The organism is Mesorhizobium sp. B2-4-3 (genome assembly GCF_006442815.1).
Taxonomy (GTDB): domain Bacteria; phylum Pseudomonadota; class Alphaproteobacteria; order Rhizobiales; family Rhizobiaceae; genus Mesorhizobium.
Window position 1 is genome coordinate 57672 of record NZ_VFVL01000010.1, and the last position, 57266, is coordinate 114937.

A 57266-nucleotide genomic window follows, 5' to 3' on the forward strand; every position below is an offset into this window, starting at 1 on the left:
CGATCAAGGAGGTCGAGAAGCAGGCCAAGTCGTTTGAAGGCAGGATGGCGGACGATCCGGACAAACGCTTCATCGCCACCTATATCGGCGAAGGCGCGCCGCGCTTCTTCCTGCCGCTCGACCAGCAGCTCCGCAACCCGAACTTCGCCCAGCTCTTGGTCATGGCCAAGGACGAGCCGGCGCGCGAGCGGCTGATCGTCAAGATGCGCAAGATCCTGGCGCAGGATTTCCCCTCGATCCGCGGCAAGGTCGACCGTCTCTTCCTCGGTCCGCCGACCGGCTGGCCGGTGCAGATGCGCGTCATGGGTCCGGACCGCCAGGAGGTACGCCGCATTGCCGATGAGGTGAAGGCGAAGTTCCAGGCCAACCCGCTGCTCGGCGCCATCCATGACGACTGGCTGGAGCCGGTGCCGGCGATGAAGCTGGTGATCGATCAGGATCGCGCTCGCGCCCTTGGCGTCACCTCGCAGCGCGTCCGCCAGATGCTGCAGGCCACCATGTCCGGCGCGCCGCTCGACGACTTCCGCGACGGCGAGGAGACGGTCTCGATCGTCGCCCGCGAGCCGGACGCGACCCGCAAGCTGCTGTCCTCGGTGGACTCCGTCTATATCCCGACCGACTTCGGCGGCTCGGTGCCGCTCTCGCAGGTGGCCAAGGTCGTGCCGGTCATGGAGCAGGGCATCGAATGGCGGCGCGACCGCCTGCCGACGATCAGCGTGCGCGCCACGCTGCCGGACGGCGTGCAGTCGAACGACGTCGTCACCAAGATGTACAACGACATGAAGGACCTGCGCGCCGGCCTGGCGCCCGGCTACAAGGTCGAGATCCAGGGCGGCGCCGAGGATTCGGCCGAGAGCCAGGCCTCGATCGCCGCCAAGGCGCCGATCATGCTCGCCATCATCGTCGTGCTCCTGATGGTCCAGCTGCAGCATTTCGGCAAGTCGATGCTGGTGCTGGCCACTGGCCCGCTGGGCATCATCGGCGCCGCCGCGGCGCTGCTGATCAGCGGCGCGCCGTTCGGCTTCGTCGCCATCCTCGGCGTGATCGCGCTGCTCGGCATCATCATGCGCAACTCGATCATCCTGGTCGACCAGATCGACCAGGACATCGCGGCCGGCATGGAGCGATCGGAAGCGATCGTGGGTGCTGCCGTGCGCCGCTTCCGGCCGATCATGCTGACGGCGCTGACCGCCGTGCTGGCGCTGATCCCGATCTCGCGCGCCGTCTTCTGGGGGCCGCTGGCCTACGCCATGATGGGCGGCATCCTGGTCGCCACCGTGCTCACCATCCTGGTGCTGCCGGCCGGCTACGCCCTGTTCTTCGGCCGCGCGCCGAAAAAGGCCAAGACCGACGAGCAGGCGCCTGAGCCGGAGAAGATCGAAGGCATTGAAAGACCGCAACTAGCCCTGGCAGCGGAATAAGGTGGCAACCTGGAATCATCCGCCATCGTCATCAGACGGTGGCGGATGATCTGCATGTACGGGCAACCACATCTTGACGACGCCGTACGCCGGTCAGTCTTCGCTTACTGGCGCCAAATGAAATGAAACGGGCGCGCCGAAGCGCGCCCGCTTCCTTTCAGGTTGCCACGCTAGATGACGAACACCCAGTTGGCGATCAGCATCACGATCACGCCGGCAATCAATGTCAGGTAGGGCAGCATGCCCGCCTTTTTGACCGAGAGGTCCGCTCCCGCCATGCCGAGGTCGGCCAGCATGTGATCGGGGAACTTGCCCTTGTCCTGGATGTAGTGACGGAAGCAGAACACCGGGATGATCAACGCCGCCGTGATCAGGCCGGCCCACAGCGCCATCGGGTTCCACACCTTGGCGCCGGCGCCCATGAAGATCGCGTTGACATAGGCGAAGATGGCGCCGATGCCGAGCAGCCAGGTCGGCGCCTTCCAGGGACGATTGATGTGGCCGTTGTCGATGCGGTGGATCCAGCCGGCGTTGAGGTTGAGGAAGTTGAAGATGATGTAGCCGCAATTCGACACGGCGAGGATGAAGAAGAAGCTCGTCGCGTCGGCCGAGGCGATGGCCAGCACGATCAGGTTGAAGCAGAGGTCGGTCCACATCGCCCGCGTCGGCGCGCCATGCTCGTTGACATGGCTGAGATAGCGCGGCAGCCAGCCGTCGACCGAGCCCTGGTAGAGCGTGCGCGAGGAGCCGGCCATCGCCGTCATGATGCAGAGCACCAGCGCCAGGATCATCAGCATCACCAGCAGGCTGTGGATCAGCTTGCCGCCGCCGACCATGCCGGCCAGCGCGTCGGCGACGCCCGAGCCGTCGACGATCGGCGTCGCCAGCATGCCGTTGAGCCCCAGCACGCCTTGGAAGGTGAAGGGCACCAGGATGAACAGCAGCATGCAAAGCAGGCCGGAATAGAAGATCGCCTTGAACGTGTCGGTGCCGGGGTTCTTGAACTCCGACGTGTAGCAGACGGCCGTCTCGAAGCCGTAGGTCGACCATGCCGCGATGAACATGCCGCCCAGCACCAGCGTCCAGCCGGCGATGTTCCACGAACCCGGGTCGGGCGCGTAGGCGGCCGCCAACGGCACCAGCGGCGAGAAGTTCGACCAGTCGATCTGGCCCGTGAAGATCGGCACGACGCCGACGATCAGCATCGGGATGATGACCAGCAGGCCGATATATTTCTGCACGTTGGCCGTGCCGAGGATGCCGCGATGCTGGATGGCGAAGATGATCAGCATCAGCACCGCGCCGATGAAGAAGGTGGCGTTGAAGGTGAAGGACACCGGACCCAGCGTGTGGCTCCACAATGACCAGGTGCGGATCGCGGGCGTGGCGGCAACCGCCACAGCGGCGATGGCATCGGCGGGCGCCGTTCCGGCATGCGCGGCGATGTAGGCGACGACTTCCGGCGATGTCTCGGTGAAGGCCGGGATCGGCGCCAGCGCGTTGAGGATGTAGGCGGCGGCGATCGAGCAGCCGAGCGACAGCACCGGCGACCAGGCGAACCAGTTGCACCACACCGACAGCGGCGCGATGAACTTGGAATAACGCAGCCAGGCGGTCGCACCGTAGATCGAGGCGCCGCCAGATTTGTTCGGAAACAGGCCTGCAATCTCGGCATAGGTGAAGGATTGCAGGAAACCCATGATCATGGACACCGTCCAGATCAGGAAGGCCAGCGTCCCGGTCGTGCCGGCGATACCGCCGATCGAGAACAGGACCAGCGCTGGAACGCCGCTTGCCACCCAGAAGGCGCCACGCCAATCGATATGCCTGAGCAGCTTGCTTTCGACAGGCTGCTCGAGGGCCGTGCTTATCGTGCTCATATCTTGTGTCTTCCCCTTTTTTCTGTTCCCCGCCGGCGACGCTTCGGCTCTCGCGAAGCTTGCTCCCCGGCAAATTACCGTCGACCCGTCGTGTTTCCACTCAGTCGTATTTTTTTCTTAAGAGTGAAGATTGATCCGACGCGCTTTCGCGTCAAGCGTTTTGTGAATGTCATGCACATCACGCTTGCGCGCGACAGCGATCTTCCCTTCTCCCCTTGTGGGAGAAGGTGTCGCCGAAGGCGACGGATGAGGGGTGTTCCAGCGGAGTGAGACGTTTGCTTTCCCTGGAACACCCCTCATCCGTCTCGGCGCTATCGCGCCGATCCACCTTCTCCCACAGGGGGAGAAGGTAAGGGCGCTATCACGATCGCGGCTTGGTCTTCTGCGGATCGTAATGGGCGAAGGCGACGACCCGCGCGGGCAGCCGCTTGGCGCGGCCGTCGAGCTTGCCGATCTCGACCTCCGTGCCGATCTCCGCATGAGTGACGTCGAGCCGTGCCAGCGCGATGGTCTTGCCGAGCACCGGCGAGCGCATGCCGGAGGTGACGACGCCGATCTGGGCGCGGCCGACATGGACGCAGTCGCCATGGCCGACCGGGATGTTGGCGTCGATGTCGAGGCCGACGAGCTTGTGCTGCGGGTGCTCCTTGCGCCGGATCAGCGCGTCGCGGCCGATGAAGTCGTCGGCCTTGGTCTTGAGCGGCACGGTGAAGCCGATGCCGGCTTCGAACGGGTCGGTCTGGTCGGAGAATTCGTAACCGGCGAAGATCAGTCCCGCCTCGATGCGCACCATGTCGAGCCCTTGTAGCCCCATCGGCTTCAGCCCGTGCGGTTGGCCGGCCTCCCAGACGGCGTCGAACACTTTTTCGGCGTCGCGCGGATGGCACCAGATCTCATAGCCGAGCTCGCCCGTATAGCCGGTGCGCGAGACCACGACCGGCACGCCATTGCCGCCGCCGATGCGCGCGACGGCGAAGCGGAACCATTCGAGCTCGCCGATCGATGGCTGCACGGGCGAGGTCCAGACGACTTCCTTGAGGATGTCGCGGCTCTTCGGCCCTTGCACGGCGATGTTGTGCATCTGGTCGGTGGAGGAGCGGACCAGCACGTTGAGGTCGAGTTTTTTCGCGGTCTCGCGCAGCCACTCGCCGGAAAGATCGTCGCCGCCGACCCAGCGGAAATTGTCCTTGCCGAGCCTGAGCAGCGTGCCGTCGTCGATCATGCCGCCATGCTCGTAGCACATCGCCGTATAGACGACCTGGCCCACGCCGAGCTTCTTGACGTCGCGGGTCAGCGTGTATTGCAGCAGCGCTTCGGAGTCCGGCCCGGTGACCTCGAACTTGCGCAGCGGCGACAGGTCCATGATCACCGCAGCCTGCCGGCAGGCCCAGTATTCGGCGATCGGACCTTCCTTGGCGAAGGAATTGGCGAGCCAATAGCCGCGATATTCGACGAAGTCGCGCGTGTGCTTGGCAAAGCTCGAATGAAAGGCTGTCTCGCGAGTCATTTTCGGTTCCGAGTCGGGCTTCATGCGTCTGGCGATCGCTCGCGAGAATTTGTGCTGGCCGGAATAGCTGCGCACATGGATGTCGGTGAGGTCCCAGCCATTGGCGGGCGTGGTGTCGTCCGGGCAGGCCGAGGACACGCAGACGATGTCGGTGAGCGCCCTGAGCAGCACATAGTCGCCCGGCCGCGACCACGGTTCGTCCGACACCATCACGCCATGCGCATCGATCGCCGTGTTGAAGAAGAAGTTGATCGCCATCCAGCCGGCGCGGGGATTTACGCCCTTGTCCGACAGCGCCTTGTTGAAATTCTCCGAGCAATTGGTGTGGCCGGGATAGCCGATGTCGTCGTAATATTTGGCGGCGCAGGCGAGCGCGAAAGCATCGTGCCGCCCGCATGTGTCCTGCACCACCTCGACCAGCGGCTCCATGTCCTGGTCGTAATATTTCGAATGCAGGCCGGGCATCGGATAGGCCGAGCCCATAAGCGTGCGGGTCGTCGTCACGTCGAGCGGCAGGTCGCGGCCCTTGTCCAGCTTGCGCGCCGAAAAACACTGGAAGTCGGTGCATTGCCGGCCATCGACATCGATGATCTGCAGATAGTCGCCGGCCTTGACGAAATAGGCCTCGGCGGTTGCCGACTTCACCCGAAGGTCAAGCACCGGATCGGCGAGCGGACCGGGAAGCTGGGACCTCGTCTTCGGCCGGATCGTGGCGCGCCGCACCAGGACGGTCAGTGGCGTCGCGGTGTTGTGGCCGTCGACCAGCATCGGCCCGCCAGGCGCCGCGATCAGCAGCGCGCCGTCGCGCTGGATGGCAAAGCTCTGCTCGGTGCCGGCGGGCGTGGCGCCGCCAAACACGCGCACGGCCTTCGGCTGGTCGAGCTGTACCTTGCGGCGCTCGAGGCTGAGGCGCAGCGCCGAGAGACTGTCGTCACCCTCGGCGAGCAGCGCCTTGATGCCGGCTGCGTTGCTGTTCGACCGTTCGCCGAAAATGCCGGGATCGGTCGTGCCTGATTTGTCCCAGGCCAGAAGCTCGCAGGGCTGCCCACCCTCGACATTGGTCACGCTGATGCTGTCGCCAGCCTCGACGTCGATCAGCGCCGCACCATTGCCTTGCACAGTGTAGCGCTCCAGGCCCGGCGGCAGGCTGATCTGGCCGGGCCTCAGGATCAGGCTCGGACGCGGCGGTCCGGACAGGACGGCAGGGTAGGGCGACTGGCTCATCTCAAACCCTCCTCCGAGCGAGAAACAAGTTTGCCTGTGTGTAAAATTATTTTAGCAGCAAGAATAGCAGCGGGGATGGATTTGGCAAGCACCGGCTCCACCTTCTCCCGCAAGGGGAGAAGGGAAGGCGCACCGCTAGACCAAGTCCTCGGAATGGCTGATTGTCACGCCGTATTCCGCAGCCGAGTCCAGCATCGTATGCCATAGGCTCTCGGCGAAGGTCGCGAACACCAGGACGTTGAACACGGCCTGCGCGTTGCGATCCTTGCCGCGCCACAGCGTGACGCTGGTGTGATCCATCGATGTGGCAGCCGCCGCGCCCACGCCAAACACATCCGGATGCAGATCGATCGACGACAGCTTGGCGAGCATCGCGCGCGCCTTGTCGCCGCTAACGCTGATCAGCGCCCGCGCATGTGACTGGTCGGAGAGCGAGGCCGACCCGGCAAAGACCGGAGCAAGCGCTTCCATCGTGTGCCTGCCGCCTTTCGACAGGACAAGAAACTGGTCCGGTCCCGACCAGATCAGCGTCGCATCGCCAGCACTGACCGCCTTCGGCGTCTCCGGAGCCGCGACGCCGAACCGCGCCTGCGCGGCCTTGGCCATCTCGCCGGCCGCGCCGCGCCGCGTCATCACCTGGACGAGGTCGAAGTTGCGGATCTCAATCAGCGTCACGCCGTCTTCGCCGCGTGCGCCATAGGGCCCGGCGACCAGCGCGCGGTCGAGCGGGCTGCGGATGTCCCAGGAAAACTCAGCCACGCTGGCGCCCTCCATCCGGGTCGTAGAAGACGGAATTGCAGAGCTCGACATCGTAGTCCTCGCCGCGCAGCGGATCATGCGCGCGCACGATCTCGCCGATGCGCTCGCGGCCGCGTTCGACCAGTCCGAGCCCGATCCACTGGTCGAGCACCGGCGAGAAGCAGACCGAGGTGACATAGCCCTGGTCGTTGTCCGGGCCGGGCGTCTCGCCTTTCGGAATGATGTGCGCGCCGGAACGCAACCGCCGCGTCTTGTCGACGGGCTTGATGCCGACAACCACCTGCCGGTTCGGCGCGACCAGCGCCTCGCGGCCGGCCATGACGCGGCCGATAAAATCCTTCTTGGTCGACATCATCTTGCCGAGGCCGAGATCGGCGGCCGTCGTGGTGCCGCTCAATTCCGGTCCCGCGACATGGCCCTTCTCGATGCGCATCACGCCGAGCGCCTCGGTGCCGTAGGGTGTGACGCCGAAGGCCTTGCCCGCGATCATCAGATTGCGCGCCGTAGCCTCGCCGTAGCGCGCCGGCACGGAGATCTCGAACGCCATCTCGCCGGAGAAGGAGATGCGGAACAGCCGCGCCGTCAAGCCGCCGCGCAGGTTGACCTCACGGGCGCCCATGAACGGGAAACCTTCGTTCGACAGGTCTTCGGCCGGATCGACGATCTCCTTCAGCAGGTCGCGGGTCTTCGGCCCGGCGATCGAGAATTGCGCCCATTGGTCGGAGACCGAGGTCAGTTGCACGTCCAGTTCGGGGAACAGCACCTGCCGGCAGAATTCCAGATGCTGCATCACCAGCCCGGCCTTCGCCGTGGTGGTCGTCAGGAAATAATGGTCCTCGGCCAGCCGGGAGGTCGTGCCGTCGTCATAGACGATGCCGTCCTCGCGCAGCATCAGCCCATAGCGCGCCTTGCCGACCGCGAGGTTGGAGAAGGTGTTGATGTAGACGCGATCGAGAAAGGCGCCGGCGTCCGGGCCGTGCACATCGATCTTGCCGAGCGTCGAGACATCGCAGAAGCCGACGCCCGAGCGCACCGCCTTGACCTCGCGGGTCACCGATTCCAGCCAGTCCTTCTCGCCCGCGCGTGGGTACCACTGCGCGCGTTTCCACAGGCCGGTGTCGACGAACACCGCGCCTTGCTCGGCTGCCCAGTGGTGCGACGGCGTCAGCCGCGTCGCATGGAAATTCTCGTCGCGGTGATGGCCGGCGAAGGCGCCGATCGCGACCGGCACATAGGGCGGCCGGTAGATCGTCGTGCCGGTCTCGGGGATCGACTTGCCGGTCACCGCCGCCATGATGGCGAGGCCGGCGACGTTGGAGGTCTTGCCTTGGTCGGTCGCCATGCCGAGCGTCGTATAGCGCTTCAGATGCTCGACCGATTCAAAGCCTTCGCGCTGCGCCAGTTCGATGTCGGAAGCGGTGACGTCATGCTGCTGGTCGACAAAGGCCTTGCCCTTGCCTTTCACGTGCCAGAGCGGGGTCAACGAAAAGGCCTCGTCGTTGGCGAGAGGCGTGGACCCTGTATTGCCGCTGCGCCCGGCATCCCGCGCTGCCGCGGCACCTGCCTCAAAGCCTTCGCGCAGGCAGGCGCCAAGGCTGAAGGCGCCGTTGGCCGCGCCTGCCGCCACTATGCCGGGCGGTGCGCCATCCGGCACGAAGGCGGCGATGTCGTCGCGCCATTTCGGCCTGCCGCGATGGTAGGAGGTGAGGCCGACCGCCGGGTTCCAGCCGCCGGACACGGCGAGCCCGTCGGCCTCGACCTCGGCGCGCGCGCCGCCGGTCAGCAACACGGAGATCTTGCGCACGCCGACCTTGCCGCCGTCGACGCCGCTGACGGAGCCGTGCAGTACCGGGAAGCCGCCCTTGCTGGCCAGCGAGCGATGCGCCGGTGAAACGTCCGGCCGCGCGTCGATCACCGCCGCCACCTGCAGTCCGGCGGCGATTGCCGTTTCGGCGGTGCGCCAGCCATCCTCGTTGTTGGTGAACAGCGCGATCCGCCGGGACGGCGTGGCGGCGTAGCGGCTGATGTAGCTGCGCATGGCCGACGCCATCATCACGCCGGGCGTGTCGTTGCCGGCAAAGACGATCGGCCGCTCGATAGCGCCGGCCGCGACCACGCAGCGCTTGGCCACGATGCGCCACAGCCTCTGCCGCACCTGGTGCTCCGGCGGCACCGGCAGATGGTCGTTGACGCGCTCGATCGCGCCATAGGTGCCGCCGTCATAGACGCCGAACAGCGTCGTGCGCGTCATGATGCGCACATCCGGCATGGCCTCGAGTTCGGCAACCGCGCGCGCGACCCATTCGGCGGCGTGCAATCCGTCGATCGTGCCGGCATCGGCAAGCAGGCGGCCGCCGAGGACGAAATCTTCCTCGCACAGGATGACGCGCGCGCCACAGCGCGCGGCGGCAAGGGCTGCCGCCAGGCCCGCCGGGCCGGAACCGGCGATCACCACGTCGCAATGCGCCCAAGCCTTGTCATAGTGGTCGGGGTCGGAAACCTGCGCTGCGCGGCCGAGACCGGCGGCGCGCCGGATCGCAGGCTCGTAGATCGCTTCCCAGAACTTGGCCGGCCACATGAAGGTCTTGTAGTAGAAGCCGGCGACAAAGATCGGCGCTAACAGCTGGTTGACCGACATCACGTCGAAATTGAGCGACGGCCAGCGGTTCTGGCTGGCGGCCTCGAGACCCTCATAGAGCTCGGCCGTCGTCGCCTTGGTGTTCGCCTCGCGCCTCGCGCCGCTGCGCAACTCGACCAGCGCGTTCGGCTCTTCCGAGCCCGCCGTCAGGATGCCGCGCGGGCGGTGATACTTGAACGAGCGGCCGACGAGCTTGACGCCGTTGGCGACCAGCGCGGAAGCCAGCGTGTCGCCCTTGAAGCCCGAGAACGTCTTGCCGTCGAAACGGAAGTTGAGCGCGGCCGAGCGGTCGATGAGACCGCCATTGTTCAGCCGGTTTGCCTGATCGCCGGCCATCACGCACCAACCTTGGCGGCGCCGGCGCCCGCCGCCGGTTCGACAGAAGAAATCTCATGCGTCAGCGTGTTGCGCGTGACCTTCAGCCAGGCCCGGCAGCCGCCGCCATGGTACCAGTGCTCGCTCATCGGGCCGGCGATGTTGTCGCGCAGGTAGACGTAGTCGTAGATCGCGTCTTCGCCGGCGTCAGCCGCCGGCCGTTGTGGCTTGGCATCGCCGAGATAGGTGAACTCGCCGAGTTCGCGTTCGCCGCAGAAGGGACAGACTATGCGCATGGCTGGGTCTTCAATGCATGATGCCAAAAAGTGTGAAACGGTTTTTGGATAACATCATGCTCATCTCTAATGCAGGTTCGGTTGGGCGCCCTGGCCCTTCTCGTCGATCATGGCGCCGCGCTGGAAGCGGTCGAGGCGGAACAGCGCGGCTTCCTTGTGCGATTGATCGCGGGCGATGAGATGAGCGAAGACGAAGCCGGAGCCGGGCGTCGCCTTGAAGCCGCCATAGCACCAGCCGGCATTGATGTAGAGGCCGTCCACAGGGCTCTTGTCGATGATCGGCGTGCCGTCCATCGACATGTCCATGATGCCGCCCCACTGGCGCAGAAGCCGCACGCGGCCGATCATCGGGATCAACGCCATGCCGCCTTCGCAGACATCCTCGACCACCGGCAGGTTGCCGCGCTGGGCATAGGAATTGTAGCCGTCGATGTCGCCGCCGAAGACCAGCCCGCCCTTGTCCGACTGGCTGACATAGAAGTGTCCGGCGCCGAAGGTCATCACCCCGGGGATGAGCGGCTTGATCGCTTCGGACACGAAGGCCTGCAGCACATGGCTTTCGATCGGCAGACGCAGGCCAGCCATCGCCGCGACGCGCGAGGAAGAACCCGCCACCGCCATGCCGACCTTGCCGGCGCTAATCTTGCCGCGCGACGTCTCGACGCCGGTGACCTTGCCGTTGGCGTCGCGCGTGAAGCCGGTAACCTCGCAATTCTGGATGATGTCGACACCGAGTTCGCTCGCCGCATGCGCGTAGCCCCACACGACCGCATCGTGTCGAGCCGTGCCGCCGCGCCGCTGCAGCAGCCCGCCCTGCACGGGAAAGCGCGCATTGTCGAAATTCAGGAACGGCAGCATCTTGCGCAATGCCGCCTGGTCGAGCAGTTCGGCGTCGATGCCGTTGATGCGCATGGTGTTGCCGCGCCGCGCGAAGGCGTCGCGCTGCGCGTCGGAGTGATAGAGGTTGAGCACGCCGCGCTGGCTGACCATCGCGTTGTAGTTGAGGTCCTGCTCCATCGTCTCCCACAGCTTCATCGACAATTCGTAGAAGCCGGTGTTGCCTGGCAGGCCGTAATTGGAGCGGATGATGGTGGTGTTGCGGCCGGCGTTGCCGGAGCCGATCCAGCCCTTTTCCAGCACCGCGACGTTGCGGATGCCGAACTCGCTGGCGAGGAACCAGGCGGTGGCGAGACCGTGGCCACCGCCGCCGATGATGATCACGTCATAGCGATCCTTGGGCGCTGCGTCGCGCCAGGTCGGCTTCCAATTCTTGTGGCCGGAGAGAGCGGCGCGGGCGAGCGAGAAGATCGAATAATTCATCAGTTCATTCCGAGGTCGCTCGCACTGCCCAGATATCAGATATCCAGCGTGTGGTCGCGCTCCCACTGCGTGAAGTGCGACGCATAGGAATTCCATTCCTGGTGCTTCAGCTTTAGATATGCCGACGAGAATTCCTCACCCAGCGCCGCCTTGAGCGATTTGTCCTTGTCGAACTCGCGCAACGCATCGAGCAGGTTGAGCGGCAGCTTCGGCGCGCCCTTCACGGTATGGCCGAACTGGTACATGTCGATGTCGTAGCGCTTGCCGGGATCGGCCTTCGAGCGGATGCCGTCGAGGCCGGCCGCGATGATCACCGCCTGCAACAGGTAGGGATTGGCGGCGCCGTCCGGCAGGCGCAATTCGAAGCGGCCGGGGCCGGGCACACGCACCATGTGGGTGCGGTTGTTGCCGGTCCAGGTCACCGTGTTCGGCGCCCAGGTCGCGCCCGAAATGGTGCGCGGCGCGTTGATGCGCTTGTAGGAATTGACCGTCGGATTGGTGATCGCGGCAAGCGCCGAAGCATGCTTCATGATGCCGCCGAGGAAGTTCTTGCCCTTGGCGGAGAGGCCGAGCTCCATCGAATTGTCGGCGAAGACGTTGGTCTTGCCGGCCTTGTCCCACACCGAGATATGGGCATGGCAGCCATTGCCGGTCAGGCCCTGGAAAGGTTTCGGCATGAACGTCGCGCGCAGCCCGTGCTTTTCCGCGATCGACTTGACCATGAATTTGAAGAAGGAGTGCTTGTCGGCGGTCGCGAGCGCGTCGTCGAACGACCAGTTCATCTCGAACTGGCCGTTGGCGTCCTCATGGTCGTTCTGGTACGGACCCCAGCCCAGCGCCAGCATGTGGTCGCAGATCTCGGCGATCACATCATAGCGGCGCATCACCGCCTGCTGGTCGTAGCAGGGCTTCGATGCCGTGTCGTACTGGTCGGAGATCGCGCTGCCGTCCGGCGAGATCAGGAAGAACTCGGCCTCGACGCCGGTCTTGACATGCATGCCGTCGCCGGCCGCTTCCGCGATCAGCCGCTTCAGCGTGTTGCGCGGCGCCTGGTCGACCTCCTTGTCGTCCATGATGCAGTTGGCGGCGACCCAGGCGACGTCTTTCTTCCACGGCAGCTGGATCACCGAAGCCGGATCCGGCACCGCCAGCATGTCCGGATGCGCCGGCGTCAGATCGAGCCACGTCGCGAAACCGGCAAAGCCCGCGCCGTCCTTCTGCATGTCGGCGATCGCCTGCGCAGGCACCAGCTTGGCGCGCTGTCCACCGAACAGGTCGGTGTAGGAGATCATGAAATATTTGACGCCGTTCTCCTTGGCGAATGCGGCGAGATCGTTCCCCATTTATGTAGTTCCCTCGCTTATGTATTTCGGATGCTGGCTGGAGCGGAGGACCCGTCCCAGCTGTTTGCCTTGACGCAATTCCGGGCGGAATTGTCCTAGAAGCCGTTCCTCCCCGGTATCCAGTTGGTGCCGGCCAAAGGCACGCCGGCCATGGCGGCGGCTTCGATCGAGAGCGCGACGAGATCCTCGGGCTCGAGATTGTGCAGGCTGTTCTTGCCGCACGCGCGGGCAATGGTCTGCGCCTCGAGCGTCATCACCTTGAGGTAGTTCGCGAGCCGCCTCCCGGCCGCGATCGGGTCGACCCGCTTCATCAACTCGGGGTCCTGCGTGGTGATGCCGGCCGGGTCGCGGCCTTCATGCCAGTCGTCATAGGCGCCGGCGGTGGTGCCGAGCGCATTGTACTCCGCCTCCCAGCGCGGATCGTTGTCGCCGAGCGCGACGAGTGCCGCCGTGCCGATCGAGACGGCGTCGACGCCGAGCGCCAGCGCCTTGGCGACATCGGCGCCGTTGCGGATGCCGCCGGAGACGATCAACTGCACCTTGCGGTGCATGCCGAGGTCCTGCAGCGCCTGCACCGCCGGCCGGATGCAGGCAAGCGTCGGCTGGCCGACATTCTCGATGAACACTTCCTGGGTGGCAGCCGTGCCGCCCTGCATACCGTCGACCACCACGACATCGGCGCCGGCCTTCACCGCGAGCGCGGTGTCGTAGTACGGGCGGGCTCCGCCGACCTTGACGTAGATCGGCTTTTCCCAGTCGGTGATCTCGCGCAGCTCGAGGATCTTGATCTCGAGATCGTCCGGCCCCGTCCAGTCGGGATGGCGCGAGGCCGAGCGCTGGTCGATGCCCTTGGGCAGCGTGCGCATCTCGGCGACGCGATCGGAAATCTTCTGGCCGAGCAGCATGCCGCCGCCGCCGGGCTTGGCGCCCTGGCCGACAACCACTTCGATGGCGTCGGCGCGGCGCAGGTCGCGCGGGTTCATGCCGTAGCGCGACGGCAGGTACTGGTAGACCAGTTGCTTGGAATGGCCGCGTTCTTCCTCGGTCATGCCGCCGTCGCCGGTCGTGGTCGAGGTGCCGGACAGCGTGGCGCCACGCCCGAGCGCCTCCTTGGCCGGGCCGGAGAGCGACCCAAAGCTCATGCCGGCGATGGTGATCGGTATCTTCAGCTCGATCGGCTTCTTGGCATGGCGCGAGCCGAGCACCACCGAGGTGTCGCAGCGCTCGCGGTAGCCTTCCAGCGGATAGCGCGAGATCGACGCGCCGAGGAACAAAAGGTCGTCGAAATGCGGCAGCTTGCGCTTGGCGCCGGCGCCGCGGATGTCATAGATGCCGGTCGCTGCTGCGCGGCGGATTTCGGAAAGCGTGTAGTCGTCGAAGGTCGCGGATTTGCGCGGCGTCGTCGGCGGGTTGCGGTAGGTCATCTTGCCTCAATACGCGTCGGCGTTGTCGATATTGAAATTGTAGAGCTTGCGGGCCGAGCCGTAGCGCTTGAACTCCGACGCCTTGACGCCGGTGACGCCGGCCTTGTCGAGCAGGCCTTGCAGCAATTCGATGTGCTCGGGCCGCATCTCCTTGGCGATGCAGTCGGCGCCGAGGCTTTCGACCTTGCCGCGCACGAAAAGCCGCGCCTCGTAGATGGAATCGCCCAGCGCATCGCCGGCATCGCCCAGCACGACCAGGTTGCCGGACTGCGCCATGAAGGCCGACATGTGGCCGATATTGCCGTGCACGACGATGTCGATGCCTTTCATCGAGATGCCGCAGCGCGACGAGGCGTTGCCTTCGATGACGAGAAGACCGCCGCGGCCGGTGGCGCCGGCATACTGGCTGGCGTCGCCCTTGATGACGATCGAGCCCGACATCATGTTCTCGCCGACGCCGGGGCCGGCCGAGCCGTGCACGGTGATCGCCGCGCCATCATTCATGCCGGCGCAGTAATAGCCGACGCTCCCGCGCACATCGATGCTGACCAACTGGTCGACGCCGACCGCCACAGAGTGGCTGCCCTTGGGGTTGAGCACTTCCCAGGCGGTCTCGTTGGAGCCGGACGTGAGCTTGTGCAGCGCCTGGTTCAGTTCGCGCAGCGACTGTTGCGAGAGGTCGAAGACCCTCGCATGGCTCTGATCGCGCTCTGCTTTCGACATTGTGGTTGCCGGCATCGGCTCAGTGCTCCCAGAAATAAACGGTTGCGGGCTCGGGCTCCCAGACCCTTGCATTGTCGATGCCGGGCAGCTTGGTCAGCGCGCGATATTCGGAGCCGAAGGCGACATACTGGTCCGTTTCGGCCATGACGGCGGGCTTGCAGGCGATCGGGTCGCGTACCACGCCGAAGCCGTTCTTGGTGCCGACGACGAAGGTGAAGAAGCCGTCGAGGTCGGAGAGCGTGCCTTCCAGCGCCTCGCCGAGATTCTTGCCATGCGCCATCCGGTTGGAGAGGTAGGCGGCCGCCACTTCGGTGTCGTTCTCGGTCTCGAAGGTCATGCCGTCGCGGATCAGCTCGCGGCGCACATTGTTGTGGTTGGAGAGCGAGCCGTTATGCACCAGGCACTGGTCGGCGCCGGTCGAGAAGGGATGCGCGCCCATCGTCGTCACCGCCGATTCCGTCGCCATGCGGGTGTGGCCGATGCCATGCGTGCCGGTCATCGAGCGCACGTCGAAGCGATCGACGACGGCTTCAGGCAGGCCGACTTCCTTGTAGATCTCGACTGCTTCGCCGGCGCCCATGATGCGGATGTCGGGCCGCAGCGATTGCAGCGCCTCGCGCGCGGCGTCGACCTTGTCCGGCGCGGTTCGGATGACGGCGTGGGTGGATTTCGTGGCAAGACTGACGGGAGCGCCGATCGCCTTGGCGAGCTCGATATCGAGGCCGCGGAAATCGTGCTCCGGCTTGGCCGACTGGATGGTGATCTTGGCTTCATTCTTGGAAGGGGCGCCATAGATGGCGATGCCGGCACTGTCCGGGCCGCGGTCGCTGAGCGACACCAGCATCTCCGACAGCATCGCGCCGAGCTTCGGCTCCAGCGCCTTGTCCTTCAAGAAAAGTCCGACGATTCCGCACATGCCAGCCTCCGACGTTTTTTGGCTCTCAGATGATGTATCCAATGAATAAGCCGAATTCAATTGGTATGAAAGAAATTTTCCTGTGATTACATATTTGATGGCGCATTGCCTGAGGCACTATCGCCGTCCGGGCGCGCCTTGTGGACCCAGATCGCATGGCGGATGCGCGCGATCCTGTAGGCGTCGAGGATCGAGAGGGCATAGATCAGGAAGCCGCCGGCATGGCGGCCGATGAAGCCGGCGTCCACCGGCGCCAGCTTGGTCGTTACCCAACCAAGGATCACCATGAAGAACAGGAACTGCAGGCCGCGCACCGGCACGCCGAGCATGACATGGCCGCTTGCCGGCAAAACAATCGCCGCGCCGAGCACGAGATACGGATTGGCCGGAACGGAGGAAGCGGTTTCGTCGGTCATGCTGCCTGTCTTTCGCGCCGGTTGATGGCTTCGCGCAGGCCTGAGGCCGCCGCGAGCAGGCGTTCGATCAGGGCAGGATCGATCCTGGTATCGCCGAACGCCGCCTGTCGGAACACGCCGTAGCGGGCGCGCTCGGCCTCGGCCAGCAGCCAGACGATGCGCACGCCGTTCGGCGTGACCAGCAATTCCTTGGCGCGGCTTTCGGCAAAAATGTCGGTATGCGCGGCGATCAGATCCTGCGGGAAGGCGACGCCCTTGCGGTCCGTCTTGAGCACTGCGTCGGCCGGAAAGCCGAGCACCTTCGGCAGCGTGTGGGCAAGATGATCGAAATTGGAGAACGTCGTAGCCGAATTCGGCCGCATCATCATGTCGAACGTACCCGGCACTGCGACCGGCTCGGTGATCGAAACGCTAAGCCAGCGTGTCGGCAGCTTTCTTGTCGCCAGCGTGTCGACGATGGTGCGCAGCTGAACGCGCTGACCGTTCCAGGAACCGGCCCAAGTGACGATGCCGGCCGTGCCGTCGGAAATGTCGGCGGCGTCCGCGATGACGCTGCGAACGCTGGCCGTATCGGCGGCCAAGGCTGCCTTCGCCTTGGTGCGGCCGGCACGCGCCAGCCAAGCGATATGGACGACGACGCCCAGTGCGATCGCCCCGGTAAGCAATACTGACGTCAGCTCGGACATCTCGACACGCCACGGCCCGCCATCGAAAGGCGGGCCTTCACTCCACTCAATAACCCTGCGGCTTCGGCCACGGCATGGAGAACTGGTCGCCGCGCCGCACGAATTTGTAGCGGTAGAAGTGGAACCACAGCGAGATCAGGAAATAGAACACGGTCATCGCGATGAGCTGCGAGCCGAAGCCGAGGAAGATGGCGAAGAAGGTGACCATGCACAGGCAGAACAGCACGATCGCCGGCAGCGGATGGAAGGGATGCGTGTAGCCGCGGCGGATCGAGCCCAGCGGCCACTTCTTGCGGAACATCATGATGTTGATGCTCATGAAGGTGTATTGCAGCACGCCCGACAGGATCGAGAAGGTGATCGCCTGGTTGAGGTCGGCGATGAAGGCGAAGGCCAACGCGATCGGCAGCAGGAACAGGATCGAGCGATAGGGCGTGCGATACTTCGGATGCACCGCCGAGAACCAGCTGGGCAGGTAGCGGTCGCGGCCGAGCGAGAACCAGGCGCGCGCCGCGTCGTTGATGCAGCCATTGGCCGAGGCAAGCGCGGCCAGCAGCGTCGCGATGAAGAGCAGGTTTTCCAGCAACGGGCTGCCCGTCAGTTTGCCGGCGTCCCACAGCGGATAGTAGGTGATGCCGAGATATTCCCACGGCATCAGCGAGGCGCAGACATACCAGGTCATCGCGGCGGCGATCAAAAGCGTGATCATGCCGGCCATCGTGCCGTAGGGCAGGGAGCGCGCCGGCGAGCGCACTTCCTCGGCCGCCTGGGTCGTTCCCTCGATGCCGAGATAATACCAGATGCCGAACTGGAAGGCGGCGATGACGCCGATCCAGCCATAGGGCAGCGCATTGGCGGGGGTGACCAGCTCGTTTAGCTTCAGCACAGCCCCTTGCGTCCACGGGCTGACCGAGAAGAACAGGATGACGATCGAGACATAGGCGATCGCGGTGATGACGAAATTGACATTGAGCGTCATCAGCACGCCGCGATAGTTGAGCCAGGCGAGCACGACAATGGTGGCGGCGATGAAGGAATTGTGCGTCAGTCCTTCGACGCCGGCCTTGGCGACGATCGTGTCGCCGAGCAAGATCGCGTCCGACACTTCGAGCATGGTGTAGGCAAACACCAGGAACAGCGCGACGTTGAAGGCCATGAGCGGCCCGACGATATGCTTGGCCTGCGCGTACTGGCCACCGGCGGCGGCGACCGTCGACGTCACCTCCGAGTCGATCATCGCGACCGAGGTGTAGAGCAGTCCGACGACCCAGCAGACGATCAGCGCGGCGAGCGCGCCACCCTTGTCGGCGGAGAAATTCCAGCCAGTGAACTCGCCGACCAGCACGATGCCGACGCCCAGCGCCCACACATGCGCCGGGCCAAGCACCCGAAGCAGCGAGACCCTGTCGCCGTGGATTGTCGTCGTTTGTCCCGTTTCAACCGCAGCCGTCATATCAGTCCCCACTCAGATCCGGTGTTTTTCGGAAACGGCTTCAAGCTCACCTTCACGCGAAGACGTCAAAGTCTCCTCGGAATAGGTCGTATCGACCTTGAACCAGTCGTAGAGCATCCACGCCGCAAGCGCGGCCGAGATGGCCCAGCAAACGTAAGACAGTCCCATCCACATGATGTTTTCCCCGGACTCTTTGTCGTCGAAAGTCTCTTTGTCGTCGTCGTCGAAAGTCTACTTGTCGTCGAACTTCTCGTTGATGACCTCGCGATATTCCTTATCGGAGGCGCGGAACAGGAAGACGAAATAGGCGATCAGCACGATCGCCATGATGATCAGCGTCGGCCAGTCGATGATGTAATGGAAGCGGTTCTGGATGATGTCGTGCGCCGTCTCCGGCGTGTAGCCCAGCTTCTCCCAGATCGAGGCCATGGTCGCATTCTGGCCGAGCGCGTCCCAGGTCTTGGCGTCGAGCGCGTCGATCGACTTCGCCGCCCCGGCAAAGCCGAGTTTCAGCGGCAGCCAGAGCGCCACGAAGATTGCGACCACCACGACCGCGATGTCGAGGACCTGTCCGGCCTTGCTCTGCTCCGGAGGGGTATAGCGAGCCATGGGTTCTCCCTTCACGATTGACGGTTGCGGGCGGCGTCGGCGTTCTTGATGTCGAGCCCGTAGATGAAGTCCTTGTCTTCCTTGTAGTGGTTGAGCATGGCGAGGATCGCGGCGGTGTTGAAGATCAGCACCGCGGCGGCCGCAACCGCCACCACGAGCTTGATGCCGCTGTGCGGAATGTATGGCCATGTCATCAGGAGGACGAAGAGGATCGTTGCCCATAGGCACACGATCAGAAGCACGGACCCACGCACGTCAGAACGGTACAGCGCTTCGATGCGCTGCTGCATGTCGGACATCGGTTTTCCCCTTCTGGCGACGTCCGGCCACACAACCGACCGGGCGTCCACTCTTTCAACAGAGTGAAATTTTTTTCATAAATTCCGCTCGATTCCCGAAATTGTCAAGCTGGATTTACGCATCGTGAACCGTTTGTCGCCGGGCAAGAAATTTGCCTGACAATGAAATTATTTGCTTCAAGGGGATTGCAGGGCTTCGCCGTTTGCGGTCAATATTCGACCAAGCTCCGCCACCAAGCAGGGGCAGGGAACAGCAACGGCTTAAATCGCACGGAGGACGATCGGATGACGGCATCCTGGAGATTCTCGACCCTGGCGGATCGCCATCGCGCGCTCGGCTCGAAACTCGAGGACTGGAGCGGCATGGGCACCGCCTGGGCTTACGACAAGGATGCCGACGCGGAATATGTCGCGATCCGCACCAAGGCCGGGCTGATGGACGTCTCCGGCCTGAAGAAGGTCCACATCACCGGGCCGCACGCCTCGCATCTCATCGACCTCGCCACAACGCGCGACGTCGAAAAGATCTATCCCGGCAAGTCGGCCTACGCCTGCATGCTGAACGAGGCCGGCAAATTCACCGACGACTGCATCCTCTACCGCATCAGCCCGAACTCATGGATGGTCGTGCACGGCTCAGGCACCGGCCACGAGGAACTGCAGCGCGCTGCGATGGGCCGCGATGTCTCGCTGCGTTTCGACGACAATCTGCATGACCTGTCGCTGCAGGGGCCGACCGCGGTCGACTATCTGGCCAAGCATGTGCCCGGGATCCGCGATCTCAACTACTTCCATCATATGCACACGCAGCTCTTCGGTTTTCCGGCGATGATCTCGCGCACCGGCTACACCGGCGAGCGCGGCTACGAGATTTTCTGCCGCGGCCAGGATGCCGGCAGGATCTGGGACAGGATCCTCGAAGAGGGGAAGAGCGCCGGCATCATCCCGTGCCGCTTCACCACGCTCGACATGCTGCGCGTCGAGAGCTACCTGCTCTTCTACCCTTACGACAATTCCCAAAAATATCCGTTCGAGAACGAAGGCCCCGGCGACACGCTGTGGGAACTCGGCCTCGACTTCACCGTCAGCCCCGGCAAGACCGGCTTCCGCGGGGCCGAAGAACACTACAGGCTGAAGGGCAAGGAGCGCTTCAAGATCTACGGCGTGCTGCTCGACGGCAAAGAGCCAGCCGACGAAGGCGCGCCGGTCTACCGCGACGGCAGACAAGTCGGCGTGGTCACTTGCGCCATGTATTCGCCGCTGGTCGAGAAATCGATGGGCATCGCCCGGCTCGACGTGGATTGCGCCGTCAAGGACACCAAGCTCGAGATCCGCAACAAGAGCGGCTCGATCAAGGCGACGGCGCAACCGCTGCCGTTCGACGATCCGAAAAAGACCAAGCGCACGGCAAAAGGTTGAGGCATCATCACGGGGAGGGGGCTCGAGGTACGAAGGTAGAATGACAGCCAAGACGATCATCAGCCGGCCCATTTACGGAACGCTGTCGCCGCAACCAGGCAAGCATCATCTCTTTATCGCCGATGCGGAAGGCGCGCTGGCGATAACGGACATGGCTGGCAAGGCGCCGCCCGGCTTCTTCGACGGCGCCGAGATCGTCTTTATTCCCGACCCCGAGGGTAAGCACATCTCGGCGCTTGAGGCGCTGGAGCCGGCTCAGCTCCATCTGCCGCCGTCCTTCGCCAGCCTCCTGCCGCGGCTCAGGCAGACGCTGACCAACGCCCATATGGGGCTGCGTCTCTATCTTGCCGGCACCGAGGGCCTGATCGGCCAGGCCATGCAGGCCGCGCTTGAAGCAGGCGTCGACCACACCTCGATTGAGACCGAGCATCGCGGCTCGCTGGCGCGGCGCATGCAGTGCGTGCACTGCAAGGGAATCACCGAGAATGTGACGACGCAGCCGGCCGCCTGTTCGCATTGCGGCCTGCTGCTCCTGGTGCGCGATCACTATTCGCGGCGCCTCGCAGCCTTCCAGGGCGTGTGCATCAACGCCGAGGATCGCTCCGAGATTCCTCCGATGGAGGAGGCCTTCCCATGAGCACCGGCACCACCAAGCTCGACGTCGTCGTCAGCGACGTCGTTCCGGTCAACGATCTCGTGACCCGCTTCCATTTCCGCCGCCGTGACGGCGAGCTGCTGCCGACCTTTTCCGGCGGCGCCCATGTCGTCGTCGAGATGCGCGACGGCGACCGCACCAGGCTCAATCCCTATTCGCTGATGGGCTCGCCGCTCGACACGCGCGAATACACGATTTCCATCCGGCGCGACGATGTCGGCCGCGGCGGCTCGTTGTTCATGCACCGGCAGGTCAAGCCCGGCCTGGAGATGGTGATCAGCTACCCGGTCAACCTTTTTTCGCTCGACCTCAGGGCCAGGAAGCACCTGATGCTGGCTGGCGGCATCGGCATCACACCCTTCATGGCCCAGACCGCGCAGCTGGCAGGGGCCGGCGGCAATTTCGAATTGCACTACACCTGCCGCACCGCTTCGCTCGGTACCTATGCCGATGTGCTCCGAGAGCGCCACGGCAACCGGGTCAGGCTCTATCACGACGACCGCGAGGAGCGCATCGATCTCGAGCGGCTCTTGTCCTCGCAGCCGCTCGGCACGCATCTCTATGTCTGCGGCCCGGCCGGCATGATCAACTGGGTGCGCGCTCGCGCGGCAAGCCTCGGCTGGCCGCCGGAGACGGTGCATTTCGAGCATTTCGCGGCTCCGCAACCCGGCGCGCCGTTCGACGTCGAGTTGGCTGTCAGCGGCAAGACGATCCGCGTCGGCGAGCAGCAGAGCCTGCTCGAGGCGATCGAAGCCGCCGGGGTCGACCCGCCCTATCTGTGCCGCGGCGGCGTCTGCGGCCAATGCGAGACCAATGTGATCTCTTCCGACGGCAAGTTCATCCACAACGATCACTGGCTGAGCGAGGAAGATCACCGTTCCGGCTGCAAGATCATGCCTTGCGTCTCGCGCTTCGAGGGCAAGTCGCTGGTCCTGGAAAGATAGGAGGCGTCAATGGGCATCACCTTTCGCAAGGAAACGTTTCGCGACGATTTCACCTTCAAGAACAGCCCGGAGCACATCAGGCGCTTTCCCTTCCCGTTCAACGAAGACGCCTACATGTACGCGGTCAACATCGAGCCGCATGTCGTCGGGCCCAAGGGCAGCGTTCTCGAAAACCTGATCGACGTGGACGAGCACTATGTCGCCGAGATGCAGGACCGCGCGCTGGTGCTGGCCGAGGATCCGTTGCGCTGCCAGTCGCTGCCGCACATGACGCTCGCCGGCTGGGACCTGCTCGAGCTTCTGATGGAGCAGCAGGCGCTGGGATATCCCGAGCATTTCACGCTGGAGCGAAACGGCGACCGTTGGCGCTGGATCAACCGGCCGCTCGGCATCGACGACACCTTCACCTTCGGCGACGTCTCGACGCTGCCCTATGGGCCGATGGAATATATCACCCGGCAGAGCCAGGGCGATTTCTGCATCCTCGACCAGCGCGACGGCAATCTGTGGATGGATGCCGGCATGGTCACCACCCAGGCCGACTGGTCGCTCGACTTCGACATCGGCATGAATTTCTTCGAATGGCACGCGCCGGTGCCGCTGGCGCATGAGAAGGGCATCTTCACCCGCGCGCTGAAATTCCTCACCAACATCCAGCAAGGCAAGCCGGCAAGGCGCCTCAACTGGACGATGACCGTCAATCCGCGCCTCGACACCAGCCCTGAGAATTATCACAAATGGGGTCCGGACCGCGCCACCGTCACGCCGGAGAATGTCGGCGACAAGGTGCATCTGCGCGTCGAATTGCAAAGCTTCTGGCGTCTGCCGCGCTCCAACGGCATCGTCTTCCCGATCCGCTGCTACCTGATCAAGATGGACGAATTGGTCACGCAGCCGAAATGGGCGCGCCGCCTGCACCGCGTTATCCGCGACCTGCCGGAAGAACTCGCCACCTACAAGGGCCTGACACGATATAGGCCGACGCTGGTGGAATGGCTGTCGAAACTGGATGACGACGGCCCGACCAGTCCGGGATTTGGGCCCGATTGAGCTGCCGATCTCCACCTTGGGCGCCCCCGGCGCCGACGTTGGAGATTGGCTGAAGCCCCGTGACGTCGTCATACTCGGGCTTGACCCGAGTATCCATGCCGTGACCTCGGCTGTAGGGTGCAAGGGCGCGGAATTCCGTAACCGTTGCACCGCTTTAGCGTCACGGCATGGATTCTAGGGTCTGCGCGCGTCGCTTCGCTCCTTGCTTCGCCCTAGAATGACGAAGCGCGGTAAGGGCGAGATCAGCCAATCACCCGGCGCTGTTTTGCGGATAGCAGATAATCGACAGATAGCGCATCGGCAGTTGCGTCAGCTCTTCCGGTCCGTGCGGCGCGTCGGCGTCGAAGAACAGGCTGTCGCCCGGCTTCATCGGATAGAGATTGTTGCCGTGCCGGTAAACGACCTCGCCTTCGAGCATGTAGAGGAACTCCATGCCGGCATGCTGGAAGGTCGGGAACACGTCCGAATTCTCGGTCAGCGTGATGAGATAGGGCTCGACGACGACGCCGCTGGTGTTGGCGCCGATATGACCGAGCAGGTTGTACTGATGCCCGGCGCGCGTGCCGCGCCGCTCGACATCGACGCCTTCGCCGGCCTTGACGAAAACGGCGCTGTGCTCCTCCTCGAAGCGCCGGAAGAAGGCGGTCACCGGAACGCCCAGCGCCCGCGACAGCGCCTGCAGCGTCGTCAGCGACGGCGAGGTGATGCCGTTCTCGATCTTCGACAGCATGCCGAGTGAAATGTCGGTGGCGGTGGCGAGATCGGCGACGGTGATGCCGAGCTTCTTGCGGAATGCGCGCACCTCATGGCCGATCGCCACTTCCAGCACCTTTTCGCGCGTGTCGCGGATGGCGTGCGGGTCCTGCGTCAGCGGCGTGCGGATCGTGCGGCCGTCGGCCGAAACGCGTTTCGGCGGCGCCTTGCCCTTCGCTGCCGCATCGATGCCGGACTTCTTGTTCGCCATGTCGCCCCCGACTCTCGCGGATTTATTTCACTCAAGGTGAACATATTCGGTGGCGATACAAGAGCGCAACCGCGACGACAAGCAATCGGATGTCGCAGGGCTCGCCGGGATGGATGCCGGCGCAATCGCCTCTGCGCACAAAACCATTCTGCGCAAAGCTCGTTGCAGCAGATGTCTGTTGACAGCACCGAAGCGCCAATTACTGTCACTGTCAGTGAAATTTGTTTCGCTGGGGAAATCAAAAAAGAGGAGGCCCGCAATGAAATCTCGTGTCGCCGTCATCGGAGCCGGACCGTCGGGCCTGGCACAGCTTCGGGCCTTCAAGTCGGCAGCCGACAAGGGCGCCGAGATCCCGGAAATCGTCTGCTTCGAAAAGCAGAGCGACTGGGGCGGCCTGTGGAATTACACCTGGCGCACCGGCCTAGACGAGCACGGCGATCCGGTGCACGGTTCGATGTACCGCTATCTGTGGTCGAACGGCCCGAAGGAATGCCTCGAATTTGCCGACTACACGTTCGAGGAGCATTTCGGCCGGCCGATCGCCTCCTATCCGCCGCGCGCCGTGCTGTGGGACTACATCAAGGGACGTGTCGAGAAATCGGGTTTGCGCGACTGGGTGCGCTTCAACAGCCTAGTGCGCATGGTGACCTATTCCGACGAGACCAAGAAGTTCACCGTCACCGCGCATGACCGGGCCAACGACGTCACCTACTCGGAAGAGTTCGACAATGTCGTGGTCGCCTCAGGCCATTTCTCGGTGCCCAACGTGCCCTTCTTCGAAGGGTTTCCCACCTTCAACGGTCGCATCCTGCACAGCCACGATTTTCGCGACGCGATGGAATTCAAGGGCAAGGACATATTGATCATCGGCCGCTCCTATTCGGCCGAGGACATCGGTTCGCAATGCTACAAATACGGCGCCAAATCGATCACCTCCAGCTACCGCTCCAAGCCGATGGGCTTCAAATGGCCGGAGAACTGGAAGGAAGTGCCGCTATTGCAGAAGGTCGTCGGCAAGACTGCGCACTTCAAGGACGGCACCACCAAGGATGTCGACGCCATCATCTTGTGCACCGGCTACCTGCACTCCTTCCCCTTCCTCACCGACGACCTCAAGCTCAAGACCGCCAACCGCATGTGGCCGCTCGATCTCTATGAAGGCGTCGTCTGGGAGAAGAACCCGAAGCTTTTCTATATCGGCATGCAGGACCAGTTCTACACCTTCAACATGTTCGACGCGCAGGCCTGGTACGCGCGCGACGTCATCATGGGCCGCATCAAGTTGCCGTCGGCCCAGGCGATGGCCGAGCACGGCGCCAAGTGGCGCGCGCGCGAGGAGACGCTGGAAGACGCCGAACAGATGATCTGGTTCCAGGGCGACTACACCAAGGAACTGATGGACCAGACCGACTATCCGGGCTTCGACGTCGAGGCGGTCAACCGCACCTTCATGGAGTGGGAGCACCACAAGATGGAAAACATCATGACCTTCCGCGACAACGCCTACCGCTCGCTGATGACCGGCACCATGGCGCCGGTCCACCATACGCCCTGGCTGCAGGCGCTGGACGATTCCATGGAAAGCTATCTTGAGGTGAAGGGCGTGGCGGCCGAGTAGCACGGCGCGCTCACGCCGGCGTTGCCGGGGTGGAAATCAAACGTGTGGGTGTCTTGCGGACACCCCATCAGTTTACCAGCAGACGTAGCCGCCATCGACGATCAGGTCGAGGCCGGTGACGAAGCTTGACGCACGGCTGGCCAGGAATACCGTCGGTCCGATCATCTCCTCCGCCGTCGCCATGCGCCCCATCGGCGTGTCGCGTTTGAACACCTTCACTTCTTCCGCGACTTCGGGCCGTTTGTTCATCGGCGTCAGCGTGTAGCCCGGGCTGACGACGTTGACGCGCAGGCCGCGATCGGCCCACTCCATGGCGAGGCTCTTCGACATGTGGATGACGGCGGCCTTGGAGGAGTTGTAATGCGCCTGCGTCAGCCCCCGGTTGACGATGGTGCCCGACATCGAGGCGATGTTGATGATGGAGCCCGAGCGTCGAGGCAGCATGACGCGTGCCTCTGCCTGACAGGACAGAAATGCGCCCGCGACATTGACCTCGTGCACCTTGCGCCATTTTTCCAGCGGCATGGTCTCAGCCGCTTCCGAGCCGGCAATGCCGGCGTTGTTGACGGCGACAGTCAGCGCGCCGAGTTCAGCTTCGACCCGGCCGATCGCCATGGCCAGGTCGGCCTCGGACGTCACGCCGCCCGTCAGCACCAGCGCCTTGCGGCCGAGCGCCTTGACCTTCTCGGCCGTCTGCTCCAGTCCGCCGTTCGAGGCATGCCCGAAGCAGGCAACATCGGCGCCGGCTTCCGCAAGCCCGATGGCGATCGCCTGGCCGATACCGCTGCCGGCGCCCGTTACCAGCGCCACGCCGCCGTTCAACGAAAACAGATCCATGATGCCCTCCCAATGCAGCGAGGGTATTCGCTATCGCGTCTTTCGATCAACCTCTTTAGAAATCGCAGGCCTTGGGGCGCATTTCGGAAGACCAGTCCTTCAGCGGCACCGGCCTGAACTTGCCCTTGATCGGTTTGCCCTCTTCCAGATCCTTGGAGGCGGTGGCCCTGCCGGTGAGATAATTGATGTCGCAATCGCCAAGCGTCGTCTCGACGCCGCCTGATGTCTGCTTGTTCCAGTCCCAATTGCGGCTATAGCCGCCGACCAGAAACTTGCCGTGGCGATTGACGATCGTCAGCGTCTCTTCCGTCGATTTGCTGGCGCCGCAGCCGAAGCATGACGTGACTGCGAGCGATCCCTTGCCCTTGCTTTCAAGGGCGATGACCGGGTCTTCTGTCAGCCCTTTCCTGACGAAATCCGGCTGGTGCGCGGGATCGGGCTTCTCCTCGCCCAGATAGATGTAGAGATCGGCGGGACCGCCGGCTTCCTGTATCACGACCGCCCGGTCGGTCTTGCCGTCCTGGTCGATATCGAGCTTCAGTTCGAGACCGGGAGCATTTTCGGCAAGCGCCGGCATCGGCGTCGCCGCCAGGACGACAAGCCAGGGCCAAACCGCATGATAGGATGCTTTCCTCATAAGCAGACGTCCGCCGCGCGCCGCAAAATAGCACCGCCGCGGAGCGGACGCAAAAAGGCGAAACTCAGGCTGAGCAAGGTCCTGGCCGGCCGAGCATGAAGTTTCAGAAATAGCCGTCCGATGCCGCCGTCGCTTCCTTCGGGATTTCCACCCCGTCGACCAGGATCTTGTCGACCAGCTCATGGTGGAAGCAAACCAGCCCCTTGATCCGTTCGGCCTCGTGCACCGGCTCTGGATAGTACCAGACCAGGTTCTCGTGTCGCTTCTTCGGCGTCGTCACATGGTAATAGTTGGAGATGCCCTTGTAGGGGCAGCGCGAGATGTAGCGGCTGGGCGAAAACATATCGAGCCGCGTGTCCGAGATCGGCAGATAATGGCGCACCGGATGGCCGGTCTCGAACAGGAACACGCCGCGCCGCGAATCGGCCACCTGCTCGCCGTCGAGGATCACCTGCACGCGCCGCGACGAAGGTAGGCAATCGACGCGGCGGAACGGATCGCGGGCGTGCACGAAGATCTCTTCGTCCTCTTCATACCAATGGGTCATCTTCGGCCAATAGAAAGAAATGTAGTCGGCGATCGGCGGACAGCCCTTGACGGGGTCGAGGTAGCGCCAGGCGCCGTCCTCGACCAGCGTGATGCCGGTGTTCAGCGAATAATGCGTGGCGACACCTTTGAATGGATCTTCCGTGGTCGTGCGGCTCGGCAGCAGGAACTCCTCGCGCACGTCGCTCATAGGGAAGTAATAGACCGGCAGATGGTCGCTCTCCTGGAACACCAGCGCCTTGGTGGTGTCGGCGACGATCATCGGCCCGACCTGCACGCGCAGCCGCTTGGGCGAGGGCATGGTGAAGGCGACATAGCCTGGTTCGAACTCGTACTGCACGATGGTATCGAGCACCGGGAAATGCGGCCCGCGGCCGCGCAGATGGGGCTTGCGAATGGTCGTCGTCCTCTTCTCGTCGTTTGCCGCCAGGTTCTTGCGCGCTGTCATGGTCATGACGCCACTGACACACGGTCGAGCAGCAGGCCGGCGGCGATCGGCGGCAGGCCGCTGACATTCTTGCGCACCGGCACCAGAAGGTCCGGGAAATAGCTGAAGATCACCGGTGTCTCGTCGAGCAGCAGCTTCTGGATATCGGAAGCGGCCTTGCGCTGCGCGTCGAGGTCGAGCGCCTTGAGATAGCTGTTGACCATCCCGTCATAGGTCGCATTCTTGAAATGCGCCGCGTTCCACGGACCGTCGCTGACCAGCGGGCTCTTCAGGAACACATTCGGCACGCTGCGATGCGCGTAGTCGGTGATGCCGAGCGGGCTGTCCAGCCAGTCCGACTGGCCGAACACCGCCTTGCCGTAATATTTGTCCTGGTCCTCGATGTTGAGCGAGATGCGGGCGCCAATCTCCTTGGCGAAGTTCTGGAACAGCTGCGCATAGCCCGGGATGTCGGAATAGCGGAGCGTCGTCAGCGTCATGTCGAAGCCGTTGGCGAGCCCCGCCGCCTCCATCAGTTGCTTGGCCTTGGCGATGTCCTGCGTGCGTTGCGGCACCGACTTGTCGGTGACCGGGAAAGCCGGCGCGAACGGGCTGTCATTGCCCGTGGCCGCCATGCCGCGGCAGAGTCCGTCGACCAGTTGGGAGCGGTCGATGCACAAGGCCAGCGCCTGGCGCACGCGCTTGTCGGTGAAGGGCGCCATGTCGCAGCGCATATGGAGTTGGCGATGCGCGGTCGAGGCGACGCGCAGCACGGTGATATCGGGGTTGCCCAGCACCACCTGGCTGACGTCGAGCGGGACCGCGTCAAGAACGTCGACCTCGCCCGCCTGCAGCGCCAGGATGCGCGGCTGCACGTCGGCATAGAACTTGAACTCGAGCCGGTCGGGCAGCGCTTTCTCGCCCCAATAGTCGGGATTGCGCACGAAGCTCGCGCCGACCTTCGGCGTGTAGCTTTCGAGCCGGAACGGACCGGTGCCTTCGAAGGTCTTCTCGTAGTCGCCCTTGTAGCTCACCGGCAGGATGACGGCGTTGTAATTGTCGATCGATACCGAATAGGGGAAGCTGCCGTTTGGCGCGTCGAGATGGAATTCCACGGTGTGGTCGTCGACCTTGCGCGTGCCGCCCTTCGACAGCAGGCCCTTGAACACCGAGAGAGCATTGGACGTGCCGTTCGGGTCGGCAAGGCGATCGAAGGTCGCCACGACGTCGTCGGCCTTGAAAGCCTCGCCATTGTGGAATTTCACGCCCTTGCGCAGCTTGAAGGTCCACACGCTGCCGTCGGCGTTGGGCGACCAGCTTTCGGCCAGCACCGGCTTCAGCGTCAGGTCGGGCTGCGTCACGCAGAGGAACTCGGCCGTCTGGAAGACGAGCTGGTAGCTGCCGCTGTCATAGAAGGTCACCGGATCGATGGCGCCGCCAGGCATAGCTACACCGGCGCGCACCGTGCCGCCGGGCTTGCCTTCGGCGCGCGTTTGCGGAGCGCCGAGGCCGATCGCCGAGGCGATGCCACCGAGGAAAGGCAGCGACAGGCCGAGCACGCTGCCATGGCGCAGGAATTCGCGCCGGCCGATCCTTCCGGCGAGCAATTCGTCGATAGCGGAATTTTCGATTGCGCCGAGGGTTTTGCGAGCGGCGTCGATCGTCCTGAAATGCTTCGGCATGGCGGCATTCCTTGTTTTGTCGCGGGGGCTTTGGCATTTAGGTCACTGTTGACCGCGACCGGAAAGCGATATTTTTTGATTGGAGCCATCGAAAATTCCGATGGCGATCCATTGAAAGGCGAGGAACCATGGAAACCGAGAATCTGCGCAGTTTCCTGGAAGTCGCGGCGCATGGCAGCTTCACCGTCGCCGCTCATCGGCTGAACCTCGCCCAGTCCACCGTCAGCGCGCGCATTCGCGGCCTCGAGGAACAGTTGGGCCGCAAGCTGTTCGTTCGCGACAGCGACGGCGTCACGCTGACGCCGGCCGGCCGGCAATTCCTGCCGCATGCCTCGACGATCACCCGCACCTGGGAGCAATCGCGCCAGGACATCGCCGTTCCCGATGGCTACGAGACATTGCTGAGGCTGACCGCGCCCGCCTATCTCTGGGACAGCATCACCTCGCCCTGGATCGACTGGATGCGGGCGGCGCGGCCGAACGTTGCGCTGCGTCTGGAAGGCAGTTTCCCCGACCTTGCGATCGACCAGATGGCCGAAGGCCTGCTCGACATCTGCATCCTCTATTTGCCCAAGCCGCATCCCGGCATCGTCTATGAGACATTTGCTGTCGACCAGGTGGTCCTCGTCCAGCATGCCGAGCAGCCAGGATCGTGGACCGACAACTACATCCTGATGGACTGGGGGCTGGAATTCCGTATCGAGCACGACCGTGCCTTTGCCGGCATGGTGAAGCCGGCGATCTCGGCCGGGCTGGTGTTCATCGGCCTGCAGCACGTCCTGTCGCAGAAGGCGGCCGCTTACCTGCCGCTGAGCGCAGTGAGCTCGCATATCGCGCGCGGCGAGTTGAAGCGCGTGGAGGGCACGCCGGTGTTCCAGCGCCCGATCTATCTTGCCTATCCCGCCAATCCGGCATCGTCCGATGCTCTCGACATTGCGCTGAAAGGCCTCCGCATGCTGGTCAAGGACTGGTTGGACGCAAGCGGATTTGCCGAGGGCGACCGCGCGCTCAGCATGGCGGATGCACCCGTGCCCTGATTGCCGTCAGGCCGTCTCCATGGTCTTTGGCTTCTGCAGCTTCGCCAGTTCCGCATAGGGGATATGGCAGCGGATCGTGTGGCCCGGCTGTACCTCGGTCAGCTCCGGCTCCTGCGTCTCGCAGATCGCGCCGATCTTGCGTGGGCAGCGCGTGTGGAAGACGCAGCCCGTCGGCGGGTTGGCCGCGCTTGGGATCTCGCCGTCGAGACGGATGCGCAAGCTCTCGGTGCGGTCGAGTTTTGGAACCGCCGACAGCAGCGCTTCGGTGTAAGGATGGTGCGGGCCGGAAAACACCGCCTCCGACGGCCCGAACTCCATGATGCGGCCGAGATAGAGCACGGCGATCTTGTCGGAGAGATAGCGCACCACGCCAAGGTCATGCGAGATGAAGATATAGCTGACATCCTGCCTCGACTGCAGGTCGGCCAGAAGGTTGAGGATCGCCGCCTGCACCGAGACGTCGAGCGCCGAGGTCGGCTCGTCGCACACGACGATGCGCGGATCGCCGGCGAAGGCGCGCGCGATCGCCACGCGCTGCTTCAGCCCGCCCGACAGCTGCCGCGGCTTGACCGCGAGATGCCGGTCGGTGAGGCGCACCGAGCGGACAAGCTCTTCCAGGCGCGTATCCAGCGTCTTGCCGCTGAGCCCTCCCAGCCGCTTCAGGGCGCGGCTGAGGATATGCCGGATCGAATGCGATCGATTGAGCGCCGAGTCCGGATTCTGGAAGACGATCTGCACTGCCTTGACCTGGTCTTCCGAACGGCTGGCGAGCCGTGGCGCCAACTGCTTGCCCTCGAGCTCGATCGAGCCGCCGTCGTCTGGTGCGATGAGGCCGAGCAGCAGCCTCGCGAAGGTGGTCTTGCCGCTGCCGGATTCGCCGACCAGGCCAAGAGTCTCGCCGGGCCTCAGGCTGACCGAGACGTCCTTCACCGCCCGCAGCGGACGGCCGTGGCTGGCATAGGTCTTGTTCAGCCCCTCGACCTGCAGCACCGGCGGCGCCTGCTTGGGTGCTGCGGCAGCGATCTCGGCGGGCGTGGCGCGCGGCAGCGACTGCGCCTTGTCATGATAGTGGCAGCGCGACAGCCGGCCGTCGCCGAGCTCGTAGAGTGGCGGCGGCTCGGCGCGACAGCGTTCGGTGGCCAAAGCGCAGCGGTCGGCGAAGGCGCAGCCGGCGATGGTGGCGCCGATGCCGGGCAGGAAGCCCGGAATGGTGTCGAGCCGGCCCTGGTCCTTGCGCTGGCCGCCGCGCGGCAGGCAGCGCAGCAGCGCCACCGTGTAAGGATGGCGCGGATCGTTGAAGACGTCCTTGGTCGAGCCTTCCTCGACCAGCATGCCGGCATAGAGCACGCCGACGCGGTCGCACATGTTGGAGACGACGGCGAGGTTGTGGCTGATGAACAGGATCGAGGCCGACAGCTCGCGCCGCAACTGGCCGATCAGGTCGAGTACCTCCGCCTCGACCGTGGCGTCGAGGCCCGTCGTCGGCTCGTCGAGGATCAGCATCGAAGGGTCGTTGGCCAAGGCCATGGCGATCGCCACGCGCTGCTGCATGCCGCCGGAAAGCTGATGCGGATAGCGCTGCATGACGCTTGCCGGATCGGATATGCGCACCCGGTTCAGCATGGCGAGCGCCTTGTCTTGCGCCGCCTGTCCGGTGACGCCGGTAAGCTCGAAAATCTCGGTCAGCTGGCGACCGATGCGCAGCGACGGGTTCAGCGCCTTGCCGGGATCCTGATAGACCATCGACACGCTGTCGGCGCGGGCGCGCCGCAGCGCCTCGGCGTCGAGCTTCATCACATCCTTGCCGTCGAGCGCGATCGAGCCGCCGGTGATGGAACCGTTGCGCGGCAGATAGCGCACCACCGAAAGCGCCACAGTGGATTTGCCGCAGCCGGATTCGCCGACCAGCCCGTAGGCCTCGCCGGCCTTGATGGTCAGGTTGACGTTGCGCAGCACCGCGCGGTTGCGGCGGCCGACGCGATAGGCGACCGAGAGGTCCTTCAGCTCGAGCGCGTTGGCGGCTTGGCCAGGCTCAGTCATTGAACGCTCCATGCACGCCGTCGGCCACCAGGTTGACGCCGATCACCAGCGAGGCGATGGCCAAGGCATCGAACAGCACCGTCCACCAGAAGCCGCCGCCGATCATGCCGTAATTGGAGGAGATAGACAGGCCCCAGTCGGGCGAGGGCGGCTGGATGCCGAAGCCCATGAAGGAGAGCGTGGCCACCGCGAAGATGGCGTAGCCCAGCCGCACCGTCGTCTCGACCAGGATCGGCGGGATGACGTTGGGCAGGATCTCGACGAACATGGTGTGCAGCGCGCCTTCGTGGCGCAGTTTTGCCGCGGCCACATAGTCGAGCTCGCGTTCGGCCAGCACCGCCGAGCGCACGGTGCGCGCGATGATCGGCGCGAAGCTCAGGCCGATGACGACGATGACGGTGATCTTGGACGTGCCGAGGGCAACGATGGCGAGCAGCGCGATGATGACCACCGGGATCGCCATGAAGGCTTCCAGCACGCGGCTGACGATGTCGTCGACGATGCCGCGGAAATAGCCGATGACGAGGCCGAGCGCGGTGCCGGCGATGGTCGCAAGGATGGTGGCCAGCGGCGCCACCGTGAGGATGTCGCGCGAGCCGACGATGACGCGCGAGAACACATCGCGGCCGAGCTGGTCGGTGCCGAACCAGTGATCGGCCGCCGGTGGCGTGAGCGCGTTGATGATGTCGCTTGCCAGCGGATCGTAGGGAACGAAGTGCTGGCCGAACAGCGCGCAGACAACCCAGAACAACAGGATGAAAAGCCCGGTGAGGAACGTGCCGGACCTGGAGAGCGAATGCAGCACTTCGCCCCAGGGGCTGCGCTGTGCGGTGTGGGGCGCCGGCAGGCTGGCGGGGGTGTCTGTCGCGCTCATTGCTCTGCTCCCAGCCGGATACGCGGATTGAGCACGGAATAGAGGAAATCGGCGATCAAGGTCGCCACCGCATAGACGATGCCGATGGTGAGGATGCCGGCTTCGAGCATCGGGAAGTCCTTGCCGCGCGCGGCGGTGAAGATCAGCGAGCCGATGCCCTGATAGCGGAACAGCGTCTCGATCACGACCAGGCCGCCGATGAGATAGCCGGTCTGGGTCGCGATCACGGTGATGGTCGGCAACAGCGCGTTGCGCAGCACATGGCGCCAGATCACCGTTCGCCAGGGCAGGCCCTTCAGTACGGCGGTGCGCGTATAGTCGGAATCGAGCGCCTCGATCATGCCGGAGCGCGCCATGCGCGCGATATAGCCGAACAGCACCAGGAAAAGCGGCAGCGAGGGCAGGATGAGATAATAGAGCTGGGTGAAGAAGCCGGCGCCTTTCGGCCAGGCGGCGGCGATCGGCAGCCAGCGCAACCACACTCCGAAGATCAGGATCAGGATGATGCCGGTGACGAATTCCGGCAGCACCGTGACCGACAGGCCGCCGAGGCTAATGATGCGGTCGAGCGGTCGGTTGAAATTGAGCGCGGCGATCACCCCGCCCAGGATGCCGATCGGCACCACCAGCACGAAGGCGACCAGCGCCAGCTTCATCGAATTGCCCAAGGCATCGACGACGAACGGCGCCACCGGCGCGCGGAAGACATAGGAGGTGCCCATGTCGCCGTGCAGAAAATTCCAGATCCAGCTGCCATATTGGACGAGCAGCGGCCGGTCGACGCCGAGCGAATGGTTCAGCGCATCCACCGCGCGCTGGTCGGCGAACGGCCCAAGAATGGCCCGCCCGACATTGCCGGGCAGCACCTGGCCGCCAAGGAACACCATGACGCTGAGCAGGAACAGCGTGACGAGCGACAGTGCCAGGCGCCGGGCAAGGAAGAAGAGAATGGCGAATACTCCTATTGGAGCCGGCTCTCCGTGGAGAGCCGGCTAATTAGGATAGGCTTGTTCTCTGTCGTTCAGCCTTTCGACGCCTTGTCGAGGAACAGCTGCGACATGGCGGTGGGCTGCACGCCCGCCACGCCTTTCGCCGTCGCCGTCAGGTAGTCGTAGAAATAGCCGAAGATGACCGGCGTTTCCTCGAGCAGCAGCTTCTGGATCTTGCTGGCCGTGGCCTTCTGCGCCTCGAGGTCGAGGGCCGCGATATAGCTCGCCGCCATCTGGTCGTAGTCCTTGTTCTTGAAGTGGGCGGCATTCCAGGTGCCGTCGCTCTTCAAAGGCGCCGCAAGGTACACGTTGGGCACACCGCGGTGGCCGTAATCGGTGATGCCCATCGCCGAATCCAGCCAGTTCGACTTGCCGAACACCGCATCGCCGTAATAGGCGCCCTGGTCGAGGATGTTGAGCTCGAGCTCGATGCCGATTTCCTTGACCCAGTTCTGGATGAGCTGGGCATATTCCGGGATCTCCAGATAGCGCTCGGTGGTGAGCGTCATCTTGAAGCCCTGGCCGACCCCGGCCGCTTCCATCAGCTGCTTTGCCTGGGCGATGTCCTGCTTGCGCTGCGGCACGCTGGTGTCGGTCGAGGGGTAGACGGCGGCGAACGGGCTGTCGTTGCCGAGCGCCGAGCGTCCCTTCATCAGGCCGGCGGCGAGTTTCTCGCGGTCGAGACAGAGCGCGATGGCGCGGCGCACGCGGGCATCTTTCGTCGGGCCTTCGTCGCAATGCATATGCAGCTGCTGATGCGCGGACGACTTCAGGCTGATGATGTCGACGTTGGGGTCGTTGAGCACGGCGACGCCCGCCAGCACCGGCATCTGGTTGATGATGTCGATCTGGCCGCCCTGCAGCGCCAGGATCTGCGGCTGGATGTCGGTGAAGAAGGTGAATTCGGTGCGGTCCGGCAGAGCCTTTTCGCCCCAGTAATCGTCGTTGCGCACGAAGGAGGCGCCGACCTTGGGCGTGTATTTTTCGAGCTTGAACGGCCCGGTGCCGTCGAAGCTCTGTTCGTAGCCGCCCTTGTAGCTCGCCGGGATGATGACGGCGTTGTAGTTGTCGGACGACAGCATGTAGGGGAAGTTGCCGTTCGGCGCATCGAGGTGGAATTCGACGGTGTAGTCGTCGACCTTCTTCGAGGCGCCCTTCTGCAGGATGCCGGTGAATACCGACAGCGCGTTGGACGAGTTGGCCGGATCGGCGAGCCGGTCGATGCTGGCCACCACGTCGTCGGCCTTCATCTCGCCGCCCGAGTGGAATTTCACGCCCTTGCGCAGCTTGAAGGTCCACACCGTGCCGTCGGTGTTCGGCGACCAGCTTTCCGCCAGCGCCGGCTTCAGAACGAGGTCAGGACCGTCGACGCAGAGGAATTCCGCGACCTGTTGCATGACGAGCAGGCCACCGGCGTCGGCGATGGTGACCGGGTCGATCGCCGCCGCCGGCACGCTGCTGCCGACGCGGATGGTGGCGCCGGGCGCGCCGGCGCGAGCGAGCGAGGGTGCCGCGCCGAAGCCGGCGGCCATGCCGATGCGGCCGAGCAGCGGCAGCGACAGGCCGAGCAGGCTGCCGTGGCGCACGAATTCGCGGCGGCTGATGCGGCCGTCGATCAGGCCGTCGATGAGGTGGTTTTCGAGTGGCGTCCGGCCGCGCCGGAGGAGATCGAGAATGCGATAGTTCTTGCTCATGGGTCTAAGCCCTTTCCCCAGTTGTTGTGGTTGACGGGTGCATTCCGGCAGACGAGTTCCGTGGAGTTCTCCGGTCCAGGCACTCAGTATCGGTCGATGTACAGTAGCATGCGGTTCCGACCGGTCCATCCGCTCCCTGCGACGGAAAAGTCAGATTTTCTTGATGGATTGTCTGTTGTCCGGGCGACCCATGGTCGCCTTATTCCCGATAAGTCCTGCTTGCTTTTCGACATCCTCCTAATTCAGCGGCAATCTGCGGTAGGTCCCGGGCTTTTCCGGATCGTGATATTTGTTGCAGGGGCCGTTTTCGACGAAGTCGCGATGGCAGGCGGCAAGCCTTTCCCGCGACAGCGTTACCCCGAGGCCGTGGCCTTCAGGCACCCGTACGACGTTGTTTTTCGGCGCGAACGGGCCTTCCTCGATGATGTCCATCGGCTGCATGCGAAACAGCGACTGGTTGGGCTCCCTGATCCAGCCGAGCGCCGCGCACAGATGCAGGTAGCAGGCGCTGCCGATGCCGGTGTCGCCGCTGTAGCACCAGTAATCGATGCCGGCATGCTCGCAGGCGCCGACGAAGCGCAGCATGCGGTTGATGCCGCCATGCGCCGTCGGGTTGCCCACGAAGGCGTCCGGCACCTTCAGCTCCATGGCGCGGGCAATGTCGATGTTGTGGGTCGAGAACGGGATCGAGGTGTGGCGGCGAAGCTCGCGCATCTCCTCGATGGTCGCCACCGGATCCTCCCAGTTGCGCACGCCGAGCTCTTCCAGCGGCCGTGCCAATTGCCTGGCGGTCGCCAGCGAATAGGCCTGGTTGGAATCGATGCGGATCATCGCATCGTCGCCAAGCTTCTCGCGGATGAGCTCGACCATCTTCAGCGAAACTTTCGGATCGTGCGTCGAGAACTTGCCCTCGAAGAAGGTCGTGCCGTGGCGCTCGTTGAGCTCGACGCAGTAGTCGGCGACGTCTTCCGGCGTCTTTTCGCCCTTCACCCTCGCTCCGGCGCCGCGCAGCGAGAAATAATCGGTGAAGGGGATTTCCTTGCGCACCGCCCCGCCGAGCAACTGATAGAGCGGCTGCTTCCAGGCCTTGCCGCGCAGGTCCCACAGCGCCATCTCGATGGCGCCGAAGGCCATGATGCGGGTGCGGTCGTTGATCGATTGCACGCCGCTCCAGAAGGGCAGGCAGACTTCCTCCGCCCCGGCGATGTCGAAAGCATCACGCCCGGCAAGCCTCGGCGCCAGCACGTCGTTGATGACGGCGGCCGCGCCTGGCGTCGGTGCCTCGCCGATGCCGACAAGTCCGTCCTCGGTCTCGACCTCGACGATGGTCGGCGAGAAGCCGTCGAGCTCGCCGAAGACCCAGACATAAGGGGCCTCCAGCCTGTAGTTGATCGGTGTTGCCTTGACGCGCCTGATCTTCATTTCAGCCGATCTCGAAGAAGGGTTCGCCGAGCAGGCCAGGGTCGACATCGATACCGAGGCCGGGGCCGTCGGGAACGCCCATATGGCTGCCGGTCACCGGCGGCGCATTCCTGGCCGTGCGCACCGTCACCCATTCGTGGAAAGCGATCGCATGCAGCCGGCGTTCTTGCGGCGTCGACAGCGACAGATGCGCCATGGCCGCGGTGTCGATCTCGGCGCCGCCGGTATCCTCGACCGTGATCATGAAGCCGAGATCGACGGCGACGTCGCGGATCAGCCTTGTCTGCGTCACGCCGCCCAAGCGCGAAATCTTCAGCGTCAAACCGTCGGCAGCACCCCTGCGGTGGATCTCCAGCATCTCGCCCAGCGAGGTGACGGATTCGTCCAGCACCATCGGCTTGTCGAGCATGCGGCGCACCGACATGTTCTCCTCGATGGTCGTGCAGGGTTGCTCGAACGTGTAGTCGATGCCGCGCGTGGCGTCGGCGAACTGCCGCGCCTGGTAAGGCGTCCAGCCGGCATTGGCGTCGCAGAAGATCACCGTGCCCTTCGGCACCGCCGAGGCGACCGCCGTCACCCGCTCGATGTCGTCATGCACATTGCCGCCGACCTTGACCTGCAGGCGCCGGCACCCTTCGGCGATGATCCGCTTGGCCAGCGTCGCCATCTGGTCGAGCGTGCCGTGGGTGACGACCCGGTAGGTCTCCGCCATGTCGCTCTCGCGCCCGCCGAGCATCGTCACCAGCGGCACGTCGGCCGCGCGGGCGGCGAGATCCCAGCACGCCATGTCAAGCGCCGACTTGATGTAGGGATGGCCCTTGAACACCGTGTCCATCAGCCGGCCAATGCCCGCCAGCCCGCGCGGATCCTGGCCGATGAGATGCGGCGCGATCTCCGGCACGCCCGCGCGTGTTCCCGCCGGAAACGCGGCCGAATAGAAATTGCCGAGCGGCGCCATCTCGCCCCATCCGGTCACGCCGCTGTCCGACGCGATGGCGACGATCACCGCGTCGAAGCAGTCGGCAACGCGTCCCTTGGACATGCGGTAAGGCCCATCCACGAAGGGCTGGACGACATGATAGGCCTTGACGCTCTTGATCTTCACGTTCGTGTCCGTTGTCCGTATGTCTGTCAGTTTTTCGATGCGCGCTTTTCGAGGCCGCGCGCATAGGCAAGAAGTTCTTCGAAATCGAGGCCGATATGCTGGCGCGCATGGCGCTGGGCGGCGCGCATGTCGGCGCCCTTGAGCAGGGCGACATAAGTTTCGTGCACATCCTCGGCCGGCACCGGCTCGTTGCGGGCGCGCTGGTGCAGGGCGAAATACATCTGCAGCCGGCTGGTCAGCCGCTGCCAGGTCTCAAGCAGCACCGAATTGTCCGCCCATTCGTAGATCAGCCCGTGTAGCTGCAGCGCGGTCTCGATCTGGCGCGTGGTGTCCTTCGCCCGCGTCGCCTGCTTCACCGCTTCATGGCGGCGGTCGAGCTCGTCGAAGAAGCGCTGGTCGCGCTGCGGCCAGGTCTTCTCGATGGCGAACTCGTCCAGCACCTGATTGAGCGAATAGGCATCGATGATGTCCTTGGCGGTGACCTCGATGACGAAGGTGCCGGCATAGGGGATGCTGGTCAGGACGCCTTCCTGCACCAGCTCGCGCATCGCCTCGCGCAATGGCGCGCGGCTCACCCGCATCTGCTCCGAAATCCTGAGCTCGTTGAGCTTTTGCCCCGGTTCCAGCTGTCCGGTCAGGATGGCGCGCCGCAGCAGGGCGACGATCTCCGCCCTGCGCGTCGTATCCGCGATCGGACTGAAATCCAGCTTTGCCATGTGTCGACTCCCGGGAGGAATTTCTGCAAGACAAGCAGATTGTCGACAATCTAACAAGAGCCGATTTCCGTGAATTCCGGATTTTGAACCGGCAGCCTCAAGCCGCTCGCCCGTAGAAGCCGATCCGCTCCTCATCGGTGAACATGACGCCAGGACGTTCGTAGTAGGAAAACACCGCGATCATGCGCTCGCGATTGCCTTCGACGGTGGTCACGCGGTGCGCGGTGTTCTTGCCGCGGAAGACGTTGAGCGTGCCGGCCTTGATGCGCAGGATCTTTGCCTCGGGATCGCGCCCCTCGAGCAGCTTGGCGACGCCGTCATAGTTCGGATCGTCGCCCGAGCGCAGGTCGGTGCGGTATTCGAAGTCGCCGCCGATCTCCGGAGCCTGCAAGAGCAGCGTCGTGGTGAATTCCGAGCGGTCGAAATGCCAGTTGAGCGCCTCGCCGGCGCGGTAGCCCATGACGTTGGCGCGGGCCAGCGGGTCCTGCATGACATGCAGTTGCGGCTTGTCCATCGTCGCCGCCAGGAACCGCACCAGCGGCGCGTATTCGTAGATTGAAAGGACGGTGCTGCCCGGGATCTGGTCGGCGCAGACCGTATGGCTGATCGTCTCCACCTTGCGCAGCGCCGGATGGCCCGGCGAAAGCTCCGGGATCGACGGCTTGAAGTAGATGTTGTGCATGCGCTTGTGGACATACGAACGCGTGTCCATCACCGGCCGAACCTCTGCGACCGCCTTTTCGGCAATACCGGGACGCAGAAAACCTTCCAGGTTGAACATGCCGCTTGCCGCCAGCGCGGCCTTGGACTCGTCCACCAGCCGCTGCCATTCGGGACTGCCCTCGCGGTCGAGCGGGTAGCGGTCCAGGTCGAGAATGTTTTCGATCATAGCGTCCTCCGAAATCTGAGGCTTACTACACGGCAAGGAAATCTTTGCCGCAACGCGGAAAATTGTTAGGCTCTCTCAAGAAAAACTTTCGAGGGAAACGTGGACAAGCTTCCGCCATTGAATGCGATGAGGACTTTCGAGGTCGCGGCGCGCGCCGGCAGTTTCACGCTTGCCGCAAGCGAGCTCGGCGTGTCGTCGGCCGCGGTCAGCCAGCAGATCCGCAACCTGGAAGACTGGTTCGGCAAGCAGCTCTTCATGCGCAACGGCAATCGTATCGCGCTGACCGATGCCGGCCACGCCATCTATCCGCAGACGGCGCACGCGCTGGGCGAGATCGCGGCGGTCGGCCGGCGCATGCTGGAAGGCGGCTTGCGCACGCGCCTCGTGGTGAGCGTGCCGGTCTCCCTGGCGGAGCTGTGGCTGGCGCCGAGGCTTGGCGTACTGCTCGACGGTTTTCCGCGGATGGCGATCGACGTCCGGGTCGAGGACGATCCCGTCGACTTCGTGCGCCAGAACATCGACCTGCGCATCTCCTATGGCGATTATCACTACCCGGCGCTGAAGATGGTGCGGCTCGTTCATGACGAGGTGCTGCCGGTGGCATCGCCCGAGTTCTGGCATCGTCACGGCAATGGGGCCGCCAGCTTGGCGGACGTGCATGAGAGCCACTTCATCCATACCAATTGGGGGCCGAACTATGCCTCGCACCCGAGCTGGGCGGATTGGTTCGCCGCCGCCGGCGGCAGCCGCGCGCCGGACCCTTCGCATGGCCGCCGCGTCGGCCTGTCCAGCCTGGCGATCGGCGCCGCGCGGCTGGGACTGGGGATAGCCCTGGGACAAAGGGTGATGGCGAATGCCGATCTTGAGGCGGGGCGATTGATCGCCCTGTCGTCCGTCCCGGTTCGTCTCGGCCAGCCCTATTGCGCCTTCATGCTGCCGGCGAAGGCGGAACGCGCCGACATCGCTGGTCTGGTCGAACTGCTGGCAAGCAATCCCGCGAAGCCGCGCACGGAGCCAGCGTCGGGAGCCGCCTGAACCCTAATAACAAAAACGGCGCCCTCGACGTGGGTGTCGAGGGCGCCGTCGGACCGGAAACTGATGGGGGTTATCAGCTGGCCGGTTTCGGTTGCGGCAAGGGAGAAACCGGCATTCCGGGTCCGATTTTCTGCAGATTGCCCGTGATCACCTGATCGGTCTCGGAGATGCCGGAGGTCACGGAAATCAGGTCGCCGTCGGTCGGCCCAAGCGAGACCAGCTTCTGGTCGACGGTGTTGCCCTTGCCGATGACATAGAGGTACTTGCCGAGCTGGCTGGAACCCAGCGCCACTTGCGGCACCATCAGCGTGTTGGGCTGTTCCTTCACATGCAGCCGCACCCGCACATATTGCCCAGGCAGCAGCGTGAACTTGGCGTTGCCGATCGTGGCGCGCGCCGTGATCGTGCCGGTCGAATGGTCGATCGTGTTGTCGATGAAGGTGAGCTCGCCCTTCTGGCTGGGCTGGGTCTCGCCGGGCAGCAAAACGTCGACGGCGATCGGACCGTTGGCCTTCGCCTGCTCGATCTGCACGAGGTCGCTCTCGCTCGGATTGAAGGTCACATAGATCGGATCGAGCTGCACCAGCGTGTTGAGCACGGTGCCGGCGACGCTGACCAGCGTGCCGACCGAGGCCTGATTGCGGCCGATACGACCCGAGAACGGCGCCTTGATCTCGGCATAGCCGAGATTGAGCTCGGCTGTGCGCACCGACGCCTGGTCGACGGCAAGGGCGGCTTGCGCCGTGCGCAGATTGCTGGTGCGCTGGTCGAAGCTGTCCTTGTCGAGGTAACCGGCCTTGGCGAGATCGGTGCCGCGGCCGAGATTGGATTTTGCATAGTCGAGCGTCGCGCTATCGCGCTGCACCTGCGCCTTCGCCTGCTCCAGCGCGGCCTGATAGTCATCGGGCGCGATGCGGTAGAGCATGTCGCCCTGCTTGACGTCGCTGCCGTCGGCCGCGGTCTGATCCTGCAGATAGCCCGGCACGCGCGCCTGCAGCGTGATGCTGCGGATCGACTCCACCCGCGCGGCGTAGTCGAGATAGATCGGCAGCGTCTTCTTCACGACATTCACCACCGGCACCGGCATCACGAAGGCCGCCGGCGCTGGCGCGGCACCCGCCGCACCGCCGCTCAAATTGCCCATGTCGAGAAAGTGCACGCTGGCCACCGAGATCGCGCCCAGCGCGACGGCTGTTCCCAAGGCGATTTTCCATCTACGCATAATTGATCTCCAATCTTATTCGGCCGCCTGGGCGACCTATTCAGCCGCCTGGGCGAGCGGCTGAAGCGCCGGCTCGGCGGTCGGTTCAATTTCGTCTTGCTGTGGCGCATCGTCGTGCGCCTTGGCAGGTTCCCTTTCGCCGCGTTCGCGCAACTGCTCGATCACGGCGTAGAAGACAGGCACGAAGACCAGCGACAGGATCGTCGCCGCCACCATGCCGCCGAAGACGGTGGTGCCGATCGATTGCCGGCTGGCTGCGCCGGCGCCCGTCGCGAACATCAGCGGCAGCACGCCGAGGATGAAGGCGAAGGCGGTCATCAGGATCGGCCGCAGTCTCAGCCTTGCCGCTTCCATCGCCGCCTCGACGATGGTGAGACCCTCCTCGCGCCGGCGTCTGGCGAATTCGACGATCAGGATCGCGTTCTTCGCCGCCAGGCCGATCAGCATGACGAAGCCGATCTGCGAGTAGACGTCGATCTGCATGCCGCGCAGCATCAGCACCACGAAGGCGCCGAACAAAGCGAGCGGCACGGCGAGCAGCACCATGAAGGGCATCGCCCAGCTTTCATACTGCGCCGCCAGGATCAGGAAGACGAAGACGATCGCCAGCCCGAACACCACCGAAGCGATCGATCCGGCTTTGAGCTCCTGATAGGTGATGCCGGTCCACTCGTAGCCGAAGTCGCGCGGCAGCACGTTCGCCGCCGCCCGCTCCATGGCCGCCACCGCCTGCCCGGACGAGAAGCCGGGAGCGGCGCCGCCATTGATCAGGGCCGAGGCATTGTTGTTGTAGTGCGGCACGGTCTCCGGACCGACGATCGGCACCAGTCTGCCCAGCGTGCTCAGCGGCACCATGCCGCCCGACGCGTTGCGCACATAGAGCCGCGAGATGTCGGTGGCGTCGGCGCGCGCGTCCTTGTCGGCCTGGATGGTCACGCGGAAGGTGCGGCCGAACAGGTTGAAGTCGTTGACGTAGAGCGAGCCGAGATAGATCTGCAGCGTGTTGAAGACGTCCGGCAAGTTGAGGCCGAGCAGCTTCGCCTTGCTGCGGTCGAGGTCGTAGTTGAACTGCGGCGTCGAGGTCGAGAAGGACGAGAACAGCTGCTGCGGGTTGAGCTCCGGCTGCTTGCGCGCCTCGGCGAGCAGCGCCTGCGTGACGTCGTTCAGCGCGGCACTGCCGCGCCCGGACAGGTCTTCGACCTGGAACTCGAAGCCGCCGGTGGTGCCGATGCCAGGGATCGAGGGCGGATCGAAGGAGAGCGCGAACGCATCCGGCATCTGCAGGAGCTTGCCGCGCACCTGCTCGACCAGTTTCGAGGCGCTCTGGTCGGGACCGCGTTCGTCCCACGGCTTCAGGATCGCGAACTCCACCGCCGAATTCGACTGCGCGGCGCTGGTCAGGAAGTTCAGGCCGCTGATCGAGCCGACGATGTCGACGCCGGGCGTCGATTGCAGGATGTCGCGCGCCTTCTGCGCCACCGCGTCGGTGCGCTCCAAGGAAGCACCGTCCGGCAACTGGATGACGACGAAGAAATAGCCCTGGTCTTCGACCGGCAGGAAGGTCGAAGGTAGTTTCTGCCAAACGAAATAGGTGGCGACGAGGCCGGCCGCGAACAGGACGAGCATGGCCCAGCGCAGCTTGATCAGGATGCGCACGCCATGCGCATAGGCATGCGACAGCCAGTCGAAGCCGGCGTTGAACCAGCGGAACAGCACGAACTGGGTTTCGCCGCGATGGCGTAGGAAGGCGGCGCTCAGCGCCGGCGACAGCGTCAGCGAGTTGAAGGCGGAAATGCCGACGGAGATCGCGACGGTCAGCGCGAACTGGTTGTAGAGCCGGCCGGAGACGCCCGGGATGAAGGCGACGGGAACGAACACCGCCATCAGCACCGCCGTGGTGGCAATGATCGGCCCGGTCACCTCGGCCATCGCCGCGCGCGTCGCGGCAAGCGGCTTAAGCCCGGCCTCCAGTTGTCGCTCGACATTCTCGACCACGACGATCGCATCGTCGACGACAAGACCGATCGCTAGCACCATGCCGAGCAGCGAGAGCATGTTGAGCGAGAAGCCCAGCATATACATGATCGCCAATGTCGCGATCAGCGAGACGGGAATGGCGATGGTCGGGATGATCGTGGTGCGCCAGCTCTGCAGGAAGATGAACACCACCGCCACGACCAGCACCAGCGCTTCACCGAGCGTGATCAACACGTCATGCATCGAGGCCGACACGAAGCGCGTCGTGTCGTAATGCATGGCGTAGTGGACGCCCTTGGGAAAGCGCTGCGACAGCTCCTGCATCTTGTCCTTGACCCGCTGCTGCAGGTCGAGGGCGTTGGAGCCGGGCATCTGGTAGACGGCCAAAACCACTGTCGGGTCCTTGCCGAAAAAGGCGGATGACGAATATTGCAGCGCGCCGAGCTCGATGCGGGCAACGTCGCGCAGCCTGACCAGCGAGCCATTCTCGGAGTTGGCGCGCACGACGATGTCGCCGAATTCCTTCGGGTCGCTGAGGCGGCCCACCGCGTTGACCTGCATTTCGAAGGCGGTGCCGGCGGGTGCCGGCGACTGGCCGATCTTGCCGGCCGCCACCTGCACGTTCTGTTCGGCGATCGCATTCTGCACGTCGACGGCGGTGATGCCGAGATTGGCCAATTTGTCCGGGTCGAGCCAGACGCGCATCGAATAGCGGCGCTCGCCGAAGATCTGCACGTCGCCGACGCCGGGCAGGCGCTTCAGCGGATCGACCACCTGCAGATAGGCGAGGTTGCTCAGCGCCACCGGATCGATCGAGCCGTCCGGCGAGGTGAGGTCGACGATCAGCACGAAATTGGGGTTTTGCTTCTTGATCGTCACGCCGCCCTGGTTGACGATGGCCGGCAGGGAGGATGCCGCTTGGCTGACGCGATTCTGCACGTCGACGGCCGCCGTGCTCAACGGATAGCCGACGTCGAAGGTGATGGTGATGGTCGAGGAGCCGTCATTCGAGCTCGTCGACGACATGTAGGTCATGCCTTGCACGCCATTGATCTGCTGCTCGAGCGGCGTGGTGACCGTATCGGCCACGACCTGCGCGCTGGCGCCCGGATAATGGGCGCTGACCACAACCTGCGGGGGCGTGATGTCGGGGAACTGCGAGACCGGCAAGAGGAAATAGGCGATCGCACCGGCGAGCACCATGATGATGGCGATCGCCGACGCGAAGATCGGGCGGTGGATGAAGAAGTTCACCATGATGCGGACGCCTCGCCGAACGGTTTTGCGAAATGGCGCAGGCGCCGGGCCCGGCCGGAGCCGGAGCCGGAATCCGCCAGGAAGGATGGCGGGACATCGTCGCCCAGCGATTGCTCCGCAGCGCGCGAGCGCAGCATCCGTTCGAAGGCTTTGGGATCGATCCCGTCTGCCTTCATCACCAGCCGGATCATCGGATCCCGGATGGCTTCGTCGATCGTCAGGTCTTTGCGCTTTTGCATAGGAGTGGCTCCTTGCTCGGCCCGCATCGTTTGATCACGGACCGCTTTTTTCTCGTTCTTCACCGGCCGAAGCCGCATGACAGGCAGGTTTTGCGTCCTATCTCACTCTGGCAGGGCTATCGGAGGCCTTGTCGTTTGACGGCGAGTGATATAGGTGTTACCAGTAAGTAACATGCTGGAAGTTACAGACCGGTAACACCCTAGTCAAGAGGTGGCGACGGTTTTTTTGGAAACGACGAAAGGAGAGCATGATGACTGACGGCGTTGCGGAGCGTTCCCGCCCCCGGGATCGGATTCTGGAGACGGCGCAGGACATGTTCCACAAGCACGGCATCAAGGGTGTGGGCGTCGACGCCATCACCGAGGCTGCCGGCACGAACAAGATGACGCTTTACCGTCACTTCGAATCCAAGGACGAATTGATCGTCGAATGCCTGCGCGCGACGGCGGCGAAGGCGTCGAGGATCTGGGACGAGTTCGAGGCCAGGCATCCCGGCGACAAGCTCGCCCAGTTGCATGCCTGGGTCCAAAAGGCTTCCGAGCTGCTCAGCGCCGACAGCCGCGGCTGCGATATGGCCAATGCCGCCGTCGAGCTCACCGAGACCGATCACCCGGCAAGGCGCGTCATCAAGGAACTGAAGGAGGCCCAGCGCGAGAAGCTGGTTGCGCTTTGCCGCGATGCCGGCATCGGCCAGGCCGAGCTGCTCGCCGACACGCTGTCGCTGCTGCTCGAAGGCGCGCGCGTCTCGATGCAGAGCGTCGGCGCCGAAGGCCCGAGCGCGCAGTTCGTGCGCATGGCCGAAAGCCTGATCGCCTCGTTCCGGGCGCGCTGATGTCTTCGCCTCATCCTGATTCTGGGATATGCTGCGTCAAAATTGGGCGCCCAGCTAGGCAATGGGTCAGGCAAGTTTTCCGGAGATGTATGAGCGCTGGCTCGTAGGTCCGCTCTTCCGTCCTTGGGCCGAAGCGACCTTCGAAGAGGTCAAGCTGTCTCCAGGTCATCGTATCTTGGACATCGCCTGCGGCACCGGAATAGTCGCCCGCATTGCCAAGGAACGTCTCGGTGCTTCCGGATATGTTGTCGGCATCGACATCAATCCGGATATGCTTGCCGTCGCGCGCACTGTGGCGCCGAATATCGATTGGCGCGTCGGTAACGCCGGTGCACTGCCGCTCGGTGACAGAGAGCAGTTCGACGTGATCGTCTGCCAGCAGGGGCTGCAGTTCTTCCCCGACAAGCCGGCTGCGGCGGTGGAGATGCGGCGAGCGCTGGCGCCGGGCGGCCGCTTGGCGGTTGCCACTTGGCGTTCCGATGAGGAAATCCCCTTCTTTCGAGAACTCCGCCGCGTCGCTGAGCGACACCTAGGCCCAATCGCGGACATGCGCCACAGCTTTGGCAACGCGGCGCCGCTCGAGGCGCTGCTCCGGGACGCCGGCTTCCACGACGTTCGATCAAGAACAATTTCACGCGCCATACGCTTTGAGGACGGCGCAGCCTTTCTGCGATTGAATACGATGGCCCTGGTCGGCATGAGTGCTGCCGGCAAGGCAATGGCCGAGCAGGAGCGCAAGCGCGTCGTGGAGGACATCGTGAACGGAAGCGCTGCCGTGCTGCGGTCCCGCTCCGATGGATCGGGAGTCGTTTTCGAACTCAGCTCCAACCTGGCGACGGCCAAAGGCTAGACGCTCGGTCCACGGGGCTGGCGTCGCCTCCGCGTCGTTCCATTTGCGCAAAGAAAAAGCCCGCTGCCGGGAGGAGGTGGCAGCGGGCTTGATTTCGAATACGGCACGGGAGGAGGTGTACCGTACTCAGCGTCGGCATCACATCTGGGAGGAGGAGACGGCCGACACCCAGAGAAATACGAGCTGCCTAACGATTCGGCAATTGCGAAACGTGCATAGCTGCTGTGCAGAATTGCGGGATCAATCGTCAGACAAATGCTAAGGCACGCCTTCGTGCGCCCACCCACCGGTTTATTGCACCGGCACGTTTTCCTTGAAGATCAGCCGCGGCTCGATGAACTTTTTCGTCAGATAGGGCGCCGACGACGCGATGGATCCGAGCAGGCGGATCACCGACTGCTCGGCGATCAGCCGCGCATTCTGGTCGATAACGACGTCGGCGAGATCGTCGACGAGATAGCGGCGCGTTTCCTTGGTCAGGTCGTGGCAGATGAAGACCGGCTTCCTGCGCGGCTTGACCTCGAGCAAGGCCTTGGCCACGCCGGACCGTCCGGCGCCGACGCAGTAGATGCCGAGCAGGTCCGGTTCGTTGTGCAGCGCCTTGATGGTCGCGCGGTAGCTGGCGTCCGCGTCGTCATTGCTCTCGGCGGCGCTTGAGACCGTGAGGTTGGGAAACTCTTCGCTCAGCACCGAACGAAAACCCATCTCGCGCTCCTCGTGGCCGCGATAGGAGCGCGACCCGACCACCATCGCCAGATGTCCTGTACGGCCGCCGAGGAAGCGGCCCATCAGCAGCGCCGCGGTGCGACCCGCTACCCGGTTGTCGATGCCGACATAGGCCGAGCGGGGTGCCGCCGGCACATCCGAGATCAGCGTGACCAGCCTGATCCCGGCATCGACCAGCTCGCGCAGGATGTTGCGCGTGCGCGGGTGGTCGACGGCGATGACGCCGACACCGTTGGCTTTGAGCGACAGATTCTCGACAGCGCCCTGCAGAGCGGCCGGCGAAATACCGGCAAGGTTGTGGATGCGGCAGGAGGCGACCAGTGGCAGGCGTGCCGCATAATCCTCGATGTGATGCGCAAGATCGGCCATGAAGCCATTGGACCCGATCGGCAGGAAGAATTCGAGATGCGCCGGCTTCGACGGCAGCACGACCTGATCGAGCGTCGGCAGATAGCCGAGCTGCTTGGCCGCCTCCATCACCCGCTGCCGGTTGGCAGCGCTTGCCCCCGGCCGGTTGTTGAGCACCCTGTCGACGGTCGCGGTCGACAGGCCGCAGCTTCTGGCGATGTCGGCTACCGTGGCTTTCATGAGTCCAGTCATAGGATGGGAAGCGAGCCCCTGTCAGGACAATTCAACGTCAGGCCAAACCGACGCCGGGCCAAATCGACGCCAGACCGTCAGCTATGCCGCTGCGGGCCGTCGGAAATCGCGTCCCGGATCTCCTTGTCCGACATGCCGGTGATGACGCGCTCGACCTCGGCGACCGTAGTCTTTTTCGGATCGATGTCGTCGGCCACCACCTTGCCCCGGCGCATCACCACGATGCGGTCGACCACCTGGAAGACGTGATGGATGTTGTGCGCGATGAAGATGCAGGAGTGCCCGGAATCGCGGGCGCTGCGCACGAAGCTCAGCACCCCTTGCGTCTCGGCGACGCCGAGATTGTTGGTCGGTTCGTCGAGGATGATGAGATCGCTGTCGAAATGCATGGCGCGCGCGATCGCCACGGCCTGCCGCTCGCCGCCCGACAACGAGCCGATCGGTGTCGTCGGCGGGATATTCTTGGTGATGCCGACCTGCCTGAGCAGGTCGCGCGCCACCGCATTCATTGCATCCTGGTCCATGCGGTTCAAGAAGCGCGGCGCCCTGATCGGCTCGCGCCCGAGGAACAGGTTGCGCGCGATTGACAATTGCGTGACGAGGGCCGAGTCCTGGTAGATCGTCTCGATGCCGTGGGCGATGGCATCGCTGGTGCTGCGCAGCGTGACCTTCTTGCCGCGGATGAAGATGTCGCCGCTGGTCAGCGGCACGGCGCCCGACAGCACCTTGATCAGCGTCGACTTGCCGGCGCCGTTGTCGCCGAGCAGGCCGACGATCTCCTTTTCGTTGACGTGGAAATTGGCGTCCACCAGCGCCTGCACGCGCCCGTAGGACTTGCGGATGTTTTCCATGCGGATCAGCGGTTCGGCCATGGTTCAGGTCCCTGCCTGGTGACGGCGCTCGAGCCATGAATGCAGCGCCATCATGCCGAGGATGATCGCGCCGATGAAGATGTTGTAGGCAAGCCCCGGCACGCCGATCAGCACGATGCCGTTGCGCATGACGCGCAGGATCAGGATGCCGAGCACCGTGCCGATGATGGTGCCGCGCCCGCCGGTCAGCGCCGTGCCGCCGATCACCACCATGGCGATGACCTCGAGCTCGTAGCCGGTGCCGCTGTTGGGGTTGGCCGCGGACGTGCGCAGCGACGAGATGACGCCGGCGAGCGACGCCATCACCGCCGACAGGATGAACAGGCCGACCTTGACGCGGTTGACGTTGACGCCGCGCGCGCGGGCCGCGTTCGGATTGCCGCCCGCCGCCTGGATCCAGTTGCCGGTGCGGCTCTGCGTCAGCACATAGCCGAGCACGATCGCAGCGCCGATGAACCAGAACAGCGAGGCATAGATGCGGAACGGTCCGACATAGAAGTCGCCGACCAGGATGTTCGCCAGCCAACTGCCTTCCGCGCTCCAAGTGCGCTGCGGGAAGCCGTCGGTGATGAACAATGCCGTGCCGCGCACGACCAGCAGCATGCCGAGCGTCACCAGGAAGGACGGGATCTTGAGCTGGGTGACGAACCAGCCATTCACCAGCCCGACCAGGGCGGCGACGATCAGCGCGATCAGCAGGCCCATCTCCAGCGAAGTGACGCCGCTGTTGAAGAGCGTCCACATCAGCACCGGCGAGAAGCCGAACAGCGAGCCGACCGAGAGGTCGAATTCTCCGGATGTCATCAGCAAGGTCATCGCCAGCGCGATCAGGCCGAGCTCGACGGTGAAGGCCAGGATGTTCGAAATGTTCTGCGGCGACAGGAAGTCGGGATTGATGCCCCAGAAGACGACGAGTTCGACGACGAGCAGCACCAGCGGACCGAATTCCGGCCGCGCGATCAGACGTTGGACGAAGGAATGATTTTCCATTGAACCCGCGACGTAAGCGCGGCCGTCCGATGGGGACGGCGCGGGGAGAAGGAAAAACGGTCGCGACAGGGGTGTCGCGACCGTTCGCTTGAGGATTACTTGCCAGACAGGATCTTGTCGTAGACGCCGGCGGTGTCCTTCTCGTAGAGCGCGCCGGTGATGACGTTGAAGCCCGGAGGAATGCCGCTGGCGGCCATGTTGGCCATCGACAGCGCGATATAGCTGGTCGCCTGCGGGTCCTGCCACTGCCCGGCATTGACGTAGCCATTCAGCACTTCCTGCGTGGTGTCGAGCGAGTTGCCCCAGCCGACGACCGGGATTTCGCCCGGCTTGACGCCGGCCTGGTCGAACACGCGCTTGATCGAGCCGGTGACGAGGTCGCCGAGGCCGATGATCGCCTTCACCTTGCCCTTGTGCGCGGTGAGGTAATCGACCATGCGGTTGATCGCTTCGGCCTGGTCGAGCGTCGCCTCGGTCACCTCATAGGTGATGCCCGCCGGCTCGAACACGCTCTTGATGCCTTCCTCTTCCTGCACCCCATAGGTGGCGCCGGGGATCTCGACCGGCATCCAGACGAAGTCGCCCTTCTTCACCAGGCCCTTGTCGACCAGATACTGCGCCCAGTGCTTGCCGAAGGTGACGTTGTCGCCGCCGACATAGGCGTTGAAGCTGGCTTTCGGATCGGGCGTGTTGAAGTTGACGATCGGGATGTTGGCCGCGCGCGCTTCCTTGACGATCTCGACAAGGCTGCCCGGATCGGGGCTGGTGGTGACGATGCCATCGGCCTTGGCCGAGATGGCGGCGCGGACAGCCTCCTGCTGCGAGGCCACGTCGCCATTGTGGAACGAGGTGTTCACCTTGTTGCCCGTGTCGCTCGCCCATTGCTTGGCGCCGGCCAGGAAGTAGGTCCAGACCGGATCGGCCGGGCCGCCATGCGAAATCCAGTAGAACGTCTTGGCCTCGGCCATCGCCGGAATGGCGAGTGCCGCGATCAAGCCAAGCACGAGCAGTCTTAGCCGCGAAAGCATTCGATTCCTCCCATGTTGAAACTCTCCTCCTGGATCGGCGCGATGCGCCTTGGAACCCGCATCTCCTGCCAGCGCCGACCGGAACGTCCAGAGCATTCTCTTTTTCGGGCGGTGGCAAGCCTCCATCGCCAGTGGATGTTGGCACAGGCGCGCACGCCATCACCAATCCCATCAGATTGCATCAGCAACGGCGATATTTCTGTCAGGGGTCAGCCGCGCTTGCCGGCCTGCCTGCGTTCGGCGCGATGGCTGCGCCAGATCCTGCCGATCCGGTCGGCCGCAAGTGCCGCGACCAGCAGCGCGCCGACGGCGAAGCTCGCCCATGCGCTGCCGATGCCGAGCAACGCCATGCCGTTCAAAACGACCTGGATCACCAGCGCGCCGATCGCTGCCCCGACGACGCTGCCATGGCCGCCCGACAATCGCGTGCCGCCGAGCAGGGCCGCTGTTATGGCGAACAGGGCGAAGCCATTGCCGTCGGCGGGCGCGATCGTGCCTTGCGCGCCCAGGTGAATGACGCCGGCGAGCCCGGCGACCGCGCCCATCAGGGCCAGCGCCGTCAGCCGTACGGTGGCCGTCGCGATGCCGGCATGGGCGGCCGCTTCCGGATTGCTGCCAGTCGCCTGCGCGCGGTAGCCGAAACGGGTGCGGTGCAGGACGATCTGCAGGGCGGCGGCCAGCAGGACGAAGATCGCGACACTTGCCGGCACCATGCCGAAAGCCTTGCCGGAGAGCGTCGAGAAGAAACTGCCGTCGCCTGCCGGCGGAGTGATCGCTTGTCCTTTGCCGATGACCGACGACAGGCCGTCGGCCATCCACCAGCTGCCGAGCGTCACCGCGATCACCGGCACCCGCAATGCCTGCGCAAGCAGGCCATTGACGAGGCCGATGCAGGTGCCGAGCGCGATGCCGGCGAGCACCGAAAGCCAAGGGTCGGTCCCGGCCGCGATCAGAACTGCCGCCGCGACAGCCGCAAGGTGGAACACGGCGCCGACCGACAGGTCGATCTCGCGGATTGCGAGCACGAACACCATGCCGATGGCGGCGATGCCGGGAAGGGCAGCCTGCTCGACCAGCACCAACAGATTGGCGGGTTCGAGGAACGGCCGATGCAGCCAGCCGAGCAGCCCGACAAGCACGGCCAGCGCGACGACCACACCGGTCTCGGACGGCAGCCGAAAGTCCGGTTTCGCCTTCGGCGTCGCCGATCCGGCCAGGCGTGGGCTGGTGTCGGCGCTCGTCATGCGGCGTTCCTTTGACTGGTCGTTGCCGGCTCACGTGCCGGCGCCGCCGTATCGCCGGTGATCAGCTTGCGAAGGGTCGCGGCGTCCATCTCGGAGCCGGCGACTTCGCCAGCCAACCGGCCGTCGCGAAAGGCGATGACGCGGTCGCAAAGCCCGGCCAGTTCGGACATCTCGCTCGAATGCATGAGCACGACGCAGCCGCTGGCGGCCATTTGCCGGACCAGCCCATAGATTTCCTGCTTGCTGCCGATGTCGATGCCGCGCGCCGGCTCGTCGAGCAGCACGACCTGCGGGCCGATCTCCAGCCATCTGCCGAGAGCCACCTTTTGCCGGCCGCCCGCCGACAAGGAACCGGCAAGCTCGTCGCTGCCGCTTCGAATGCGCAGCGCCTCGACCAGCCGCGCCGCGCGCTCGGCTGCCGCCTTCGGCGAATACCAGCGACGACCCCAGTCGCGCGCGCCGAGCACCACGCTGGAGAGGTTGAAGGCGATGGATTTGTCGGCCATCACGCCGTTGCCGGCATGGCTGGAGATCAGGCAGATGCCGCGCCGCGCGGCCTCGGTGCGGGTCTTCGGCAGGCCGTCCCCGTCGGGAAAGCGCACCTTGCCCTTGCGCGCCCTGCGTTGGCCGAACAGCATGGCAAGAAGATCCGACGCGCCGGAGCCCCGAAGGCCGGCGAGGCCGACGATTTCGCCGGCGCGGGCGCTGAACCCGACGCCGGCGAGCCGACCGCCGCTCAGGCCGGAAACGGTGAGTTGCGGCCGCAGCGTGCCGGCGACGTTGGACAGCGATCGCAAGGGCAGCGGGAAGAGCGTCAGGCCCAGCTGACCGATCATCGCTTCCTCGGTCGCCGTCAGGTCGGACCGTGGCTTGGAAAGCACGTCGCGGCCGTTGCGGATGACGCTGACCTGGTCGGCGAGCGCGAGCGCTTCCTCCAGCCTGCTGGTCAGATAGAGCATTGTCATGCCACGCGCCTTCAGCTCGCGCAGCACCGCAAACAGCCTGTCGCCCTGGCTTCGGTCGAGAGCCTCGCACGACTCGTCCAGCACGAGCAGCCTCGGATGATCGAGCAGCGCGCGGGCAATGCCGACAAGCTGCCGTTCGGCAGCGCCGAGCTCGCCAAGCGGCGCGCCGACATCGACCGCGAGGCCGAGCTGGCGCAACAGCGCAAAACTGCGCGCCTGCATCTCGCGGCGCGAGACCAGGCCGCTCCGCAACGGTTCGCGATTGACGAACAGATTGGCGAGAACCGACCGGTCGGGGAACAGCGCGGATTGCTGCAGCGCCACCGCAATTCCGTGCTTGCGCGCGGCGCTCGGGCTGTCGATGGCAACGCTGTGGCCGTCGATTTCGATCGCGCCGCTATCTGCCCGCTCGATGCCGGCCAGGATCCGGGCCATGGTCGACTTGCCGGCGCCGCTTTCGCCGACGATGGCATGGATCGTGCCCCGCTCCGCGGCAAGGCTCACATCTTCGAGCGCGACAAAGCCGCCAAGGCGCTTGGCGAGGTTGCGCACCGAGATCAGCGGCGAATCGGACATTCAGGCGGCCCCCCGACCGCGATGCGATCTTGGAGCGGATCGCGCCCGTAGTCACCTGTATTTCATAAAAAATTAATGAAGGAAGCCGGCCTTGACCGATGTCTTCAGAGAAGGCCCGCCCTGGCCAGGTCGCGCATCAGGTGGCTGGCGCCGTAGGTCCAGTGCGGACAGTCCGGCGACAGGCGCACACGGTTGGTGAGCGCGCCGAGCTTCTCCGACGAGATGGTGACGATGTCGCCGACCTTGTGGGTAAAGCCCTTGCCCTTCTCGCCGCGATCCTTCGACGGCACGAACATGGTGCCGAGATAGAGCGCCAACCCGTCCGGATACTGGTGATGCGGCCCCATAGCGGCCTTGACCAGCTCTTCCGGCGAGCGGCTGATTTCCGCCATCGAGCTCGCGCCCTGCAGCGAGAAGCCGTCCTCTCCCTCGACGCCGAGCCGCACCGTGGCGCGCTTCACGTCGGCGATCGAAAACGTCTCGTCGAACAGCCGGATGAAGGGGCCGAGCGAAGCGGAAGCGTTGTTGTCCTTGGCCTTGCCGAGCAGCAGCGCCGAGCGCCCCTCGACGTCGCGCAGGTTGACGTCGTTGCCGAGCGTGGCACCGACGATCCGGCCCGAGCTATCGGCGATCATGGCGATCTCCGGCTCTGGATTGTTCCAGGTGGAGACCGGATGCAGTCCGACATCGGCGCCGAAGCCGACCGAGGCCATCGGCTGGCATTTGGTGAAAATCTCGGCATCCGGGCCGATGCCCACCTCCAGATATTGCGACCAGGCGCCGCGCGAAATCAGCTTGGCCTTGATCTCCATCGCTTCCGGCGAGCCGGGCTTGAGCTTCGACAGGTCGTGGCCGATCAGTCCGGCGATGTCGGCGCGGATGGCGTCGGCCTTTTCGGCCGAGCCGCGCGCCTGTTCCTCGATGACGCGCTCGAGCAGGCTGACGACGAAGGTGACGCCGGAGGCCTTCACCGCCTGCAGGTCGACGGGCGAAAGCAGGATCGGCTTCTTCGCATCGCGTTCGGCTTCGAAGCTGTTGGCCGCGATCTCGGCGAGCGCGCCGATCGCCTTGCCCTTGGCCGAGCGCAGATAGCCGGTCGGATCCTTCAGCTCGCAGACATCGCGCACCGTGGGCGCCGCGCTCGAGGTGATGTCGATGACCTGGCCGTCGCGCACCGTGACCACCAGCGGATGGGAAGCTTCGCTTGTCCTGGCGCGGCCGACGAAAATTCCATCGGCGGGCAGGCGAGTCGGATCGGTCATGGCATCATTCCTCTCAATTTTCGTGCGCGGCACTTTTCCCCGATTTCGCGGAAACGTCTATCCCGCCAGCCGCAACATTTATGACCACGCATGTGCGCTGTCACACAGCCACAGCCGAACTGGCCCATCGAAGCGCTCTTTCAAATTTATGAAATCGGCAATAGGATTTCACGAAGTTCCACGCGTAGGTGACCTCTTGGCCGCAGCCTTTTCCGATCCGATCTGGCGAAAGCCCCAGGCGGCCACGGCGTTCCAGTCCGAGCTTTCGGCCGGCGGCACGCTTGACACGGTCATCGTCGGCGGCGGCATCATGGGGCTATCGACCGCGCTGCATGCGGCGCGCGCGGGGCTTTCCATTCAGGTGCTTGACGCCTGCGCGATCGGGCAGGGCGCTTCGGGCCTCAATGGCGGCCAGGTCATTCCAGGCCTCAAATACGATCCGGAATGGCTGATCGGGCATTTCGGCAAGGAGCGCGGCGAAGCCCTGGTCGATTTCGCCGCCTCGACGGCCGATGCCGTGTTCGATGTGATCCGCGACGAGAAGCTGGCCGTGCCGTTCACGCGCAACGGCTGGATCCAGGCGGCCCACACCGAGACCGCCTTAAAGGCAGCCGCTAACCGCGATCGCCAATGGCGCTCGCGCGGCGCCGACGTCGAACTGCTCGATCAGGCAGGGATCGCGGCTATGACCGGCGCCAAGGGCTATCTCGGCGGCTGGCTCGACCGTCGGGCAGGCGTCGTCGATCCGCTATCTTACACGCTTGAGCTTGCCCGCGTCGCCGCGGCCGCCGGCGTGAAGATCGCCGAGCAGCAAAG

At 64.4% G+C, this 57266-nt stretch carries 50 protein-coding genes (2 of these 50 cut by a window edge); 11 read left to right on the forward strand and 39 right to left on the reverse strand.

Annotated features, from left to right (window positions below):
- Positions 1-1421: the final stretch of an efflux RND transporter permease subunit gene (locus FJ956_RS12600; RefSeq protein WP_140675436.1), read on the forward strand. Its footprint begins 1732 nt before the window's first position; only the last 1421 of its 3153 coding nucleotides appear in the window; the start codon falls outside the window, past its left edge; it ends in the stop codon at positions 1419-1421.
- A 170-nt stretch (positions 1422-1591) separates the two neighbouring features.
- Here FJ956_RS12600 and FJ956_RS12605 read toward each other — a convergent pair whose 3' ends face one another.
- The 16 genes from FJ956_RS12605 to FJ956_RS12680 form a co-directional block, all read right to left on the reverse strand.
- Entirely contained in the window at positions 1592-3301 is a 1710-nt protein-coding gene (locus FJ956_RS12605; RefSeq protein WP_140675439.1) for an APC family permease, read from the reverse strand.
- 361 nt (positions 3302-3662) lie between these two features.
- The gene (locus FJ956_RS12610; RefSeq protein WP_140675442.1) at positions 3663-6032 is read right to left on the reverse strand and encodes an aminomethyltransferase family protein; all 2370 of its coding nucleotides are present in this window, start codon (positions 6030-6032) and stop codon (positions 3663-3665) included.
- A 135-nt stretch (positions 6033-6167) separates the two neighbouring features.
- Positions 6168-6791: a sarcosine oxidase subunit gamma family protein gene (locus FJ956_RS12615; protein ID WP_140675444.1), complete on the reverse strand. Its 624-nt coding sequence runs from the start codon at positions 6789-6791 to the stop codon at positions 6168-6170.
- Positions 6784-9765 (reverse strand): sarcosine oxidase subunit alpha, encoded by a 2982-nt coding sequence (locus tag FJ956_RS12620; RefSeq protein WP_140675447.1) that lies wholly within the window; start codon positions 9763-9765, stop codon positions 6784-6786. Before FJ956_RS12620 ends, FJ956_RS12615 begins: the two co-directional genes overlap by 8 nt.
- Complete coding sequence (locus tag FJ956_RS12625; protein WP_140675450.1) at positions 9765-10040, reverse strand: sarcosine oxidase subunit delta; 276 nt, start codon at positions 10038-10040, stop codon at positions 9765-9767. The genes FJ956_RS12620 and FJ956_RS12625 overlap by 1 nt, the downstream gene beginning before the upstream one ends.
- Before the next feature lie 66 nt (positions 10041-10106).
- Entirely contained in the window at positions 10107-11360 is a 1254-nt protein-coding gene (locus FJ956_RS12630) for a sarcosine oxidase subunit beta family protein (RefSeq protein ID WP_140675452.1), read from the reverse strand.
- A gap of 35 nt (positions 11361-11395) precedes the next feature.
- The gene (gene glnT, locus FJ956_RS12635) at positions 11396-12703 is read right to left on the reverse strand and encodes a type III glutamate--ammonia ligase (protein WP_140675455.1); all 1308 of its coding nucleotides are present in this window, start codon (positions 12701-12703) and stop codon (positions 11396-11398) included.
- Between the two features lie 95 nt (positions 12704-12798).
- Entirely contained in the window at positions 12799-14127 is a 1329-nt protein-coding gene (locus FJ956_RS12640; protein WP_140675457.1) for an FMN-binding glutamate synthase family protein, read from the reverse strand.
- 6 nt (positions 14128-14133) lie between these two features.
- On the reverse strand, positions 14134-14865 hold the full coding sequence (locus FJ956_RS12645) for a GXGXG domain-containing protein (RefSeq protein ID WP_140675459.1): 732 nt from the start codon (positions 14863-14865) through the stop codon (positions 14134-14136).
- Positions 14866-14869: 4 nt separating this feature from the next.
- The gene (locus tag FJ956_RS12650) at positions 14870-15766 is read right to left on the reverse strand and encodes a glutamine amidotransferase family protein (protein ID WP_140675461.1); all 897 of its coding nucleotides are present in this window, start codon (positions 15764-15766) and stop codon (positions 14870-14872) included.
- 86 nt (positions 15767-15852) lie between these two features.
- Complete coding sequence (locus tag FJ956_RS12655; protein ID WP_140675464.1) at positions 15853-16182, reverse strand: hypothetical protein; 330 nt, start codon at positions 16180-16182, stop codon at positions 15853-15855.
- Positions 16179-16868, reverse strand: a complete 690-nt coding sequence (locus FJ956_RS12660; protein ID WP_181170157.1) for a hypothetical protein — start codon at positions 16866-16868, stop codon at positions 16179-16181. The genes FJ956_RS12655 and FJ956_RS12660 overlap by 4 nt, the downstream gene beginning before the upstream one ends.
- A 46-nt stretch (positions 16869-16914) precedes the next feature.
- Entirely contained in the window at positions 16915-18321 is a 1407-nt protein-coding gene (locus FJ956_RS12665; RefSeq protein WP_140657749.1) for an APC family permease, read from the reverse strand.
- Between the two features lie 12 nt (positions 18322-18333).
- Positions 18334-18495 (reverse strand): hypothetical protein, encoded by a 162-nt coding sequence (locus tag FJ956_RS12670; protein WP_140675467.1) that lies wholly within the window; start codon positions 18493-18495, stop codon positions 18334-18336.
- 57 nt (positions 18496-18552) lie between these two features.
- A complete protein-coding gene (locus tag FJ956_RS12675; protein ID WP_140675470.1) occupies positions 18553-18930 on the reverse strand; it encodes a hypothetical protein in 378 nt (125 codons plus the stop codon).
- 11 nt (positions 18931-18941) lie between these two features.
- The gene (locus tag FJ956_RS12680; RefSeq protein ID WP_095768768.1) at positions 18942-19229 is read right to left on the reverse strand and encodes a hypothetical protein; all 288 of its coding nucleotides are present in this window, start codon (positions 19227-19229) and stop codon (positions 18942-18944) included.
- Positions 19230-19514: 285 nt separating this feature from the next.
- On the opposite strand from FJ956_RS12680, the gene FJ956_RS12685 reads away from it, so the two are divergent.
- The 4 genes from FJ956_RS12685 to FJ956_RS12700 are packed head-to-tail and all read left to right on the forward strand — an operon-like array spanning position 19515 to position 23297.
- Complete coding sequence (locus FJ956_RS12685) at positions 19515-20648, forward strand: aminomethyltransferase family protein (RefSeq protein WP_140675473.1); 1134 nt, start codon at positions 19515-19517, stop codon at positions 20646-20648.
- Positions 20649-20688: 40 nt separating this feature from the next.
- Positions 20689-21285, forward strand: coding sequence for a dimethylamine monooxygenase subunit DmmA family protein (locus FJ956_RS12690; protein ID WP_140675476.1), 597 nt, complete (start codon positions 20689-20691; stop codon positions 21283-21285).
- A complete protein-coding gene (locus tag FJ956_RS12695) occupies positions 21282-22247 on the forward strand; it encodes a PDR/VanB family oxidoreductase (protein WP_140675478.1) in 966 nt (321 codons plus the stop codon). The genes FJ956_RS12690 and FJ956_RS12695 overlap by 4 nt, the downstream gene beginning before the upstream one ends.
- Before the next feature lie 9 nt (positions 22248-22256).
- Entirely contained in the window at positions 22257-23297 is a 1041-nt protein-coding gene (locus FJ956_RS12700) for a DUF3445 domain-containing protein (protein WP_140675481.1), read from the forward strand.
- Positions 23298-23547: 250 nt separating this feature from the next.
- Here FJ956_RS12700 and FJ956_RS12705 read toward each other — a convergent pair whose 3' ends face one another.
- Complete coding sequence (locus FJ956_RS12705; protein WP_140675484.1) at positions 23548-24261, reverse strand: XRE family transcriptional regulator; 714 nt, start codon at positions 24259-24261, stop codon at positions 23548-23550.
- A gap of 259 nt (positions 24262-24520) precedes the next feature.
- Between FJ956_RS12705 and FJ956_RS12710 the strand changes: the two genes are divergently transcribed.
- Complete coding sequence (locus FJ956_RS12710; RefSeq protein WP_140675487.1) at positions 24521-25879, forward strand: NAD(P)/FAD-dependent oxidoreductase; 1359 nt, start codon at positions 24521-24523, stop codon at positions 25877-25879.
- A gap of 72 nt (positions 25880-25951) precedes the next feature.
- Here the strand turns inward: FJ956_RS12710 and FJ956_RS12715 are convergent, their stop codons facing one another.
- From FJ956_RS12715 to FJ956_RS12730, 4 genes are all read right to left on the reverse strand, one after another.
- Complete coding sequence (locus FJ956_RS12715) at positions 25952-26716, reverse strand: SDR family oxidoreductase (RefSeq protein ID WP_140675490.1); 765 nt, start codon at positions 26714-26716, stop codon at positions 25952-25954.
- A 55-nt stretch (positions 26717-26771) separates the two neighbouring features.
- Entirely contained in the window at positions 26772-27353 is a 582-nt protein-coding gene (locus tag FJ956_RS12720) for a hypothetical protein (RefSeq protein WP_140675493.1), read from the reverse strand.
- A gap of 103 nt (positions 27354-27456) precedes the next feature.
- Positions 27457-28347, reverse strand: a complete 891-nt coding sequence (locus FJ956_RS12725; protein WP_140675496.1) for a DUF427 domain-containing protein — start codon at positions 28345-28347, stop codon at positions 27457-27459.
- 2 nt (positions 28348-28349) lie between these two features.
- Complete coding sequence (locus FJ956_RS12730; RefSeq protein ID WP_140675498.1) at positions 28350-30008, reverse strand: ABC transporter substrate-binding protein; 1659 nt, start codon at positions 30006-30008, stop codon at positions 28350-28352.
- A 128-nt stretch (positions 30009-30136) separates the two neighbouring features.
- Here FJ956_RS12730 and FJ956_RS12735 point away from each other — a divergent pair, with 128 nt between their 5' ends.
- Positions 30137-31045, forward strand: coding sequence for a LysR family transcriptional regulator (locus FJ956_RS12735; protein WP_140675501.1), 909 nt, complete (start codon positions 30137-30139; stop codon positions 31043-31045).
- A 6-nt stretch (positions 31046-31051) separates the two neighbouring features.
- Here FJ956_RS12735 and FJ956_RS12740 read toward each other — a convergent pair whose 3' ends face one another.
- The 8 genes from FJ956_RS12740 to FJ956_RS12775 all read right to left on the reverse strand — a co-directional run bounded on the left by FJ956_RS12740 (position 31052) and on the right by FJ956_RS12775 (position 40774).
- Positions 31052-33085: an ABC transporter ATP-binding protein gene (locus FJ956_RS12740; RefSeq protein ID WP_140675504.1), complete on the reverse strand. Its 2034-nt coding sequence runs from the start codon at positions 33083-33085 to the stop codon at positions 31052-31054.
- Positions 33078-33959 (reverse strand): ABC transporter permease, encoded by an 882-nt coding sequence (locus FJ956_RS12745; protein ID WP_140675507.1) that lies wholly within the window; start codon positions 33957-33959, stop codon positions 33078-33080. The genes FJ956_RS12740 and FJ956_RS12745 overlap by 8 nt, the downstream gene beginning before the upstream one ends.
- On the reverse strand, positions 33956-34909 hold the full coding sequence (locus FJ956_RS12750; RefSeq protein ID WP_140675510.1) for an ABC transporter permease: 954 nt from the start codon (positions 34907-34909) through the stop codon (positions 33956-33958). Before FJ956_RS12750 ends, FJ956_RS12745 begins: the two co-directional genes overlap by 4 nt.
- A 71-nt stretch (positions 34910-34980) precedes the next feature.
- Positions 34981-36642, reverse strand: a complete 1662-nt coding sequence (locus FJ956_RS12755; RefSeq protein ID WP_140675512.1) for an ABC transporter substrate-binding protein — start codon at positions 36640-36642, stop codon at positions 34981-34983.
- A gap of 237 nt (positions 36643-36879) precedes the next feature.
- Positions 36880-38064 (reverse strand): mandelate racemase/muconate lactonizing enzyme family protein, encoded by a 1185-nt coding sequence (locus FJ956_RS12760; RefSeq protein ID WP_140675515.1) that lies wholly within the window; start codon positions 38062-38064, stop codon positions 36880-36882.
- A 1-nt stretch (position 38065) separates the two neighbouring features.
- Entirely contained in the window at positions 38066-39169 is a 1104-nt protein-coding gene (locus FJ956_RS12765) for a mandelate racemase/muconate lactonizing enzyme family protein (RefSeq protein ID WP_140675518.1), read from the reverse strand.
- A gap of 26 nt (positions 39170-39195) precedes the next feature.
- Positions 39196-39885 (reverse strand): GntR family transcriptional regulator, encoded by a 690-nt coding sequence (locus FJ956_RS12770; RefSeq protein WP_140675520.1) that lies wholly within the window; start codon positions 39883-39885, stop codon positions 39196-39198.
- 97 nt (positions 39886-39982) lie between these two features.
- Positions 39983-40774, reverse strand: a complete 792-nt coding sequence (locus FJ956_RS12775) for a 2OG-Fe(II) oxygenase (RefSeq protein ID WP_246672031.1) — start codon at positions 40772-40774, stop codon at positions 39983-39985.
- Positions 40775-40873: 99 nt separating this feature from the next.
- Between FJ956_RS12775 and FJ956_RS12780 the strand changes: the two genes are divergently transcribed.
- Positions 40874-41809 (forward strand): LysR substrate-binding domain-containing protein, encoded by a 936-nt coding sequence (locus FJ956_RS12780; RefSeq protein ID WP_140675523.1) that lies wholly within the window; start codon positions 40874-40876, stop codon positions 41807-41809.
- Between the two features lie 73 nt (positions 41810-41882).
- Here FJ956_RS12780 and FJ956_RS12785 read toward each other — a convergent pair whose 3' ends face one another.
- From FJ956_RS12785 to FJ956_RS12795, 3 genes are read right to left on the reverse strand one after another with little or no spacing between them, the layout of a single operon-like run.
- Complete coding sequence (locus FJ956_RS12785) at positions 41883-43031, reverse strand: efflux RND transporter periplasmic adaptor subunit (protein ID WP_140675525.1); 1149 nt, start codon at positions 43029-43031, stop codon at positions 41883-41885.
- 36 nt (positions 43032-43067) lie between these two features.
- A complete protein-coding gene (locus FJ956_RS12790) occupies positions 43068-46265 on the reverse strand; it encodes a multidrug efflux RND transporter permease subunit (RefSeq protein ID WP_140675528.1) in 3198 nt (1065 codons plus the stop codon).
- Positions 46259-46504, reverse strand: a complete 246-nt coding sequence (locus FJ956_RS12795; protein ID WP_140675743.1) for a hypothetical protein — start codon at positions 46502-46504, stop codon at positions 46259-46261. The genes FJ956_RS12790 and FJ956_RS12795 overlap by 7 nt, the downstream gene beginning before the upstream one ends.
- 251 nt (positions 46505-46755) lie before the next feature.
- On the opposite strand from FJ956_RS12795, the gene FJ956_RS12800 reads away from it, so the two are divergent.
- Both FJ956_RS12800 and FJ956_RS12805 read left to right on the forward strand, forming a co-directional pair.
- Positions 46756-47337 carry a TetR/AcrR family transcriptional regulator gene (locus tag FJ956_RS12800; RefSeq protein WP_140675531.1) on the forward strand — a complete coding sequence of 194 codons (582 nt, stop codon included), beginning with the start codon at positions 46756-46758 and terminating at the stop codon, positions 47335-47337.
- 85 nt (positions 47338-47422) lie between these two features.
- Positions 47423-48187, forward strand: a complete 765-nt coding sequence (locus FJ956_RS12805) for a methyltransferase domain-containing protein (RefSeq protein ID WP_181170158.1) — start codon at positions 47423-47425, stop codon at positions 48185-48187.
- 291 nt (positions 48188-48478) lie between these two features.
- Here the strand turns inward: FJ956_RS12805 and FJ956_RS12815 are convergent, their stop codons facing one another.
- From FJ956_RS12815 to FJ956_RS12845, 7 genes are all read right to left on the reverse strand, one after another.
- On the reverse strand, positions 48479-49501 hold the full coding sequence (locus FJ956_RS12815; protein WP_140675536.1) for a LacI family DNA-binding transcriptional regulator: 1023 nt from the start codon (positions 49499-49501) through the stop codon (positions 48479-48481).
- An 89-nt stretch (positions 49502-49590) separates the two neighbouring features.
- The gene (locus FJ956_RS12820) at positions 49591-50385 is read right to left on the reverse strand and encodes an ATP-binding cassette domain-containing protein (RefSeq protein WP_140675539.1); all 795 of its coding nucleotides are present in this window, start codon (positions 50383-50385) and stop codon (positions 49591-49593) included.
- A gap of 3 nt (positions 50386-50388) precedes the next feature.
- A complete protein-coding gene (locus FJ956_RS12825; RefSeq protein ID WP_140675542.1) occupies positions 50389-51375 on the reverse strand; it encodes an ABC transporter permease in 987 nt (328 codons plus the stop codon).
- A gap of 95 nt (positions 51376-51470) precedes the next feature.
- A complete protein-coding gene (locus FJ956_RS12830) occupies positions 51471-52403 on the reverse strand; it encodes a substrate-binding domain-containing protein (protein ID WP_140675545.1) in 933 nt (310 codons plus the stop codon).
- Between the two features lie 209 nt (positions 52404-52612).
- Positions 52613-53647: an ABC transporter permease gene (locus FJ956_RS12835; RefSeq protein WP_140675548.1), complete on the reverse strand. Its 1035-nt coding sequence runs from the start codon at positions 53645-53647 to the stop codon at positions 52613-52615.
- Positions 53644-55188 carry a sugar ABC transporter ATP-binding protein gene (locus FJ956_RS12840; RefSeq protein ID WP_140675551.1) on the reverse strand — a complete coding sequence of 515 codons (1545 nt, stop codon included), beginning with the start codon at positions 55186-55188 and terminating at the stop codon, positions 53644-53646. Before FJ956_RS12840 ends, FJ956_RS12835 begins: the two co-directional genes overlap by 4 nt.
- A 104-nt stretch (positions 55189-55292) precedes the next feature.
- Positions 55293-56450 carry a fumarylacetoacetate hydrolase family protein gene (locus tag FJ956_RS12845; protein ID WP_140675554.1) on the reverse strand — a complete coding sequence of 386 codons (1158 nt, stop codon included), beginning with the start codon at positions 56448-56450 and terminating at the stop codon, positions 55293-55295.
- A gap of 196 nt (positions 56451-56646) precedes the next feature.
- Here FJ956_RS12845 and FJ956_RS12850 point away from each other — a divergent pair, with 196 nt between their 5' ends.
- Positions 56647-57266: the 5' end (the start) of an FAD-dependent oxidoreductase gene (locus FJ956_RS12850; protein WP_140675557.1), read on the forward strand. The gene runs 664 nt beyond the window's last position; only the first 620 of its 1284 coding nucleotides appear in the window; it begins with the start codon at positions 56647-56649; its stop codon lies beyond the right edge, outside the window.

Bases quoted from the DNA above. Each gene is read 5' to 3' on its own strand.
- FJ956_RS12605 (WP_140675439.1), bottom strand. From the start codon at position 3,301: ATGAGCACGATAAGCACGGCCCTCGAGCAGCCTGTCGAAAGCAAGCTG.
- FJ956_RS12610 (WP_140675442.1), bottom strand. From the start codon at position 6,032: ATGAGCCAGTCGCCCTACCCTGCCGTCCTGTCCGGACCGCCGCGTCCG.
- FJ956_RS12620 (WP_140675447.1), bottom strand. From the start codon at position 9,765: ATGGCCGGCGATCAGGCAAACCGGCTGAACAATGGCGGTCTCATCGAC.
- FJ956_RS12625 (WP_140675450.1), bottom strand. From the start codon at position 10,040: ATGCGCATAGTCTGTCCCTTCTGCGGCGAACGCGAACTCGGCGAGTTC.
- FJ956_RS12630 (WP_140675452.1), bottom strand. From the start codon at position 11,360: ATGAATTATTCGATCTTCTCGCTCGCCCGCGCCGCTCTCTCCGGCCAC.
- glnT (WP_140675455.1), bottom strand. From the start codon at position 12,703: ATGGGGAACGATCTCGCCGCATTCGCCAAGGAGAACGGCGTCAAATAT.
- FJ956_RS12640 (WP_140675457.1), bottom strand. From the start codon at position 14,127: ATGACCTACCGCAACCCGCCGACGACGCCGCGCAAATCCGCGACCTTC.
- FJ956_RS12645 (WP_140675459.1), bottom strand. From the start codon at position 14,865: ATGCCGGCAACCACAATGTCGAAAGCAGAGCGCGATCAGAGCCATGCG.
- FJ956_RS12650 (WP_140675461.1), bottom strand. From the start codon at position 15,766: ATGTGCGGAATCGTCGGACTTTTCTTGAAGGACAAGGCGCTGGAGCCG.
- FJ956_RS12655 (WP_140675464.1), bottom strand. From the start codon at position 16,182: ATGACCGACGAAACCGCTTCCTCCGTTCCGGCCAATCCGTATCTCGTG.
- FJ956_RS12660 (WP_181170157.1), bottom strand. From the start codon at position 16,868: ATGTCCGAGCTGACGTCAGTATTGCTTACCGGGGCGATCGCACTGGGC.
- FJ956_RS12665 (WP_140657749.1), bottom strand. From the start codon at position 18,321: ATGACGGCTGCGGTTGAAACGGGACAAACGACGACAATCCACGGCGAC.
- FJ956_RS12670 (WP_140675467.1), bottom strand. From the start codon at position 18,495: ATGTGGATGGGACTGTCTTACGTTTGCTGGGCCATCTCGGCCGCGCTT.
- FJ956_RS12675 (WP_140675470.1), bottom strand. From the start codon at position 18,930: ATGGCTCGCTATACCCCTCCGGAGCAGAGCAAGGCCGGACAGGTCCTC.
- FJ956_RS12680 (WP_095768768.1), bottom strand. From the start codon at position 19,229: ATGTCCGACATGCAGCAGCGCATCGAAGCGCTGTACCGTTCTGACGTG.
- FJ956_RS12685 (WP_140675473.1), top strand. From the start codon at position 19,515: ATGACGGCATCCTGGAGATTCTCGACCCTGGCGGATCGCCATCGCGCG.
- FJ956_RS12690 (WP_140675476.1), top strand. From the start codon at position 20,689: ATGACAGCCAAGACGATCATCAGCCGGCCCATTTACGGAACGCTGTCG.
- FJ956_RS12695 (WP_140675478.1), top strand. From the start codon at position 21,282: ATGAGCACCGGCACCACCAAGCTCGACGTCGTCGTCAGCGACGTCGTT.
- FJ956_RS12700 (WP_140675481.1), top strand. From the start codon at position 22,257: ATGGGCATCACCTTTCGCAAGGAAACGTTTCGCGACGATTTCACCTTC.
- FJ956_RS12705 (WP_140675484.1), bottom strand. From the start codon at position 24,261: ATGGCGAACAAGAAGTCCGGCATCGATGCGGCAGCGAAGGGCAAGGCG.
- FJ956_RS12710 (WP_140675487.1), top strand. From the start codon at position 24,521: ATGAAATCTCGTGTCGCCGTCATCGGAGCCGGACCGTCGGGCCTGGCA.
- FJ956_RS12715 (WP_140675490.1), bottom strand. From the start codon at position 26,716: ATGGATCTGTTTTCGTTGAACGGCGGCGTGGCGCTGGTAACGGGCGCC.
- FJ956_RS12720 (WP_140675493.1), bottom strand. From the start codon at position 27,353: ATGAGGAAAGCATCCTATCATGCGGTTTGGCCCTGGCTTGTCGTCCTG.
- FJ956_RS12725 (WP_140675496.1), bottom strand. From the start codon at position 28,347: ATGACAGCGCGCAAGAACCTGGCGGCAAACGACGAGAAGAGGACGACG.
- FJ956_RS12730 (WP_140675498.1), bottom strand. From the start codon at position 30,008: ATGCCGAAGCATTTCAGGACGATCGACGCCGCTCGCAAAACCCTCGGC.
- FJ956_RS12735 (WP_140675501.1), top strand. From the start codon at position 30,137: ATGGAAACCGAGAATCTGCGCAGTTTCCTGGAAGTCGCGGCGCATGGC.
- FJ956_RS12740 (WP_140675504.1), bottom strand. From the start codon at position 33,085: ATGACTGAGCCTGGCCAAGCCGCCAACGCGCTCGAGCTGAAGGACCTC.
- FJ956_RS12745 (WP_140675507.1), bottom strand. From the start codon at position 33,959: ATGAGCGCGACAGACACCCCCGCCAGCCTGCCGGCGCCCCACACCGCA.
- FJ956_RS12755 (WP_140675512.1), bottom strand. From the start codon at position 36,642: ATGAGCAAGAACTATCGCATTCTCGATCTCCTCCGGCGCGGCCGGACG.
- FJ956_RS12760 (WP_140675515.1), bottom strand. From the start codon at position 38,064: ATGAAGATCAGGCGCGTCAAGGCAACACCGATCAACTACAGGCTGGAG.
- FJ956_RS12770 (WP_140675520.1), bottom strand. From the start codon at position 39,885: ATGGCAAAGCTGGATTTCAGTCCGATCGCGGATACGACGCGCAGGGCG.
- FJ956_RS12775 (WP_246672031.1), bottom strand. From the start codon at position 40,774: ATGATCGAAAACATTCTCGACCTGGACCGCTACCCGCTCGACCGCGAG.
- FJ956_RS12785 (WP_140675525.1), bottom strand. From the start codon at position 43,031: ATGCGTAGATGGAAAATCGCCTTGGGAACAGCCGTCGCGCTGGGCGCG.
- FJ956_RS12790 (WP_140675528.1), bottom strand. From the start codon at position 46,265: ATGGTGAACTTCTTCATCCACCGCCCGATCTTCGCGTCGGCGATCGCC.
- FJ956_RS12795 (WP_140675743.1), bottom strand. From the start codon at position 46,504: ATGCAAAAGCGCAAAGACCTGACGATCGACGAAGCCATCCGGGATCCG.
- FJ956_RS12800 (WP_140675531.1), top strand. From the start codon at position 46,756: ATGACTGACGGCGTTGCGGAGCGTTCCCGCCCCCGGGATCGGATTCTG.
- FJ956_RS12805 (WP_181170158.1), top strand. From the start codon at position 47,423: ATGTATGAGCGCTGGCTCGTAGGTCCGCTCTTCCGTCCTTGGGCCGAA.
- FJ956_RS12815 (WP_140675536.1), bottom strand. From the start codon at position 49,501: ATGAAAGCCACGGTAGCCGACATCGCCAGAAGCTGCGGCCTGTCGACC.
- FJ956_RS12820 (WP_140675539.1), bottom strand. From the start codon at position 50,385: ATGGCCGAACCGCTGATCCGCATGGAAAACATCCGCAAGTCCTACGGG.
- FJ956_RS12825 (WP_140675542.1), bottom strand. From the start codon at position 51,375: ATGGAAAATCATTCCTTCGTCCAACGTCTGATCGCGCGGCCGGAATTC.
- FJ956_RS12830 (WP_140675545.1), bottom strand. From the start codon at position 52,403: ATGCTTTCGCGGCTAAGACTGCTCGTGCTTGGCTTGATCGCGGCACTC.
- FJ956_RS12835 (WP_140675548.1), bottom strand. From the start codon at position 53,647: ATGACGAGCGCCGACACCAGCCCACGCCTGGCCGGATCGGCGACGCCG.
- FJ956_RS12840 (WP_140675551.1), bottom strand. From the start codon at position 55,188: ATGTCCGATTCGCCGCTGATCTCGGTGCGCAACCTCGCCAAGCGCCTT.
- FJ956_RS12845 (WP_140675554.1), bottom strand. From the start codon at position 56,450: ATGACCGATCCGACTCGCCTGCCCGCCGATGGAATTTTCGTCGGCCGC.